Annotated in this window: 50 protein-coding genes and 2 tRNA genes (2 of these 52 only partly in view); 26 read left to right on the top strand and 26 right to left on the bottom strand. The window is 70.5% G+C overall.

The features are described 5' to 3' along the window. A protein-coding gene (locus ACZ42A_RS13865) for a long-chain fatty acid--CoA ligase (RefSeq protein ID WP_468527686.1) crosses the window boundary here: on the top strand, positions 1-445 show its end. It extends 1,199 nt beyond the left edge of the window; only the last 445 of its 1,644 coding nucleotides appear in the window; its start codon lies beyond the left edge, outside the window; the stop codon is at positions 443-445. A gap of 83 nt (positions 446-528) precedes the next feature. Here the strand turns inward: ACZ42A_RS13865 and ACZ42A_RS13870 are convergent, their stop codons facing one another. After that, entirely contained in the window at positions 529-1,722 is a 1,194-nt protein-coding gene (locus ACZ42A_RS13870; protein ID WP_468527401.1) for an MFS transporter, read from the bottom strand. A 128-nt stretch (positions 1,723-1,850) separates the two neighbouring features. Here ACZ42A_RS13870 and ACZ42A_RS13875 point away from each other — a divergent pair, with 128 nt between their 5' ends. Then, positions 1,851-2,429, top strand: coding sequence for a TetR/AcrR family transcriptional regulator (locus ACZ42A_RS13875; RefSeq protein ID WP_468527402.1), 579 nt, complete (start codon positions 1,851-1,853; stop codon positions 2,427-2,429). Between the two features lie 21 nt (positions 2,430-2,450). Here ACZ42A_RS13875 and ACZ42A_RS13880 read toward each other — a convergent pair whose 3' ends face one another. Both ACZ42A_RS13880 and ACZ42A_RS13885 read right to left on the bottom strand, forming a co-directional pair. Beyond that, entirely contained in the window at positions 2,451-7,022 is a 4,572-nt protein-coding gene (locus ACZ42A_RS13880) for a hybrid sensor histidine kinase/response regulator (RefSeq protein WP_468527403.1), read from the bottom strand. 281 nt (positions 7,023-7,303) lie between these two features. After that, positions 7,304-7,795, bottom strand: a complete 492-nt coding sequence (locus ACZ42A_RS13885; protein WP_468527404.1) for an SSI family serine proteinase inhibitor — start codon at positions 7,793-7,795, stop codon at positions 7,304-7,306. 181 nt (positions 7,796-7,976) lie between these two features. On the opposite strand from ACZ42A_RS13885, the gene ACZ42A_RS13890 reads away from it, so the two are divergent. Together ACZ42A_RS13890 and ACZ42A_RS13895 are read left to right on the top strand one after the other, a co-directional pair. Then, a tRNA-Ser gene (locus tag ACZ42A_RS13890) sits at positions 7,977-8,067 on the top strand. A gap of 202 nt (positions 8,068-8,269) precedes the next feature. Then, positions 8,270-8,342, top strand: a tRNA-Arg gene (locus tag ACZ42A_RS13895). 46 nt (positions 8,343-8,388) lie between these two features. On the opposite strand, the gene ACZ42A_RS13900 is transcribed toward ACZ42A_RS13895, so the two are convergent. Further along, positions 8,389-8,907: a hypothetical protein gene (locus ACZ42A_RS13900; RefSeq protein ID WP_468527405.1), complete on the bottom strand. Its 519-nt coding sequence runs from the start codon at positions 8,905-8,907 to the stop codon at positions 8,389-8,391. Between the two features lie 160 nt (positions 8,908-9,067). On the opposite strand from ACZ42A_RS13900, the gene ACZ42A_RS13905 reads away from it, so the two are divergent. The 3 genes from ACZ42A_RS13905 (at position 9,068) to ACZ42A_RS13915 (ending at position 11,583) form a co-directional block, all read left to right on the top strand. Further along, positions 9,068-9,616, top strand: a complete 549-nt coding sequence (locus tag ACZ42A_RS13905; RefSeq protein WP_468527406.1) for an RNA 2'-phosphotransferase — start codon at positions 9,068-9,070, stop codon at positions 9,614-9,616. 103 nt (positions 9,617-9,719) lie between these two features. After that, a complete protein-coding gene (locus ACZ42A_RS13910; protein ID WP_468527407.1) occupies positions 9,720-10,622 on the top strand; it encodes an LLM class flavin-dependent oxidoreductase in 903 nt (300 codons plus the stop codon). 94 nt (positions 10,623-10,716) lie between these two features. Then, entirely contained in the window at positions 10,717-11,583 is an 867-nt protein-coding gene (locus ACZ42A_RS13915; protein ID WP_468527408.1) for an HAD hydrolase family protein, read from the top strand. A 25-nt stretch (positions 11,584-11,608) separates the two neighbouring features. On the opposite strand, the gene ACZ42A_RS13920 is transcribed toward ACZ42A_RS13915, so the two are convergent. The 4 genes from ACZ42A_RS13920 to ACZ42A_RS13935 form a co-directional block, all read right to left on the bottom strand. Then, on the bottom strand, positions 11,609-12,670 hold the full coding sequence (locus ACZ42A_RS13920; RefSeq protein WP_468527409.1) for a M23 family metallopeptidase: 1,062 nt from the start codon (positions 12,668-12,670) through the stop codon (positions 11,609-11,611). A 220-nt stretch (positions 12,671-12,890) separates the two neighbouring features. Beyond that, positions 12,891-16,430 (bottom strand): thiol reductant ABC exporter subunit CydD, encoded by a 3,540-nt coding sequence (gene cydD, locus ACZ42A_RS13925; RefSeq protein ID WP_468527410.1) that lies wholly within the window; start codon positions 16,428-16,430, stop codon positions 12,891-12,893. A 12-nt stretch (positions 16,431-16,442) separates the two neighbouring features. Beyond that, positions 16,443-17,486 (bottom strand): cytochrome d ubiquinol oxidase subunit II, encoded by a 1,044-nt coding sequence (cydB, locus tag ACZ42A_RS13930; RefSeq protein ID WP_468527411.1) that lies wholly within the window; start codon positions 17,484-17,486, stop codon positions 16,443-16,445. 20 nt (positions 17,487-17,506) lie between these two features. Further along, on the bottom strand, positions 17,507-19,012 hold the full coding sequence (locus ACZ42A_RS13935; protein ID WP_468527412.1) for a cytochrome ubiquinol oxidase subunit I: 1,506 nt from the start codon (positions 19,010-19,012) through the stop codon (positions 17,507-17,509). Positions 19,013-19,220: 208 nt separating this feature from the next. Between ACZ42A_RS13935 and ACZ42A_RS13940 the strand changes: the two genes are divergently transcribed. Next, positions 19,221-19,640, top strand: coding sequence for a cyclophilin-like fold protein (locus ACZ42A_RS13940; RefSeq protein WP_468527413.1), 420 nt, complete (start codon positions 19,221-19,223; stop codon positions 19,638-19,640). Positions 19,641-19,839: 199 nt separating this feature from the next. Here ACZ42A_RS13940 and hisC read toward each other — a convergent pair whose 3' ends face one another. Beyond that, entirely contained in the window at positions 19,840-20,919 is a 1,080-nt protein-coding gene (hisC, locus tag ACZ42A_RS13945) for a histidinol-phosphate transaminase (protein WP_468527414.1), read from the bottom strand. 447 nt (positions 20,920-21,366) lie between these two features. On the opposite strand from hisC, the gene ACZ42A_RS13950 reads away from it, so the two are divergent. The 4 genes from ACZ42A_RS13950 (at position 21,367) to ACZ42A_RS13965 (ending at position 25,739) form a co-directional block, all read left to right on the top strand. Continuing rightward, the gene (locus ACZ42A_RS13950) at positions 21,367-22,479 is read left to right on the top strand and encodes a LacI family DNA-binding transcriptional regulator (protein WP_468527415.1); all 1,113 of its coding nucleotides are present in this window, start codon (positions 21,367-21,369) and stop codon (positions 22,477-22,479) included. Between the two features lie 186 nt (positions 22,480-22,665). After that, positions 22,666-23,757 (top strand): metallophosphoesterase, encoded by a 1,092-nt coding sequence (locus ACZ42A_RS13955; RefSeq protein ID WP_468527416.1) that lies wholly within the window; start codon positions 22,666-22,668, stop codon positions 23,755-23,757. A gap of 192 nt (positions 23,758-23,949) precedes the next feature. Continuing rightward, entirely contained in the window at positions 23,950-24,816 is an 867-nt protein-coding gene (locus tag ACZ42A_RS13960) for a hypothetical protein (RefSeq protein WP_468527417.1), read from the top strand. 233 nt (positions 24,817-25,049) lie between these two features. Beyond that, the gene (locus ACZ42A_RS13965) at positions 25,050-25,739 is read left to right on the top strand and encodes a hypothetical protein (protein ID WP_468527418.1); all 690 of its coding nucleotides are present in this window, start codon (positions 25,050-25,052) and stop codon (positions 25,737-25,739) included. Between the two features lie 70 nt (positions 25,740-25,809). Here the strand turns inward: ACZ42A_RS13965 and thiC are convergent, their stop codons facing one another. Continuing rightward, the gene (gene thiC, locus ACZ42A_RS13970; RefSeq protein ID WP_468527419.1) at positions 25,810-27,615 is read right to left on the bottom strand and encodes a phosphomethylpyrimidine synthase ThiC; all 1,806 of its coding nucleotides are present in this window, start codon (positions 27,613-27,615) and stop codon (positions 25,810-25,812) included. Positions 27,616-27,868: 253 nt separating this feature from the next. Between thiC and ACZ42A_RS13975 the strand changes: the two genes are divergently transcribed. After that, positions 27,869-29,530: a YibE/F family protein gene (locus ACZ42A_RS13975; RefSeq protein WP_468527420.1), complete on the top strand. Its 1,662-nt coding sequence runs from the start codon at positions 27,869-27,871 to the stop codon at positions 29,528-29,530. 118 nt (positions 29,531-29,648) lie between these two features. Here ACZ42A_RS13975 and ACZ42A_RS13980 read toward each other — a convergent pair whose 3' ends face one another. From ACZ42A_RS13980 to ACZ42A_RS13995, 4 genes are all read right to left on the bottom strand, one after another. After that, complete coding sequence (locus ACZ42A_RS13980) at positions 29,649-30,086, bottom strand: SsgA family sporulation/cell division regulator (RefSeq protein WP_351838451.1); 438 nt, start codon at positions 30,084-30,086, stop codon at positions 29,649-29,651. 99 nt (positions 30,087-30,185) lie between these two features. Further along, positions 30,186-30,911 (bottom strand): IclR family transcriptional regulator, encoded by a 726-nt coding sequence (locus tag ACZ42A_RS13985; RefSeq protein WP_468527421.1) that lies wholly within the window; start codon positions 30,909-30,911, stop codon positions 30,186-30,188. Positions 30,912-31,374: 463 nt separating this feature from the next. Beyond that, on the bottom strand, positions 31,375-31,587 hold the full coding sequence (locus ACZ42A_RS13990; RefSeq protein ID WP_468527422.1) for a DUF5326 family protein: 213 nt from the start codon (positions 31,585-31,587) through the stop codon (positions 31,375-31,377). 125 nt (positions 31,588-31,712) lie between these two features. After that, positions 31,713-32,030: a cupin domain-containing protein gene (locus ACZ42A_RS13995; protein WP_468527687.1), complete on the bottom strand. Its 318-nt coding sequence runs from the start codon at positions 32,028-32,030 to the stop codon at positions 31,713-31,715. Between the two features lie 58 nt (positions 32,031-32,088). Between ACZ42A_RS13995 and ACZ42A_RS14000 the strand changes: the two genes are divergently transcribed. From ACZ42A_RS14000 to ACZ42A_RS14020, 5 genes are all read left to right on the top strand, one after another. Further along, positions 32,089-32,466 carry a phage holin family protein gene (locus ACZ42A_RS14000; protein WP_468527423.1) on the top strand — a complete coding sequence of 126 codons (378 nt, stop codon included), beginning with the start codon at positions 32,089-32,091 and terminating at the stop codon, positions 32,464-32,466. Between the two features lie 5 nt (positions 32,467-32,471). Further along, on the top strand, positions 32,472-32,963 hold the full coding sequence (locus ACZ42A_RS14005) for a low molecular weight protein-tyrosine-phosphatase (protein WP_468527424.1): 492 nt from the start codon (positions 32,472-32,474) through the stop codon (positions 32,961-32,963). After that, positions 32,960-34,102 carry a cystathionine gamma-lyase gene (locus tag ACZ42A_RS14010; RefSeq protein ID WP_468527425.1) on the top strand — a complete coding sequence of 381 codons (1,143 nt, stop codon included), beginning with the start codon at positions 32,960-32,962 and terminating at the stop codon, positions 34,100-34,102. The genes ACZ42A_RS14005 and ACZ42A_RS14010 overlap by 4 nt, the downstream gene beginning before the upstream one ends. Before the next feature lie 241 nt (positions 34,103-34,343). After that, on the top strand, positions 34,344-35,249 hold the full coding sequence (locus ACZ42A_RS14015) for a LysR family transcriptional regulator (RefSeq protein ID WP_468527426.1): 906 nt from the start codon (positions 34,344-34,346) through the stop codon (positions 35,247-35,249). 99 nt (positions 35,250-35,348) lie between these two features. After that, positions 35,349-35,831, top strand: coding sequence for an NUDIX domain-containing protein (locus ACZ42A_RS14020; RefSeq protein WP_468527427.1), 483 nt, complete (start codon positions 35,349-35,351; stop codon positions 35,829-35,831). A gap of 77 nt (positions 35,832-35,908) precedes the next feature. Here the strand turns inward: ACZ42A_RS14020 and ACZ42A_RS14025 are convergent, their stop codons facing one another. Both ACZ42A_RS14025 and ACZ42A_RS14030 read right to left on the bottom strand, forming a co-directional pair. Beyond that, positions 35,909-37,399 carry a globin domain-containing protein gene (locus ACZ42A_RS14025; RefSeq protein ID WP_468527428.1) on the bottom strand — a complete coding sequence of 497 codons (1,491 nt, stop codon included), beginning with the start codon at positions 37,397-37,399 and terminating at the stop codon, positions 35,909-35,911. A 324-nt stretch (positions 37,400-37,723) separates the two neighbouring features. After that, positions 37,724-38,356: an HAD family hydrolase gene (locus ACZ42A_RS14030; protein WP_468527429.1), complete on the bottom strand. Its 633-nt coding sequence runs from the start codon at positions 38,354-38,356 to the stop codon at positions 37,724-37,726. Between the two features lie 204 nt (positions 38,357-38,560). Here ACZ42A_RS14030 and ACZ42A_RS14035 point away from each other — a divergent pair, with 204 nt between their 5' ends. Further along, entirely contained in the window at positions 38,561-39,427 is an 867-nt protein-coding gene (locus tag ACZ42A_RS14035; RefSeq protein WP_468527430.1) for a GNAT family N-acetyltransferase, read from the top strand. 68 nt (positions 39,428-39,495) lie between these two features. On the opposite strand, the gene ACZ42A_RS14040 is transcribed toward ACZ42A_RS14035, so the two are convergent. Together ACZ42A_RS14040 and ACZ42A_RS14045 are read right to left on the bottom strand one after the other, a co-directional pair. Continuing rightward, a complete protein-coding gene (locus tag ACZ42A_RS14040) occupies positions 39,496-39,918 on the bottom strand; it encodes a GlcG/HbpS family heme-binding protein (RefSeq protein ID WP_468527431.1) in 423 nt (140 codons plus the stop codon). Between the two features lie 144 nt (positions 39,919-40,062). Further along, positions 40,063-41,265, bottom strand: coding sequence for an MFS transporter (locus tag ACZ42A_RS14045; protein ID WP_468527432.1), 1,203 nt, complete (start codon positions 41,263-41,265; stop codon positions 40,063-40,065). 143 nt (positions 41,266-41,408) lie between these two features. Here ACZ42A_RS14045 and ACZ42A_RS14050 point away from each other — a divergent pair, with 143 nt between their 5' ends. Further along, positions 41,409-41,867 carry a MarR family winged helix-turn-helix transcriptional regulator gene (locus ACZ42A_RS14050; RefSeq protein ID WP_468527433.1) on the top strand — a complete coding sequence of 153 codons (459 nt, stop codon included), beginning with the start codon at positions 41,409-41,411 and terminating at the stop codon, positions 41,865-41,867. Between the two features lie 9 nt (positions 41,868-41,876). Continuing rightward, on the top strand, positions 41,877-42,329 hold the full coding sequence (locus ACZ42A_RS14055) for a GNAT family N-acetyltransferase (protein ID WP_468527434.1): 453 nt from the start codon (positions 41,877-41,879) through the stop codon (positions 42,327-42,329). A 54-nt stretch (positions 42,330-42,383) separates the two neighbouring features. Here the strand turns inward: ACZ42A_RS14055 and ACZ42A_RS14060 are convergent, their stop codons facing one another. After that, positions 42,384-43,769, bottom strand: a complete 1,386-nt coding sequence (locus ACZ42A_RS14060; protein WP_468527435.1) for a serine hydrolase domain-containing protein — start codon at positions 43,767-43,769, stop codon at positions 42,384-42,386. Positions 43,770-43,990: 221 nt separating this feature from the next. On the opposite strand from ACZ42A_RS14060, the gene ACZ42A_RS14065 reads away from it, so the two are divergent. Further along, positions 43,991-44,554 carry a dihydrofolate reductase family protein gene (locus ACZ42A_RS14065; RefSeq protein WP_468527436.1) on the top strand — a complete coding sequence of 188 codons (564 nt, stop codon included), beginning with the start codon at positions 43,991-43,993 and terminating at the stop codon, positions 44,552-44,554. Positions 44,555-44,771: 217 nt separating this feature from the next. Here the strand turns inward: ACZ42A_RS14065 and dnaB are convergent, their stop codons facing one another. Further along, entirely contained in the window at positions 44,772-46,247 is a 1,476-nt protein-coding gene (gene dnaB, locus ACZ42A_RS14070; RefSeq protein WP_468527437.1) for a replicative DNA helicase, read from the bottom strand. Between the two features lie 460 nt (positions 46,248-46,707). Between dnaB and ACZ42A_RS14075 the strand changes: the two genes are divergently transcribed. Then, the gene (locus ACZ42A_RS14075) at positions 46,708-48,045 is read left to right on the top strand and encodes an MATE family efflux transporter (protein WP_468527438.1); all 1,338 of its coding nucleotides are present in this window, start codon (positions 46,708-46,710) and stop codon (positions 48,043-48,045) included. A 130-nt stretch (positions 48,046-48,175) separates the two neighbouring features. Here ACZ42A_RS14075 and rplI read toward each other — a convergent pair whose 3' ends face one another. From rplI to rpsF, 4 genes are all read right to left on the bottom strand, one after another. Further along, positions 48,176-48,622 carry a 50S ribosomal protein L9 gene (gene rplI / locus ACZ42A_RS14080; protein ID WP_194043864.1) on the bottom strand — a complete coding sequence of 149 codons (447 nt, stop codon included), beginning with the start codon at positions 48,620-48,622 and terminating at the stop codon, positions 48,176-48,178. Positions 48,623-48,640: 18 nt separating this feature from the next. Continuing rightward, a complete protein-coding gene (gene rpsR / locus ACZ42A_RS14085) occupies positions 48,641-48,877 on the bottom strand; it encodes a 30S ribosomal protein S18 (RefSeq protein ID WP_003949403.1) in 237 nt (78 codons plus the stop codon). A gap of 46 nt (positions 48,878-48,923) precedes the next feature. Continuing rightward, positions 48,924-49,493: a single-stranded DNA-binding protein gene (locus tag ACZ42A_RS14090; protein WP_468527439.1), complete on the bottom strand. Its 570-nt coding sequence runs from the start codon at positions 49,491-49,493 to the stop codon at positions 48,924-48,926. Positions 49,494-49,573: 80 nt separating this feature from the next. Further along, a complete protein-coding gene (gene rpsF, locus ACZ42A_RS14095) occupies positions 49,574-49,864 on the bottom strand; it encodes a 30S ribosomal protein S6 (protein ID WP_014673750.1) in 291 nt (96 codons plus the stop codon). Between the two features lie 286 nt (positions 49,865-50,150). Between rpsF and ACZ42A_RS14100 the strand changes: the two genes are divergently transcribed. The 3 genes from ACZ42A_RS14100 to ACZ42A_RS14110 all read left to right on the top strand — a co-directional run bounded on the left by ACZ42A_RS14100 (position 50,151) and on the right by ACZ42A_RS14110 (position 52,842). Next, on the top strand, positions 50,151-50,453 hold the full coding sequence (locus ACZ42A_RS14100; RefSeq protein ID WP_468527440.1) for a hypothetical protein: 303 nt from the start codon (positions 50,151-50,153) through the stop codon (positions 50,451-50,453). Between the two features lie 161 nt (positions 50,454-50,614). Continuing rightward, the gene (gene femX / locus ACZ42A_RS14105; RefSeq protein ID WP_468527441.1) at positions 50,615-51,736 is read left to right on the top strand and encodes a peptidoglycan bridge formation glycyltransferase FemX; all 1,122 of its coding nucleotides are present in this window, start codon (positions 50,615-50,617) and stop codon (positions 51,734-51,736) included. Positions 51,737-51,810: 74 nt separating this feature from the next. After that, positions 51,811-52,842 carry an alanine racemase gene (locus tag ACZ42A_RS14110; protein WP_468527442.1) on the top strand — a complete coding sequence of 344 codons (1,032 nt, stop codon included), beginning with the start codon at positions 51,811-51,813 and terminating at the stop codon, positions 52,840-52,842. Between the two features lie 92 nt (positions 52,843-52,934). On the opposite strand, the gene ACZ42A_RS14115 is transcribed toward ACZ42A_RS14110, so the two are convergent. Further along, positions 52,935-54,443, bottom strand: coding sequence for a glycosyltransferase family 87 protein (locus ACZ42A_RS14115; RefSeq protein ID WP_468527443.1), 1,509 nt, complete (start codon positions 54,441-54,443; stop codon positions 52,935-52,937). A gap of 167 nt (positions 54,444-54,610) precedes the next feature. Further along, a protein-coding gene (locus ACZ42A_RS14120; RefSeq protein WP_468527444.1) for a transglycosylase domain-containing protein crosses the window boundary here: on the bottom strand, positions 54,611-56,264 show its 3' portion. It continues 611 nt past the right edge of the window; only the last 1,654 of its 2,265 coding nucleotides appear in the window; its start codon lies beyond the right edge, outside the window; it ends in the stop codon at positions 54,611-54,613.

Genomic DNA, 56,264 nt, shown 5'->3' on the forward strand with positions numbered 1-56,264 from the left:
CGAACCCCTGCGCCCGGCCGACAAGTTCAGCGAGGACGGCTGGCTGAAGACGGGCGACGTCGGCACGATCTCCCCCGACGGCTTCCTCACCCTCACCGACCGCGCCAAGGACGTCATCAAGTCCGGCGGCGAGTGGATCTCCTCGGTGGAGCTGGAGAACGCCCTGATGTCCCACCCGGACGTCGCCGAGGCCGCGGTCGTCGCCGTCCCCGACGACAAGTGGGGCGAGCGCCCGCTGGCCACGGTCGTCCTCCGGGAGGGCGCCACCGCGGACTTCGAGACCCTGCGCGCCTTCCTCGCCGACGAGGGCAAGATCGCCAAGTGGCAGCTGCCGGAGCGCTGGACGGTCATCCCGGCGGTGCCGAAGACGTCCGTCGGCAAGTTCGACAAGAAGGTGCTGCGCAAGCAGTACGCGGAGGGCGAGCTGGACGTCACCCAGCTCTGAGCCCACCGGGGGGACGCCCGCCGTACGGCATCTTCAGCACCGTACGACCGTCGTACGGCATCCTGGCCGTCGTACGACCGCCCTCACCGCCGTACGACGGTCGTCCCCCACCCCAGCAGCAGCCACAGCCCGGCCACCGCGCTCACCCCGCCCCAGCCGAAGTGGGTGTAGGCGGAGCCCGCGAGGGCCGAGGCGACGGCGCCGCCCGCGAAACCCGCGACGACATAGGCGGTGTTGGCGGTGGCCGGGGCGGAGGTGGTGGTCAGGGCCAGGGTCTGGTTGGCCACATGCGAGGCGACGAGCGCCGCGTGGATCGCGACCGCGGCGACGAACAGCGCCGGCAGCACCTGGCCCCCGGCCCAGAACAGCGGCACGGACACGGCGGCGAGCAGATACGCGGCCCGGACGACCCGGGCGGCGCCGAAACGGTCCACCAGTCCGCCCGCCAGCGGCGCCACCGCGCTCGCGGTGAGCCCGAAGAGGCCGAACAGCCCGGCGGTGGCGGTGGACAGACCGTACGCGGGACCGGTCAGCAGCAACGCCAGCGAGGTCCACAGCGCGCTCCACGCGCCGAACATCCCCGCCTGCCGGACGCAGGCCCGCCACAGGTCGGGCGAGCGGCGGACGAGTCCGGGCAGCGCGACGACGCCGCCGAACAGCGAGCCGGTGCGCCGCCGCCGCTCGGACGGCAGGACCAGCGAGGTCGCCAGGCCCAGGACGAGGGTGAGAACACCCGCGCCCCCGAACACCCAGCGCCAGCCGAAGGCCTCTCCGACCAGCCCGCCGGCCACCCGGGCCGCGACGATGCCGGTGAACAGCCCCGCGATCACGGCCGCGACATGGCGGGCCCGGCGCTCGGCGGGGGCACGTTCGGCGACCAGCGGGACGAGCAACTGGGGGATGACGGTCGCCGCGGAGGCGACGAGGACGGCGGCCGCGAGCGCGGCGGAGCCGGGCGCGGCCGCGGCGGCGGCCAGCGCGACGGCCGTGACCACGGTGAGGCCCGAGACCAGCCGGCGCCGGTTCACGCTGTCACCGAGCGGGGCGAAGAGCAGCAGGCCGAGCGCGTAGCCGAACTGCGCGACCGAGGCGATCCAGGCCACGGCGGACGGCGCGGAGCCGAAGTCCCGGGCGATGAGGCTGAGCAGCGGGGCGGCGAGATAGACGTTGGCCGCGGTGACCGCGCTGGAGACGGCCAGGAGGGTGAGGAAGAGGGCGGGGGCCGTCCCGGCCGCGGTACGGGCCGGGGTGTGCTGGGTGGTGGTCGCTGACGGCATGAGCGGGAGACCCTTCGAGCCGACTCTAGTAACTAACTGGTTGGTTGGATGGAGGGGGAACAGTCTGCGATTCCCTGGCATTCCTGTCAACCAAACAGTTGGTTACCCGCCGCGCTACCCTGTCCCCCATGGCAGCAAGGGACCCCGAGGCCACCAGGGCCCGGATCTTCGAGGCGGCGGTCGCCGAGTTCGCCCGCCACGGCATCGCGGGCGCCCGCATCGACCGCATCGCGAGCGAGGCCAAGGCCAACAAGCAGCTGATCTACGCCTACTTCGGCAACAAGGCGGAGCTTTTCGCACACGTGCTCGAAAAGAAGATGCTCGACCTCGCCGCCTCGGTCCCCGTCGACCCGGACGACATCGAGTCCTGGATCGACCGCCTGCTGGACTATCACTCCGCCCACCCGGAGATCCTGCGGCTGCTCTATTGGGAAGGCATCGAGTACGGCTCGTCCGAACTCCCCGACGAGGCCGACCGCCGGGAGCACTACGCCCGCAAGGTCGCCGCGGTCGAGGACGGCCAGCGCCGGGGCGTCATCACCGACGCGATCCCCGCGCCCGACCTGCTGCTCCTGCTGACCGCCCTGGCCAACTGGGCCACCGTCGTCCCGCAGATGGCGCGCATCCTGGCGGGCGCGGAGGACACCGACCGGGCCCGGCTCCGGACGTCGATCAAGGAGGCGGCCCGCAGGCTGGTGGCCCGCTAGGACCCGCCCGGCCCCGGTTCCCTAGTTCGTGCCGATCCGGGCGAGCAGGTCGACGATCCGCGACTGCACCTCGGCGCTGGTCGACCGCTCCGCCAGGAACAGCACCGTCTCGCCCGAGGCGAGCCGCGGCAGGTCGGCCTGGTCGACGGCGGCGGTGTAGACGACCAGCGGGGTGCGGTTGAGCTGCCCGTTGGCGCGCAGCCAGTCCACGATCCCAGCCCGCCGACGGTGTACCTGCATCAGGTCCATCACGACCAGGTTCGGCCGGAACTGCCCCGCCAGCGCCACCGCGTCGCCGTCGCTCGCCGCCCGCGCCACCTGCATCCCGCGCCGCTCCAGCGTCGCCGTCAGCGCCAGCGCGATCTCCGCATGCTCCTCGATCAGCAGGACGCGCGGCGGGTGCTGCTCGCTGTCGCGCGGGGCGAGCGCCTTCAGCAGTACGGCGGGGTCGGCGCCGTACGCCGCGTCGCGCGAGGCCTGCCCGAGCCCGGCCGTCACCATGACCGGCACCTCGGCGGCCACCGCCGCCTGCCGCAGCGACTGCAGGGCCGTCCGCGTGATCGGCCCGGTCAGCGGATCCACGAACAGCGCCGCCGGGAACGCGGCGATCTGCGCGTCGACCTCCTCGCGGGAGTGCACGATCACCGGCCGGTAGCCGCGGTCGCTGAGCGCCTGCTGGGTGCTCACGTCCGGCGCGGGCCACACCAGCAGCCGCCGCGGATTGTCCAGCGGCTCCGGCGGCAGTTCGTCGTCCATCGGCTGCGGACGCGGGGTGTCGGCCACCTCCACGGCCCCGCCGGGACCGTCCAGCGGCTCGGGCCCCTCGGCGGCGTTCTCGTCCGGTGCGCCTATGGCGTACGACCGTCCGGCACCCTCGCTCGCCTGCGCGGGCAGCCGCGGCGGCGGAACCGGCGAGGGCGTGGGGACCGGCGACGGCGACTGGGGCTGGGCCGGAGGCTGGGCGGCGGGCTGCTCGGCCGTGGGGTGCGGACGCGCGGCGGCCGGCTCCGGGGGCGTGCCCAGCTTGCGGCGGCGGCCGGAGCCGCCCGGCTGATGCGGGGGAGGCGTGGCGGCCTGCTGATGCGGGGGAGGTGTGGCAGCCGAGGGCTGCTGCACCTGCGCGGCTTGCCGGGTGAACGGCACGCCCTGGCCCAGGGTGCGGACGCTGATCGACCGGCCCTGCGTCGAGTTCGGGTCCGCGGGCGCCGGCGCCGCCGCCTCGGCGGGGAGCGGCTGCGCGGCCCGTGCGGCGGGCGCGGTGGTCTCCGGGGGCAGGGGGCTGCCGGAGGCATTCGGCTGCGCACCCGGGTTCGGGGCGGGCTGCGGCGCTGCGGCGGCGTCCGCGCCGTTCGGCGGAACGGGCGCCTCCGTGCCGTTCCCCGCCGGTACGGGCGTGCCCGCGCCGGAGGTGTCCCCCTCGGGGGACGGCCACGGCTGGGGCGCCGGGGTGCCCGTGGCGGGCGTGGCGGGACCGGCGACCGACTCGGCCGGCAGTGGCCGGCCCGGCAGAGGGTGCGCGACCGGCTGGACGGCGGGCTGTGCGACCGAGTGCGCCACGGGCGGCGCGGCGGCGGCCTGCGCGGGCACCGCGACATGACCGGTGCCGGACGCTGCCTGCGCGGGCACGGCCGCGGGGCTCGACGGAACGGGCTGGTCCTGCGGCCCCGGAGCCACCTGCCCGGGCTGCGGCACCGGCTGAACCGACTGGCCCGGGTTGGCCGGGACGGGCTGCGGGGCGTTGGCCTGGGCGGGAATGCCCTGCGCGGGCGTCCCGGCCGACTCCGGCGGCGCGGCCACGGCCCGCCGACGGCGCCCGGTCGGCGCACTCGCCGGGTGCGGCTGCGGCGGGGTGTGGTCGTCGGACTGGTCGTGCGGTACGGCGTCGTGGCGGCCGTGCTCGTCGCCGACGGGGGCATCGCCTGGGGTCGCCTGCTGCGGGAGCTGGGCCGGAGCGGGGACCGGTCCGGGAGCCTGAACAGGAGCCGGGATGGGGGCCGGGCCAGGAGCCTGAACAGAGGCCGGGACGGGGGTCGGGCCAGGAGCCGGGACAGGAACCTGGCCGCCGGGAGTCTGGCCGGGAGCCGGGACGGGAACCTGGCCGCCGGGAGCCTGGCCCGGAGCCGGTACAGGCATCGGCATCGGCACGGGGACCGGCTGCGCGGCGGCGGCCGGCCCGGGACCGCCGGGCGTCTGGCCCTGCGCGGGCTGCGGAAGCTGCGCGGGCTGGGGAACCTGCGGGACCTGCGGAACCTGCGGGGCGGGCGCGGCCGGCTGCGGCAGGGCCTCCCCCTCCGTGCCGTCGGACGCCCGGTCCGCCTCCGCCGGCGGCAGGGCGAACACCTGGCGCGGCCCGGCCTCCTGCGCCGCGGCCCGCTCCTGGGCGGCGGCCAGGGCACGGCGCCGGCGCCCCGTGGGCTGCGCGTTCTCCTCCGCCACGGCCGGCAGCGCGGGCGGCAGGGCGTGCGGTTCCTCGGTGGCGCGCCGGGCGCGTCGGCCGCCGGGCGCGGGAACGCCCTGCGGCGGAACCGTCCCGCCCAGGCCGGTGCCCGCGGCGGCGGTCCCCGCCGCGTGCTCGTCGGCGGTGACGACGGCGCCCTCGGACACCCCGGCCGCGGCCTGCGCCGCGTCCTCGGCGGCCCGGCCACGCCGTCGGCCGGTACCGCCGGAGGGCTCGGGCACCTCGGCGGTGGCGGGCTGCTCGGCCACCGCCGCCGCCGCTGCGCGCCTGCGCCGCCGCCCGGTCGGCGCCGGGGCGGCCTGCTCCGGTCCGGCCTGACCCGCTTCCGTACCGCCGTCGGCGGCGCCCGGTACGTCGCTGTCCAGGAAGGCGTCGGTGGAGGCCCGCCGGGCCCGTCGCCGCCCGCCGCCGGAGGTCTGCTCGGCGGCCGGAACCACGTCGCCCTCGGCATCGGACGACGCGGCCACAGCGCCGGCGCCCCCGCCGAGCGGTACCTCGAGCACGTACGCGCTGCCGCTCATGCCCGGCACCTCGTGCGTCTGCAGCACACCGCCATGGGCCCGCACGATCCCGCGCACGATCGGCTCGTGCACCGGGTCGCCCCCGGCGTACGGCCCGCGCACCTCGATCCGTACGACCTCGCCCCGCTGCGCCGCCGCGACCACGACGGTGTTGTCCATATAACCGCCCGCGGACACCGGGGAGTTCCCGGTCGCGTCGACCCCGGCGACATCGGCCACGAGATGCGCGAGCGCGGTGGCCAGCATCCGGGCGTCGACCTCGGCCTCGATGGGCGGCGCGTGCACGGCGAACTGCACCCGGCCCGGCCCGATCAGCTCGACGGCCCCGTCGACACCGGTGGCGACCACGGAGTCGAGCATCACCTTCGTACGGGTGATCTCGTCGGTGCCGGAGTCGAGGCGCTGGTAGCCGAGGACGTTGTCGATCAGCGTGGTGATCCGGGAGTAGCCGGCGGACAGGTGGTGGAGCACCTGGTTGGCCTCGGGCCACAGCTGCCCGGCGTCGTCCGCGGCCAGCGCGGACAGCTCGCGGCGCAGCTCGTCGAGGGGCCCGCGCAGGGAGGTGCCGAGGAGCGTGAGCAGCTGCTCGTGCCGCCCGGCCAGCGCCTCGTAGCGGTCCTTCTCCCGCTCGGCGAGCGCGGCGTACCGCTCCTCGCCCGCGGCCAGCTCCTCCTTGTGCCGCTCGCGCAGCTCCTCCAGCTCGGTGACGTGCTGCTGGCGCAGCGCGGTGAGGTCGGAGGCGTGCTCCTCGGCGAGCCGCTCCAGCTCCTCGGCGTGCCGCCGCTCGGCCTCCTCCTTCTCCTCGGCCAGCGTGTCGTACGGCCGCCGGTCCAGGAAGGTCATCACGGCGCCGACCAGCTGGTCGCCGTCGCGCACCGGCGCGGTGGTCAGGTCGACCGGCACCTTGTCGCCGCTCTTGGACCACAGCACCTGCCCGCGCACCCGATGCTTGCGCCCGGAGCGCAGCGTGTCGGCGAGCGGGGACTCGTCGTACGGGAAGGGGGAGCCGTCGGCGCGCGAGTGCAGGACGAGGTCGTGCAGCTCCTTGCCGCCGAGGTCGCTGGCCCGGTAGCCCAGTATCTGCGCGGCGGCCGGGTTGACGAGGACGATCCGTCCGTCGGTGTCGGTGCCGACGACGCCCTCCGCCGCGGCCCGCAGGATCATCTCGGTCTGCCGCTGCGAGCGGGCCAGCTCCGCCTCGGTGTCGACGGTGCCGGACAGGTCGCGTACGACGAGCATCAGCAGCTCGTCGCCGGTGTAGCCGTAGCCGTCGTAGGCCTGCTGGCCGTTCTCCAGATTCGCGGACGTGACCTCGACCGGGAACTCGCTGCCGTCGGTGCGCCGGGCCATCATCCGGGTCGGCTTGGTCCGGCCGCGCGGGTCCATGTGATCGGGCCGCCGCATGGAACCGGGGATGAGCTTGGAGTCGAAGTCCGGCAGCAGATCGAGCAACCCGCGCCCGACGAGGGCGGTGCCCGGCGTCTCGAAGGCCTCCAGGGCGATCGCGTTGGCGTTGACGACGGTTCCGTTGGCGTTGACCAGGACCAACGCGTCGGGCAGCGCGTCGAGTATGGCTGCGAGGCGAGCAGCGCCTCGGGGTGGCCTGCTGCTCACGAGACGCTTCCTCCCTGTTACCGCACCTTGCCGACCGCTCGGGCCATCTTGCCAACCGGCCCGCGGCGTGTCACGCGAGGGAGTCTAAGGGCTGAGGTTGCGCTCGCGACGCCGGATGCGAGAGAGGTCGCACGAGCCGGTGAAGCCCGTCCGGCACCCAGGCGGCAAGGAGTGCATGGCCGCGTACGAGCGCGCCCATGCGCCCTTCTCGTCACCTCCGCAGGACGTTTACAGCGGCCCGCGCTTTCTCCTCGTCTTTTCCACCGGGTCCCGCCCCTTGGCTATTTGCTCAGATCGGGCAGCAACGGCACGAGCCGGTCCCAGCGGTCCATCTCGCAGCCGTTGCTGCGGTCGAACGTGGCATCGACGGGGCGCCCGGCCCACGTCCCGGTGACACGCGCGGTGGCGGAGCCGCCGTACTGCATGGTGCAGAAGGTGCCCTCGGGAACGGGCGCGAAGGCGTCCGAGCCCCACCGCGTGTTCCGGTCGAGCGTCCGGCAGGCGCCGGCCACGTCCGGGTGGCTGCCGCCGCCCGGGTGGCAGTCCAGCTCGAACGTCCCGTCCGCGCCGCCGCCCACACCCCGGACGGTGACGGTCAGGTGGTGATCGCCGCCGGCCCGGTCGGCGGCGCCGAGGGGCGGAGGCAGGGCGGGCGACGGGGCCGCGAAGGCGACGGCGCCGGGCGCGGCGGAGAGCGAGCCGAGCGCGGCGAGGGAAGCGCCGGCGGCGACGATCAGCCGCCGGACCGCGAGGGGGGTGGTGACCTGCAACATGACCTGACTAACGCCCCACGCGCCGGTACGTTGCGTACGACCCCCTCCGGCGCGCCCTCACCCGGGAAGCCCTTTGCCCTGCGGGCCGCCTGCCTAGTACCGTGGGGGGCGATTGGTGACAGCACGCTCGACTGTGTCATCATCTGCACGCACCACTCGCGCTCGCGCGGGCGGCTGTGCTGGAGGCGTCGCCTAGTCCGGTCTATGGCGCCGCACTGCTAATGCGGTTTGGGCCTTAAAGCCCATCGAGGGTTCAAATCCCTCCGCCTCCGCGCAAGATCACCGAAGCCCCGGTCCCACGGACCGGGGCTTCGTCGTTCCCGCTGCGTTCCTCCACATCCCCCCGTCTGGCGTTTTCGCAGGTCAGAGGGGGTGAGCCAATCGGATTTCACATGGCGGCGGCAGTCATGTAATGTTCTTCCTGTCGCCGCGAGCGGGCCGAAAGGAACGGGAGCGGCGGAGAAAAAAGAACAAGCACTCGTAGCTTAACGGATAGAGCATCTGACTACGGATCAGAAGGTTGCAGGTTCGAATCCTGCCGAGTGCGCACAGAACAGAGGCCCCGGAGAGATCCGGGGCCTCTGGCGTTTCCCCTATGACTTTCCCTTCTGCAGGACGTAGGTGCTGCGCGAGTCCGGGTCGCCGAAGAAGAAGTAGAGCTCGAGCGCTGCGTTGTCGTCGCGCCGCAGCTCGAACGTCCAGGTGTAGGCCGTGGGCGCCGGGGAGCGGCCCGCGGGCGAGGCGAGAGGCTCGTCGGGCTCCGGCGCACGGGTCGCCACGGCGGTGCGTGAGGTGAGAGTCAGCCGGACGTGCCGGCCGTCGTTCCATCCGGCCGGCTCGTCGGTCAGCGTCCAGCGCCCTGTGCCCGACAGGCGCCACCGGTCATCGAAGTCGAACTCCTGCCCGTCCAGGAGACGGATGTCGGCCTTCCCGTCAGGCCGGAAGACAACCTTCGTCCGGTCGTAGCCGATCCATGACCCTGCCACGTCCGCCGGCTTCGCGTCATGCAGTGCGGGCACCTCGTCGTACATGTGCGGACCGCACGCGGTGAGCGCGAGCAGGGCGGCGGCGCACGCCGCGCGCCATCTTCTGGAGAAACAGCTGCCTGGCATGGACACCTCGTCATGCTCGCAGCTTTTTTGAACACGTTCAACCACTGGGCTTGTCCACAGGTACGGCCAATGCGCCTGTGGATAACTGGAGTTGCTGTGGATCAAACCTCCAGACGTATATCGGGTGCGTGATCCGCGTCTCTCCCGGCACCCTGGCGGCATGGATGAGAGACGCACCGTGAAGGTGTCGAAGTACCTCTCGAAGCATCTGCGGCACCAGCCGGAGCGGATCGGGCTGCAGCTGGACGAGGGGGGATGGGTCGAGATCGACACGCTGATCGCGGCCGCCGCGGCGCATGGTTTCCGGTTCAGCCGCGAGGAGCTGGACCATGTGGTCGCCACGAACGACAAGAAGCGGTTCGCGGTCGAGGGCACCCGGATCCGGGCCAGCCAAGGCCACAGCGTCAACGTGGAGCTGGGGCTGCCGGCGGTGACTCCGCCGCCGTACCTCTATCACGGCACCGTGGCCCGCAACCTGGACGCGATCCGCGCGGAGGGGCTGCGGGCGATGAACCGGCACGATGTGCACCTTTCCGCCGACCGGGAGACCGCGACCCGCGTGGGTGCCCGCCGGGGCCGGCCGGTGGTGCTCGCGGTGGACGCCGGGGCGATGCACCGCGACGGTCATGAGTTCCGGGTCAGTGCGAACGGCGTGTGGCTGACCAAGGCGGTGCCGCCGCAGTACCTCCGGTTTCCGGAGCGGCACTGATCCGGCGGCCAGGGTCCGCTGCTGCGCCTGAGGCCGGTGGCAAGGCCGTCGCGCGCCGTGACCGTTTCACGTGAAACATGGTGGGCCGCTTAGGCTCGGTGACATGAGTCTGCGTCTGAGCACTGTGATCCTGCCCTACCGTCGCTGGCACGAGGGGACCAAGGAGGCATGGCAGCGCGCGGAGCAGCTCGGCTTCCACACCGCCTACACCTACGACCATCTGTCCTGGCGCAGCTTCCGGGACGGCCCGTGGTTCGGTGCCGTGCCGACGCTGACCGCCGCCGCGGCCGTCACCGAGCGACTGCGGCTGGGCACCCTGGTGACGTCGCCGAACTTCCGGCACCCGGTGACCCTCGCCAAGGAGCTGATCTCCTTGGACGACATCTCCGGCGGCCGGATCACCCTCGGCATCGGCGCGGGCGGCACTGGCTTCGACGCCACCGCGCTCGGCCAGGAGCCCTGGACTCCCCGTGAGCGTGCCGATCGCTTCGCCGAGTTCGTGCCGCTGCTGGACCGGCTCCTCACGGAGGACGCGGTGTCGTACGAGGGCGACTTCTACTCGGCGCACGAGGCCCGCAACATCCCGGGATGTGTACAGCGCCCCCGGCTGCCCTTCGCCATCGCCGCCACCGGCCCGCGCGGACTGAGGCTCGCCGCCCGGCACGGGCAGGCCTGGGTGACCACCGGGGACCCGAAGCTGTACGAGAACGGCACTCCCGAGCAGTCGGTTCAAGCCATTCGCGGACAGGTCGAGAAGCTGGCCGACGCCTGCGCGACGGCCGGGCGTGACGTGACCGCGCTCGACAAGGTGCTGCTCACCGGGTTCACCCCGGACCGCGGCCGGCCGCTGGAGTCCCTGGACGCCTTCGTCGACTTCGCGGGACGCCACCGGGAACTGGGCTTCACGGAGATCGTGATCCACTGGCCCATCCCCGACTCGGACTTCGCCGCGGACCAGAAGGTCTTCGAGCGGATCGCCATGGAGGCGCCCGCCCAGCTGGGCTGACACGACGGAGCGTGATGGGGCCGGTGGGGGCGGTTACCACTCAGATGTGCGGACTCCCGCACGACCGTGCGGGCATATGCGCGAGAATGGCCGGGTGACCTCAGCGACTCGACAGTCCGAGACCCCGGCCCCCGCGATACCTCCCCGGCTGATCGCCACCGACCTCGACGGCACGCTGCTGCGCGACGACAAGTCCGTGTCCCCGCGCACGATCGCCGCCCTCGCCGCCGCCGAGGAGGCGGGGATCGAGGTCTTCTTCGTCACCGGCCGCCCGGCCCGCTGGATGGACGTCGTCAGCGCCCATGTCCACGGCCACGGCCTGGCGATCTGCGGCAACGGTGCCGCCGTGGTCGACCTGCACGGCGGTCCCGGCACCCACCGGTTCGTCAAGGTGCGGGAGCTGGCGCGGGAGAACGCGCTGGACGCCGTACGACTGCTGCGGGACGCGGCGCCGGGCACGGTATTCGCGGTGGAGCAGACGTACGGCTTCTACCAGGAGCCGGACTACCCCAAGCTGCACATGGAGATCCCGGACGCGCTGGCGCCCGCCGAGCAGCTGCTGGCATCGGACGCCCCTGGAGCCGGCGAGCCCGTGCTGAAGATCCTCGCCTATCACCCCACGCTCGACCCGGACGCCTTCCTCACCCTGGCGCGGATCGCCATCGGCGACCGCGCCAACGTCACCCGTTCCAGCCCCAGCGCCCTGCTGGAGATCAGCGGGCCGGGCGTCTCCAAGGCCAGCACGCTCGCCCTGTGCTGTGCCGAGCGCGGGATCTCGCACGAGGAGGTCGTGGCCTTCGGCGACATGCCGAACGACGTCGAGATGCTGACGTGGGCGGGGCAGTCGTACGCGATGGGCAACGCGCACCCGGACGTGATCGCGGCGGCGTCGGGCCGCACGGTCGCGAACAACGACGACGGCGTGGCGGTGGTGATCGAGCGGTTGGTGGCTGAGCGCTAGGGCCTCCGGCGGTCAGCCCCCTGCGCTAGCCGAGCTGCACCCCGCGCGCCAGCAGCCATGGCACCGGGTCGATCCCCGAGCCCAGCTCCGGGGTGACCCGGACCTCGAAGTGCAGATGCGGCCCGGTCGAGTTGCCGGTCGTACCGGACTGGCCGATCCACCGGCCGGTCTCCACCCGCTCGCCCGGGTCGACGGCGACGGACGCGAGATGCGCGTACTGCGTGTAGTAGCCGCCCGGGTGTTCGAGCACGATCTCCATGCCGAAGGCGCCGCCGCAGGCCACCTTCACCACCGTGCCCTCGCCGACCGCCCGCACCGGTGTGCCGATCGGCACCGCGAAGTCCTGCCCGGTGTGCAGGTTGGCCCACCGGGCGCCGCCGCTGCCGAACGCGGCGGACAGCGTGTACGTCTCCACCGGCGCGACCCACGCGGTCGTGAAGGATGTCTCCGGCTGGTCCAGCCGTACCGCGCCCTGGCAGCTGCCCTCCGCGGCCGAGGCGTTCGCCTCGCCCTGGAGCCGCTGCCGCGCCTCCTCCAGCTTCTGCTCGATGGACCTTTTCATCGCCGCGAGTTCGGTGTTCCGCTCCTCCAGCGCCCGCCAGGCCGCCTTCGCCTTCGCCTCGTCGGCGGCGAGCCGGGCCTGCGCACGACGGCTCTTGGCGATCGCGTTGTCCACCGCCATATCGGCCTGTGAGAAGACCCGCTGGCCGCGCATCAGCTCTTCCGGGCTGCCCGCGAGGAGCATCTGCGCGGCGATCGGCAGTCCTCCGCCCTCGCGGTAGTGGGCGCGGGCGATCCGCCCCAGGTCCTCCTGGAGTGCGGCGATCTCCCGCCGCTCCCGGTCCAGCAGCTCCTCCAGCCGCCGTGCCTCCGCCCGCTGCGCCTCCGCCTCGCGCCGCCCCTGCTCGTACTGCTGCGTCGCCACCGCCGCGTCCTGGTACAGCCGTGCCACCTGCGCGCCGGCCCCCGACCCGACGCCGCCGGTGCCGCCCTCGTCGTCGGAGGCGTCGGTGGGCCGGGCGGCGAGCACGGCGAGCGCGCACACGAGCACCGCGAAGAGCATGGGATGACGGCGAGGTGACAGCATGTCAGCGATCGTGGCCCGCGAGGTCGGCCCATGGCCCGCTCAAGCCGTACGCACGGGGGAGAACAGGCCCGGATGGAGCAGTCGCCAGGCGGAATGATGGTCTGTCAGCCCGTGGTGAGGGCCCGACCGCTCTGACGGGAAGCCGGGAGCAGGTGCCCGACTGCTCTGGCAGGGAACCGGGAGCGGGTTACCGCGCCAGTGCCGGCACGGGAGCGGGTGGCTACCGCGCCGGCGCCGGCAGTTCCGCCGCCTCCTCCCGCGCCACCATCTCGCGCAGCGGCCCCTCCACCGCGGCCAGCTCCGCGTACGGTCCGCGCTGCACCACCCGCCCCGCGTCCAGCACGATCACCTCGTCCACGTCCTCCAGCCCGGCCAGCCGGTGGGTGACGAGGAGCGTCGTACGGCCCTCGGTGGCGGCCAGCAGGTCCGCGGTGAGGGCGTCGGCGGTCGGCAGGTCCAGATGCTCGGCGGGCTCGTCGAGGACGAGCACCGGGAAGTCGGCGAGCAGCGCCCGCGCGAGGGCCAGCCGCTGCCGCTGACCGCCGGAGAGCCGTGCCCCGTGCTCACCGACCAGCGTGTCCAGCCCGTCGGGCAGGCTGTCGGCCCAGTCCAGCAGCCGGGCTCGGGCGAGCGCGTCGCGCAGCTCGGCCTCCGTGGCGTCCCGCCGGGCGAGCAGCAGGTTCTCGCGCACGGTGCTGTCGAAGAGGTGCGCGTCCTGGGCGCAGAGCCCGATGAACCGCCGTACGTCGTCGCCGTCGAGGGCGTACGCGTCGACTCCGGCCAGCGTGTACGAGCCCGCGCGGGCGTCCACGAACCGCAGCAGTACCTGGGCCAGCGTCGTCTTGCCGGACCCGGACGGGCCGACGACCGCGATCCGGCGGCCTTCCTCCAGCGTCAGGTCGAGCCCGGTGAGGGCGTCCCGGTCCTGCCCCGCGTGGCGCGCGGCCAGATCCCGCAGGACCAGAGGAAACGGCGTCGCGGGCGCCTGCCGGGGCCGCTCCGGCTCCCGGACCGGCTCCGGCGCGTCCAGCACCTCGTACACGCGCTCCGCGCTCCGCCGGACCCGCTGCCGGTACTGCACCGCGAGCGGCAGCCCGAGGACGGCCTCGAAGGCGGCCAGCGGAGTGAGTACGACGACGGCCAGCGCGACACCGCTCAGCCGTCCCTCCGCCACGGCCTGGACGCCCGCGAGCGCGGCGGCGGCGACGGTCAGGCCGGAGATCAGCGCGGTGAGGCCGTCGCCGAGGGCGGTCGCGGTGGCCGCGCGCGAGGCGATCCGGGTCAGCTCGGTGTCGGCCCGCCGGGTGTCGGCGGTACGGGCGGGCAGGGCCCCGGCGACGGTCAGCTCGGCGGTGCCGGTCAGCAGGTCGGCCACCCGGGTCGCGAGCACGCCCCGCGCGGGGGCGAGCCGGCGCTCGGCGCGCCGCGCCACGGCGCCGGTGATCAGCGGGACTCCGGCACCGGCCGCCAGGAGACCGACGGCGAGGACGGCCCCGGCCGCGGGCAGCAGCCAGGCCGTGAAGCCTACGGAGCCTGCGCAGACCACGGCGGCGGCCCCGGCCGGAAGCAGCCAGCGCAGCCAGTAGTCCTGGAGCGCGTCCACATCGGCGACGAGCCGGGAGAGCAGATCACCCCGGCGGGTCGTGCGCAGGCCCGCGGGCGCCAGCCGCTCCAGCCGCCGGAAGACGGCGACCCGGGTGTCGGCCAGCATCCGCAGCACGGCGTCGTGCGACACCAGCCGCTCGGCGTACCGGAACACCGCCCGGCCGATCCCGAAGGCCCGCGTGGCCGTCACGGCCACCATCAGATACAGCACCGGCGGCTGCTGCGAGGCCCGCGAGATCAGCCAGCCGGAGGTGGCCATCAGGCCGACGGCACTGCCGAGCGCGAGGCTGCCGAGCAGCAGCGCGAGGACAAGACGGCCCCGGCGGGGGCCGGACATCGCGCGGACCCGGGCGAGGACGCCGGTGTCGGCAGGCGGGGAGGACGGGGCGTCGGCGGCGGCGTCGGCCGCGGGGTCGTCGAGCGCGGCGGGGGCGGCCGCACGTCCGTCAAGGGCGGTGCGCTGCTCCGGTACCGGCCGGGCAGGGCGTGCCGGAGACGCCGCCGAGGGCGAGGCGTGGGCGGCGCCCGCGACCTCCAGCCGTACGACCCGGTCCGCCACGTCCAGCAAGGCCGGGCGGTGCACCACCAGCAGCACCATGCGCCCGGCCGCGAGGCGCCGTACCGCGGCGACGATCTCCGCCTCCGTGGCCCCGTCCAGCGCGGCCGTCGGCTCGTCCAGCAGCAGCACGGGCCGGTCGGCGAGGAACGCGCGGGCGAGGGCGAGCCGCTGGCGCTGACCGGCGGACAAGCCTGCGCCGTCCTCCCCCAGCACGGTGTCCACGCCTTGGGGGAGGGCGTCCACGAACTCCAGCGCGCCCGCGTCCCGCAGCGCCCGGCGCACGGCACGGTCGTCGGCGTCGGGGCGGGCCAGTCGGACGTTCTCGGCGATCGTGCCGGCGTACAGATGCGGCCGCTGCGGCACCCAGGCGATGCGGGACCGCCACTGCTCCAGATCGACCTCGGCGAGATCGGCTCCCCCGATCCGCACCCGGCCCTCGGTGGGCCGTACGAAACCCAGTGCCACGTTGAGCAGGGTCGACTTGCCGGCGCCGCTCGGGCCGACGAGCGCGACCGTCTCGCCGGGTTCGACGGTGAGGGAGACGTCGGAGACCGCGTCCGCCGAGCGTCCGGGGTAGCGGACGGTCACGTTCTCGAAGGTCAGCGGGCCGTTCGGGACGGCGGCGGTGCCCGAGGCCGGCACCGGGGTCTCCAGCACCGAGAAGATCTCCTCGGCCGCCGCCAGGCCCTCCGCCGCCGCGTGGTACTGGGCGCCGACCTGCCGCAGCGGCAGATAGGCCTCCGGGGCCAGGACGAGGATGACCAACCCGATGTACAGGTCCATGTCGCCGTGCACGAGCCGCATGCCGATCGTGACGGCGACCAGCGCCACCGAGAGGGTGGCCAGCAACTCCAGGGCGAACGAGGACAGGAAGGCGATCCGCAGGGTGCGCATGGTCGCCTGCCGGTACTCGCCGGTGATGCGCTTGATCGACTCGGCCTGGGCCTTGGCCCGCCCGAAGACCTTCAGCGTCGGCAGTCCGGCGACCACGTCCAGGAAGTGCCCCGACAACCGGGACAGCAGCCGCCACTGACGGTCCATCCGGGACTGGGTGGCCCAGCCGATCAGCACCATGAAGACCGGGATCAGCGGCAGAGTGCCGACGATGATCGCCGCCGACACCCAGTCCTCGGTGACGATCCGCGCCAGCACCGCCACCGGAACGACCACCGCGAGCCCCAACTGGGGCAGATAGCGCGAGAAGTAGTCGTCGAGCGCGTCGACTCCCCGCGTCGCCAGCGCGACCAGCGAGCCGGTGCGCTGTCCGCTCAGCCATCCCGGGCCGAGCGCCGCCGATCGTTCCAGCAGGCGCCCCCGCAGCTCCGACTTCACCGCCGCGCTCGCCCGGTGAGCGGCCAGCTCGGTCAGCCACGCCACCAGGGCACGGCCGCAGGCGACGGCCGCCAACAGCAGCAGCGGGGTGCGGAGGCCGGAGACCGACATACCGTGCTGGAAGGCGCCCACCACCGTCTCGGCGATGAGCATCGCCTGCGCGATGACCAGCCCGGCGCCGACGGCGCCCAGGCCGACGACCGCCACCAGGAAGAACCGGGTGGCACGGGCGTAGCGGAGCAGCCGTGGATCGATCGGTTTCACGTGAAACACACCTCAGTGGACGGTTTCGGGAGTGGTGTGCGCCGCTGGAGCGCTGTGCGCGTCGGGAGCGATGTGCTGGGTCCCGATCCGCTTGCGGAACACCCAGTAGGTCCAGCCCTGGTAGAGCACCACCAGCGGCGTCGCGATGGCCGCGAGCCAGGTCATGATCTTCAGGGTGTAGGGGCTGGAAGAGGCGTTGGTGACCGTCAGGCTCCAGTCGGGGTTCAGCGTCGACGGCATGACGTTCGGAAAGAGGGTCAGGAAGAACATGCCCACGGCGGCCACGATGGTGAGCCCTGACAGCGCGAAGGCCCAGCCCTCACGCCCGGCCTGGTTCGCCGCCAGCGCCACCAGCAACGCGGCCACCGCGACGACGAGGGCGACCAGGCTCTTGCCGTCCCCGCTGTGCGCCTGCGTCCACAGCAGGAAGGCCAGGGCCGCCGCAGCGGCGACGAGACCGACCTGGAACGCCAGCCTGCGGGCGCGCTCCCGGATGTCACCGACCGTCTTCAGCGCCGTGAACACCGCACCGTGGAAGGTAAACAGCGTCAGCGTCACCAGGCCGCCGAGCAGCGCGTACGGGTTGAGCAGGTCGGTGACACCGCCCACGTACTCCAGATCGGAGTCGATCTTCACGCCCCGCACGATGTTGCCGAAGACCACACCCCACAGGAAGGCCGGGAGCAGCGATGTCCAGAAGATCGCGGTCTCCCAGTTGCGCTGCCAGTGCTCCTCGGGCCGCTTGGCGCGGTACTCGAAGGCGACACCGCGGATGATCAGGCAGATGAGGATGAGCAGCAGGGGCAGGTAGAAGCCGGAGAAGAGGGTGGCGTACCACTCCGGGAAGGCGGCGAAGGTCGCGCCGGCCGCGGTGAGCAGCCACACCTCGTTGCCGTCCCAGACCGGGCCGATGGTGTTGATCAGCACCCGCTTCTCGGACCGGTCGCGGGCCAGCAGCCTGGTGAGGACGCCGACTCCGAAGTCGAAGCCCTCCAGGAAGAAGTAGCCGGTCCACAGGACGGCGATCAGGACGAACCAGACGTCGTGCAGTTCCATGACTGTGCGGCTCCCTCGGCCTAGTAGGAGAAGGCCATCGGCTTGTCGGCGTCACGGAGGTCGCCGCCGATCTTCGTGGGCGGGTTGAGGTCGGCCTCGGTCAGCTCGGGCGGGCCGGCCTTCACGTACTTCACGAGCAGCTTGACCTCGATCACGGCGAGGACGGCGTAGAGCGCGGTGAAGGCGATCATCGAGGTGAGGACCTCGGCCGTGGAGACTCCGGGGGAGACAGCGTCGCGGGTCTGGAAGACGCCGTAGACGACCCACGGCTGACGGCCCATCTCGGTGAAGATCCAGCCCCAGGCGTTGGCGATCAGCGGGAAGCCCATCGTCCAGAGCGCCAGCAGCCAGTACAGCCGGGTGAGCTTCGAGCCGAGCGGCTTCTTCAGCAACACCAGATGCGGCACCTCGTCCTCGCCGGTGCGGTAGGCGGCCGGCAGCAGGAACTTCTTCCGCGTGAGCCACAGGCCCAGCAGGCCGAGCCCGAGGGAGGCCATGCCGAAGCCGATCATCCAGCGGAAGCCCCAGTAGGCGACGGGGACGATGGGCTTGTAGTCGCCGGGCCCGAACTTCTCCTGAAGGGCCTCGTTGGTGTCGTTGATGCCGGGCACGTACGACTCGAAGTCGCTGTGGGCGAGGAAGGACAGCAGGCCGGGGATCTCCAGGGCCACCTTGTTGTGCCCCTTGTCGACGTCGCCGTAGGCGAACACCGAGAACGGCGCCGGCTTCTCGCCGTCCCACAGCGCCTCGGCGGCGGCCATCTTCATCGGCTGCTGCTCGTACATGACCTTGCCGAGGGTGTCGCCGCTGACCGCGGTGAACAGGCCGCCGACGGCCAGGGTGACCAGGCCGAGCCGGAGCGAGGTCCGCATGACCGGGATGTGCTTCTTGCGCATCAGGTGGAAGGCGGCGATGCCGACCATGAAGGCGCCACCGGTGAGAAAGGCGGCCGAGAAGCTGTGGAAGACCTGGTTGAGCGTGGTGTTCTGGGTGAGGACCGCCCAGAAGTCGGTCAGCTCGGCACGGCCCTTCTCCTCGTTGATCCGGTAGCCGACCGGGTGCTGCATCCACGAGTTCGCCGCGAGGATGAAGTACGCGGACAGCAGGGTGCCGATCGAGACCATCCATATGCAGGCCAGGTGGATCTTCTTGGGCAGCTTGTCCCAGCCGAAGATCCACAGGCCGATGAAGGTCGACTCGAAGAAGAAGGCTATGAGGGCCTCGAACGCGAGCGGCGCACCGAAGACGTCACCGACGAAGCGGGAGTAGTCGGACCAGTTCATGCCGAACTGGAACTCCTGCACGATGCCGGTGACCACGCCCATCGCGATGTTGATCAGGAAGAGCTTCCCCCAGAACTTCGTGGCCCGGAGGTACTTCTCCTTCTCCGTGCGCACCCACGCGGTCTGGAGGCCTGCCGTGAGGGCGGCGAGCGAGATCGTCAGGGGGACGAACAGGAAGTGGTAGACGGTGGTGATGCCGAACTGCCAACGCGCCAGAGTCTCGGGCGCCAAAGCCAATTCCACGTCGTCAGTCTCCTTACATCGCCGTGGACACGGCAGTTTGCGGCCCTTTGTCACCCCCATACGGGAGCAACCAGGACGAGCTTGTGAACGCGTTCACATTCACAAGCAATTATGACGCACCGATTCTGGACGCAGGAAGGGGGGTCCCTCCTTGGCCTTCACGGCACCCTCTTGGCAGCAACTTCAACGTCTTGTTGAATTGCACGCCATGCACACACAGCACTCACAGGCATACGCAGAGACGCAATCACCGACCCGCATACGGATCTCCTGGCCGGCGGGACACCTCACCGCGACCCTCGATGACACCCCGACGACGCAGGCCCTGACCAAGGCCCTGCCGTTCTCCTCAACCGCCCACACCTGGGGCGAGGAGGTCTACTTCGACACCGGGGTCGCCGTTTCACGTGAAACCGACGCCCGTCAGGTCGTGGAACCGGGCACGGTCGCCTTCTGGACCGACGGCGACGCCCTCGCCCTCCCCTACGGCCCCACCCCGATCTCCCGGGGCGACGAGTGCCGGCTCGCCAGCCCCTGCAACGTCCTCGGCCGCCTTGACGGCGACCCCCGTCTGCTCGCGACGGTGCGCAATGGCGACCCGGTGCGAGTGGAGCTGGTGGAGGAGTAGCGCTCCGGCGCATTCACGTTCGCGATGGCATCGCCGACCCGGCCCGTTCCGCCGGGGACGCCATCGCCGTATGGCTGCTCATGACGTCCGCCGCGATGACGCCGCTGGGCCGACACGCCTGGGGGCGGGCACGGCGCGCGGTGCGCCGAAGCGCACTCAGGCGTCGTGCCCCGCCCCCAGGGACGAAGACCTCGTGAACTCAGAGCTCCTTGCGGAACGCCTCCGCCGCCTTCAGGAAGATGTCGTTCCCCTCGGCCTCCCCGACCGTGACCCGCACACCCTCACCGGGGAACGGCCGCACGACCACGCCCGCCTGCTCACAGGCCTCGGCGAAGGCGACCGTGCGCTCCCCCAGCCGCAGCCACACGAAGTTGGCCTGGGTCTCGGGCACCGTCCAGCCCTGGGACCGCAGCCCGTCGACCACACGGTTGCGCTCACACACCAGCGAGCCGACCCGGCCGAGCAGCTCGTCCTCGGCGCGCAGCGAGGCGATCGCCGCCTCCTGGGCCAGCTGGCTCACGCCGAACGGCACCGCCGTCTTGCGCAGCGCCGCCGCCACCGGCTCATGTGCGATCGCGAAGCCGACCCGCAGCCCCGCGAGGCCGTACGCCTTGGAGAACGTGCGCAGCACACAGACGTTCGGCCGGTTCCGGTACAGCTCGACGCCGTCCGGCACCTCGGGGTCACGGATGAACTCGCGGTACGCCTCGTCCAGGACGACCAGCACATCGCCGGGCACCCGGTCCAGGAAGCGCTCCAGCTCGGCCCGGCGCACCACCGTGCCCGTGGGGTTGTTGGGGTTGCAGACGAAGATGAGCCGGGTGCGGTCGGTGATCGCCGCCGCCATCGCGTCCAGGTCGTGCACATCGCCCGGCGTCAGCGGCACCCGGACCGAGGTCGCGCCGCTGATCTGCGTGATGATCGGGTACGCCTCGAAGGACCGCCAGGCGTAGATCACCTCGTCGCCGGGGCCGGCGGTGGCCTGGAGCAGCTGCTGGGCGACGCCGACCGAGCCAGTGCCGGTGGACAGGTGGGAGACGGGAACTCCGAACCGGTCGGACAGCTCGTTCATCAGGCCCGTGCAGCCCATGTCCGGGTAGCGGTTGAAGGACGCGGCCGCGGCCGTGACGCTCTCCATCACGCCGGGCAGCGGCGGATAGGGGTTCTCGTTGGAGGACAGCTTGTAGGCCACCGGGCCGTCCGCGGCGGCGGGCTTGCCCGGCTTGTAGGTGGGGATACCCTCCAGCTCGGCGCGCAGCTTGGGGCTCGTCTCGCTCACCGCAGTCCTCCTCGCGACCACCGGCACCGCCTGACCGTCGCCGGCTTCCAATGCTTCTTACCCTATGAGGATTCGGCCCGGCTGCGAACAGGTGAGTGAAGACCTCCTCCAGGACCTCTCCAGGGGGCCGACCCCCTGCACCTCACCGGCATCAGGGGCAACACGACTCGAAGGCGTACGAAGCAGGGGGCGCGCCGCACATATATCTACGCGCCGGTGGCTCACGCCGTGGCGCGCATCCCCCGTGAAGGTGAGTTGAGACCTCTTCGAGACCTCGGGGACTTGGCAGGCCGGTGCACGCCGACAAGTCACGTACCATGCCAGGATCCCATAACAGCCTTGAAATCAAAGGCATTTGACGGTCTCTCACCTTGCAGAAACGTACCTGTCAACGGCTGCATATGCGTCCGCACTACCCCACCGCATGAGCCCTACTATCGGCTCGCCATGACAGCAGCAGGGAAGCACCAGGTGAGCCGCGCGGAAACCTCACGTCGAGGCAGCCGGCCGGGCCGGGCGGGCATCAGAGACGTGGCCGCCGCCGCCGGAGTCTCCATCACGACCGTCTCCGACGCCCTCAACGGCAAGGGCCGGCTCCCGGACGCCACCCGACGCCATGTCCGAGAGGTCGCCGACCGGCTGGGCTATCGCCCCTCGGCCGCGGCCCGCACCCTCCGTACCGGCAAGTCGGGTCTCATCGGCCTGACCGTGACCACGTACGGGGATGAACCTTTCACCTTCACCGAGTTCGCGTACTTCGCGGAGATGGCGCGGGCCGCCACCTCGGCCGCGCTGGCCCGCGGCTACGCCCTGGTCATCCTGCCCGCGACCTCCCGCCACGACGTCTGGTCGAACGTCGCCCTGGACGGCACGGTCGTCATCGATCCCTCCGACCAGGACCCGGTCGTCAGCGAACTGGTCCGGCAGGGTCTGCCGGTCGTCTCCGACGGCCGCCCGGCCGGCTCGCTGCCGGTCACCGCGTGGGTCGACAACGACCACGAGGCCGCCGTCCTCGGCATCCTCGACCATCTGGCCGACGCCGGCGCCCGCCGCATCGGCCTGCTGACGGGCACCACCACGGACACGTACACCCACCTGTCGACCACCGCGTACCTGCGCTGGTGCGAGCGCGTCGGCCAGGACCCGGTGTACGAGGCCTACCCGGCGCACGATCCGTGCGCGGGCGCCGTCGCGGCCGACCGGCTGCTCGCGCGCCCCGACCGGCCCGACGCGGTCTACGGACTGTTCGATCCCAACGGCACCGATCTGCTCGCCGCAGCCCGGCGCTACGGGCTCCGTGTACCGGACGACCTGCTTCTGGTCTGCTGCAGCGAATCCACCGTGTACGCCAACACCGAGCCGCCCATCACCACGCTCTCCCTGAAGCCGCGCCGGATCGGCACGGCCGTGGTCCAGCTGCTCATCGACGCCATCGAGGGTGTCGAGTCGGACCACCCGGTCGAACAGGTGATACCGACCGAGCTGATCGTGCGTACCTCGTCCCAGCGACGCCCGCCGCGGACGACGGTCAGCCCGCCACGGGTCCCCGGGGAGGGCTAGAAAAGGGGCGGACACCAGGTTGGGCGAAGCCCTGCCCAATCGGGGCGAAAGCGGCGGTGAACTGGAGTCTTGCTCTGATTCACCACCCCTGGGTCATCACACGGCGCGATCCGCATTCCTATGATGGGCCCACGACACCGCGGGCCGCTGCGACCAGGCAGTCCGAAGCGGTGCAGCTGCGGCGCGATGGTGGAGGGGTCGATGACTCAGGGGGCCGGTCAGGGACCCGAGGTGGAGCGGACGGCGACGTTGCGCGACTTCCGGGTACCCGCGTACGTCCACGAGACCGGTCCGTATGCCCCCAGCACCCACCCTGGCGAGGCCGCCGGCCCCGTCGCCGAGCCGGCGGGATTCCCGCAGGAGTACACGCCGACCCAGCGCGACCTGCCCGTCATCAATCGGGGTGACACGCTCCAGGTGAGCGTCGACCCGGCACCCGTCGCCCCGCCCGCCACCGGGCCCGGCCCGCTGTTCGTCGTCGGAGACGTGCACGGCTATCTCGACGAGCTGGTGGCCGCCCTCCAGGAGAAGGGCCTGATCGACGCCGCCGGGCACTGGTGCGCGGGCACGGCCCGGCTGTGGTTCCTCGGCGACTTCACCGACCGCGGCCCGGACGGCATCGGCGTCATCGACCTGGTGATGCGGCTGTCCGCCGAGGCCGCCGCGGCGGGCGGCTACTGCAAGGCCCTGATGGGCAACCACGAACTGCTGCTCATCGGCGCCAAGCGGTTCGGTGACACGCCCGTCAACTCCGGCGCGGGCACCGCCACCTTCCAGGCGGCCTGGCTGCTCAACGGCGGCCAGAAGACCGACATGGACCGCCTCCAGGACCACCACCTCCAGTGGATGGCCCGCCTCGACGCGCTCACCGAGACCGACGGCCATCTGCTCGTCCACTCCGACACCACCGCCTATCTCGACTACGGCGACTCCATCGAGGCCGTCAACGACAACGTCCGCGAGACCCTCACGCGCAACGACGCGGACGAGGTCTGGGACCTGTTCCGCAAGTTCACCAAGCGCTTCTCCTTCCGGGACGAGGGCGGCGCCGACGCCGTGCGCTCCCTGCTGGACACCTACGGCGGCACCCGCATCGTCCACGGCCACAGCCCCATCCCGTACCTGCTGGGCGAAGTCGGCTCCGAGGACGGCGAGGACAGCACCGGCCCGGTGGTCGAAGGACCGCACGTCTACGCCGACGGCCTCGCCATCGCCATGGACGGCGGAGTGACCATGGCCGGAAAGCTGCTGGTCCAGCAACTTCCCCTGGATATCTGAACGTTCGCCGGGCAGGCGTCCCCGGCGGAGGACTCACGCGTGACGGCGCAGGCCACGACCCAATTTCGGTAAACCCCCTGTCACCTCCCGCCGTCACCGCTCTACCATCGGCTTATCCGTAGCAGGCTCCCCTCCGTTTCTGCCCGACGGCTCGTCAGCGTGCGAGCCCCAAGCCCTACGGAGCATCGGGGGATGCACATGAACAGCGTTCCGCAGCACCTGCTGAGCGAGGACCGCCAGGAGTACGAGCGGCTCCTCGATGAGGCGCTGCGCTCCGCACCACACCGCCCGGAACTGGCCGCTGTCGGACAGCGGCTCAACGCCGAACAGCTGCGCACCATGGCGCTCAACGCCTCCGCTCTCATCACGGCGGCCGCGGCGACCGAGTACCAGCACTATGTGAAGGTCCGCGAGGAACTGCGCCAGCCGGCGCCGTCCACCCCGTCGTCGGTCCGCGCATCCGACTCCACGGAGCCGGCACCGAGCGCGATGGGGCTCGCCACCACCGTGGGAGATGCCGCCGAGACGGTCGGCGCGGGCGCCGTCGCCATGATCGCCGTCCTCGCCCCCGTCCTGGCCGGAACCGCCGCGGCGATCTTTCTGCTCGTCGGGTACATCCTGAAGATGCTCGACCCCGAGCAGGCGTTCGCCGAGACCATCCTCACCACCGGATGGGTGTTCGGCGCCGTGACCGCGCTGGCGATCCTGGTCGCCGCCGTGGGCCTGCTGCTCACCGCCCTGCGCAACCGGCCCTCGCCGGAGCACGGTCCCTACGGCGAGCCGAACAGCGAGCTGGTCGAGGCCAGGGATGCCTGGTGCGAGGCCCTGCTGGAGCGCGGCATCCTGCCGTTCCTGCGCGAGGCCCTCGCCGACACCGGCACGGCCGCACTGCACCGTACGGCCCCACCGGCGCCGACCAGCCGCATCCCGCACCTCGGCTACGACCGCCCCGGCTTCACCAGCCCCGGCGACGGCCCGGCAGCCGGGCACCGGCCCAGCTTCACCAGCCCGGACTACACGAGCCCGGACTTCGGCGGCCCGGAACACCGGCCGGAGTGACCCTCTGCTTGCGCCCCCGCACAGGGGAGCGCAAGCCGGAGACGGCTCCGCGCCGGGCCGCGGCGAGCTCCTTCGGGATGCGACGAGACCGGGGACGCGATGAGGCCGGACATCCCAGTGTTCAGACTGTGTCTCCCGGCACGACGTGTTTCAGAAGTATCCTCTCCCCCTCATTTCACAGAGGGGGATCCATGCGCAGGGGGGAACAGCCGGCGGCAAGGCGCGGTACCGCCGTGGTGATCGGGGCGTTCGCGGGGGTGCTCTGCGTGAGCGCCTGCGATACAGAACAGAGTTCGGGTACCCCGGCCCGGACCACATCGGCCAAGGCATCCGCCGAAGCCGTCCCTCGCGCCTTGAGCACCGAGGAACTCAAGGCCCTCACCTTCCATGACGGAGAGGTGCCCCAAGCGCGCGAGAACGCGATCCCCGTCAGGGCCCGCGACTCCGAGGGGGATTCCTCCACCTTCCCGCCCGTCTCGGATCCGGCGTGCCAGCGGGTGCTGGACATCGCCGGGGGCGAGAACGCGTCCGCCGTCGTGTACCAGACCTTCAACTGGAAGGACGGCATCTTCCCCGGCAGCTCGACCCTGGCCTCCTATGAAGCCACCGCGGCGCAGGATGCCTTCGACCAGCTCAGCGAAGGGCTCAAGACCTGCCGATCCTTCACCGGGACCGGCTACGTCGGCGAATTCCGCTCGACGCTGGAACTCGAGGAACCGCCACGGGTCGGGGACGAGGCCGCAAGTTACCGCCTCACCACCCCGATGAACGAGGGCGAAGTTCATCACGATCACTACGTCGTGGTGCGGGTGGGCAACACCATCGCGATGTTCACCTCGATGGACGTGGAGAAACCTGCGTCGTTCCCCTCCGATCTGATCACCAAGCAGGTCGCCCGCTTGCGGAACGCTCAACGCGGCTGAGTGGGGGCGGTGGTCCCTGGCCCGTCGTGCCCACGACGGACCGTGCGGCGAAGCACCGCCCCTCCCTCCATCAGTCCGCGATCGGCAGGTACACCCGGTTCCCCGCCTCCGCGAACTCCTTCGACTTCTGGGCCATACCCTGCTCGATCTCCGCTTGGCTGCCGCCGTGTTCGCGGCGGATGTCCTGGGAGATCTTCATCGAGCAGAACTTCGGCCCGCACATCGAGCAGAAGTGCGCCGTCTTGGCGGGTTCCGCCGGCAGGGTCTCGTCGTGGAACTCGCGGGCCGTGTCCGGGTCGAGGGCCAGGTTGAACTGGTCCTCCCACCGGAACTCGAAGCGCGCGTCGGACAGCGCGTCGTCCCACTCCTGCGCTCCGGGGTGCCCCTTGGCGAGGTCGGCTGCGTGGGCGGCGATCTTGTAGGTGATGACGCCGGTCTTGACGTCGTCACGGTTGGGCAGACCCAAGTGCTCCTTGGGCGTGACATAGCAGAGCATGGCCGTGCCCCACCAGGCGATCATCGCGGCACCGATGCCGGAGGTGATGTGGTCGTACGCCGGCGCGACGTCCGTCGTCAGCGGGCCGAGCGTATAGAACGGAGCCTCATCGCAGATCTCCTGCTGAAGGTCGATGTTTTCCTTGATCTTGTGCATCGGGACGTGACCGGGGCCCTCGATCATCGTCTGCACGTTGAAACGCTTCGCGATCCGGTTGAGTTCCCCGAGCGTCTTCAACTCGGCGAACTGGGCAGCGTCGTTGGCGTCCGCGATCGAGCCGGGCCGCAGGCCGTCACCGAGGGAGTAGGTGACGTCGTAGGCGGCGAGGATCTCGCAGAGCTCCTCGAAGTTCTCGTAGAGGAACGACTCCTTGTGGTGCGCCAGACACCACGCCGCCATGATCGAGCCGCCGCGGGAGACGATGCCGGTCTTGCGGTTCGCGGTGAGCGGGACGTACGCCAGGCGCACGCCCGCGTGGACCGTCATGTAGTCCACGCCCTGCTCGGCCTGTTCGATGACCGTGTCCTTGTAGATCTCCCAGGTCAGCTCCTCGGCCTTGCCGTCGACCTTCTCCAGCGCCTGGTAGAGCGGCACGGTGCCGATCGGCACGGGGGAGTTGCGCAGCACCCACTCGCGGGTGGTGTGGATGTTGCGGCCGGTGGACAGGTCCATGACCGTGTCGGCACCCCAGCGGGTCGCCCAGGTCATCTTCTCGACCTCTTCCTCGATGGAGGAGGTCACCGCGGAGTTGCCGATGTTGGCGTTGACCTTCACCAGGAACCGCTTGCCGATGATCATCGGCTCGATCTCCGGGTGGTTGACGTTGGCCGGCAGCACGGCCCTGCCCGCCGCGATCTCCTCGCGGACCACCTCGGGAGAGACGTTCTCGCGGATGGCCACGAACTCCATCTCCGGGGTGATCTCGCCGCGGCGCGCATACGCCAGCTGCGTGACCGCCTGGCCGTCACGGCCCCGGCGCGGCTGGCGCGGCCGCCCAGGGAAGACCGCGTCGAGGTTGCGGAGCCCGCCTCGCGGCGAGGTGTGCTTGATTCCGTCGTCCTCGGGACGGACGGGACGGCCCGCGTACTCCTCGGTGTCGCCGCGGGCGATGATCCAGTTCTCCCGCAGCGGCGGCAGACCCCTGCGGACGTCGGTGTCGACGTGCGGATCGGTGTACGGGCCCGATGTGTCGTACAGCGTGACCGACTGCCCGTTGGTGAGGTGCACCTGGCGGACCGGCACTCGCAGATCGGGGCGTGTGCCCTCGACGTACGCCTTGTGCCAGCCGATGGACTTCCCGGCCTCCCCGTTCGTCGACGTTTCCGTCGCGGTCTGAACGTTCTGCGTGGAGGCAGGCGTGCGCGCGTCCTCGATGGTCATGAGACCTACTCCCTACGCCGGCATTACCCGGTAACAGGTTCGGCGGTCGACGCAGCGGTATCCGTCTGCCGACGTCTCGTGTGAAACATCACTCGTGGTCGGTGATGTTTCATGTGAAACATCGCTGGGACGGAGGTCAGCGCCCTCTCAGCCCGGTGCTCCGAGCTCCCGCGTGTACAAAGGTGCCTCCACGCTAGCGTCAATTCGGGCGCGGTGAACAGGGGGCCCCGGTCGTTCTTGCGATGATCGGTCGGTGACCACGACGCAGCATCCCCCGTTCCCACCGCCCGAGCCCCCGCGGGGAGCCGCTCCCGGAAGTGGCTCCGGAGACGGCTCAGGAACCGGTAACGGCCTTGGAGGCGGCCCGGGTTCGGGCCGTGGACGTGGGCTGGGCTACGGGCAGGGCGGCGGCCACGGGCAGAGTGGCGGGCCTGGCCATGGGCACGGTGGCGGACAGGGCCACGGGCATGGTGGTGAGCCAGGCCACGGGCATGGTGGTAGTCCCGGCGCCGGTGGCGGATACGGCGAGGGGCCGGGCTCAGGCGGCGGACACGGTGGCGGACCGGGCTCAGGCGGCGGACACGGTGGCGGACCGGGCTCAGGCGGCGGGCACGGACACTCGCACAGTCATGGGCATGGACCCGCCGCGCCCGTCTCCCAGCATCTGCGCAAGCTGATCGCCGCGGTCCTCATCCCGTTCGCCGCGGCGGTGGTCGTGGGCCTCGCCGTGCTGTGGCCCGGCGGTGCCCCGCCGCACGAGCGGACCGGCGTCGGCTTCGACCGGCAGACCCAGCAGGCCACGGTCACCCGGATCGAGGAGGTGGACTGCGGTTCGGTCAACGCCTCGGCGCCGCCGCCGACCGGCGACACCTCCACCGCCGAGGGCTCCTCCGCCCAGCAGCAGGCCAATGGCACCTGCAAGAAGGCGACCATCCGGATCGACACCGGCAAGGACAAGGGCCGTACCTTCACCGAGATCGTCCAGCCGGACCAGTCACGTCAGCTGCACCAGGGACAGGAGGTGATCGTCGCCTACGAGCCCTCCGCCCCCAGGGACCTTCAGTACTCGGTCACCGATGTGAACCGCAGGCTGCCGATGGCACTGCTCGCCGGCATCTTCGCCCTCGCCGTCGTGGCCGTTGGGCGGATGCGCGGCGTCATGGCACTGATCGCGCTGGCCATCAGCTTCCTGATCCTGAACTTCTTCATCCTGCCGGCCATCCTCCAGGGCTCGAACCCGCTGCTCGTGGCGGTGATCGGGGCGAGCGCCATCATGCTGATCGCCCTGTATCTGTGTCATGGCCTGTCGGCCCGCACCTCCGTGGCCGTGCTCGGCACCCTGATCTCGCTGCTGCTGATCGGTGTCCTCGGCTCGCTGTTCATCGACTGGGCCGCGCTCACCGGCAACACCGACGACAACACCGGGCTGATCCACGGCCTGTATCCGTCGATCGACATGAGCGGTCTGCTGCTCGCCGGCGTCATCATCGGTTCGCTGGGTGTGCTGGACGATGTGACGGTCACCCAGACCTCGGCGGTCTGGGAGCTGCACGAGGCCAATCCGACGATGGGCTGGCGCGGCCTGTACCGAGCGGCCATCCGGATCGGCCGCGACCACATCGCCTCCGTCGTCAACACGCTCGTCCTCGCCTACGCGGGCGCCGCGCTGCCGCTGCTGCTGCTCTTCTCGATCGCGCAGAGCAGTGTGGGGACGGTCGCCAACAGCGAGCTGGTCGCGGAGGAGATCGTGCGCACGCTGGTGGGCTCGATCGGCCTCGTGGCGTCGGTGCCGGTCACCACGGCGCTCGCCGCGCTGGTGGTCTCGGCGGACCGGCCCACGGCGGAGCCCGCTGCGGCAGGCGCCCGACCCGGCGTGGCACGGACCGGCGGCCGGGGCCGACGACGCAAGCGGTGAGGAAGCCCGACCACGGCGGTGAGAAAGGCCCGACCACCCGACAAACGCCGGTACTCCGATACGCCGGTACGCCAAAACGCCAAGAAGAAGCGTTACTCCACTCGTAGTACGCGCCGCCTCATCCCGCGCTCTGCTCCTCGGCCAGGATGCGGTCCAGCGCCTCGTCGAGGTGGGCGTCGAAGTCGGCGAGCGAGCCCTCCTGCCCCAGCGGCACCAGCTTGTCGGTGCGGTCGAGGAAGGCGACGAGCGGCGCCGACGAGGAGCGGAACAGCGCCTGGTCGGCGCCCACCTGAAGCCGGATCAGAACCTCGCCCAGCGAGTCGGGCTCCACGGGCGAGACCCGCACATCGCCCTCGCCGCAGGGCCGGCCGACTCCGTCGATCAGCAGCTCGCGGCCGAACGCCCAGGTGACCGGCGCGTCACCGGGCAAATGGAACGTCAGCCGGACGGCATAGGGATCACAGGTCTCGTAGCGCAGCTCCACCGGGATGCGGAAGGAGAGCTCCTCGGAGACGAGAAAGCTCATCATGACCTCTGCCTGTACGGACTCGCGCATCGCCTACCCCGTCTGTTGCCGTCGATTGGCCGGGAATCAACCGTTGAATACTGCTGGCATCTTGCTGAACGTACACAGCAGATCACAAGGAGTTAGTTTTCAGATACTGATAGAGAGCGCGAGCGACCCCAGAAGCCGCCCGACCTCGCTCTGCAACTGCCGCGCCGCGGGCAGCAGTCGATCGGCCTGATGACAGGGGAGGGAGATGGCCATCGTGGCCGCCGTCGCCCCCACCGTGATCGGGATCGCCGCGCACACCGTGCCGAGTGCGTACTCCTGTCGCTCGACCACAGGTTCCATCCGGCCCACCCGTTCCAGGCGCTGGAGCAGGGTGCGGTTGTCACGCACCGTGTACGGCGTGATGGACTGCACGGGGTAGCGCTCCAGATGGTCGCGCCGGGCTGCCTCGTCGAGCTGGGACAGCAGACACTGCCCGATGGCGTGCGCATGGCCGGTCTCGCGGAAGTCGGCCCACTCCTCGACCGCCGGGTTGGCCGGGGTGTCGGAGACGCACATGACCTCGATCTCCCCCTCCCGGTAGACCGCGTAGTACACGGGCACGCCGATCGCATCCCGCCAGTGCGCGAGCGCGCCGGCGACCGTGCTGCGACGTTTCTCCTGTGCTCCGCTGCTGCTCAGCCGCTCGGCCGCCTCACCGAGAAAGAACAGACCCTTCTCCCGGCGCAGATAGCCCTCGTGCACCAGGGTGCGCAGCAGGTGGTACGTCGTGGGGAGCGCGAGACCGGTCTCGCGGGCCAGCTGTTTGGCCGGTGCGCCGTAGTCATGTCCGGCGACGCACTCCAGGAGGCGCATCGCGCGCTGCACCGAGCCGATGAGGGTCGCGGGCTGCTGCGCGGGAGGGGGCTCCGGCCTCGTCTGAGGCGTCTGCCGCGGCGGCGCCGGGGGCGCGTCCGCGCACCGGACCGCCTGGGGGCTCCGCGGGGACGATCCCGGCGGAGCGGGCTGTTCGGGGGGCCGTACGCGGAGGGGCTGGGAGGAGAGAGCGGTGCGGGCGGGGGGTGCGTGGGGTCCTGGGGGTGCGGTGTCAGCCGTGGCCATGGGTCACTCCCGAAGCGCGAGGCGAGGAGGCAGCCCGTGCGGGGAACACGGGCGGGATGGACGGGGGTGTACTCCGCTCGCGGGGTCGTCCCGCGGGGGTTCCGGACTCTAACCGTCCGCCACGGCTCGCAGACGCGCTGTCCCGGAAACTTCCCTCGCCCGAGGGAACCGGCCGTTCCCGTTACCGGTCCCCGTCACCCACACCTCTACCAATCACCCCGCACGCCCCCTACCAGTCACCCCGCGAGGACGAGCCGGCGGTGAACTTCCGGACGACGTAGATGAGTCCGCCGACCAGTGCCACGAAGAGCAGCAGCTTGAACAGCAGGCTGATCACAAAGCCGACGACGCTGGCTATCAGGCCGCCGAACACCACAAGGGCGATGACCGGCACCGCGACCCACTTCACCCACCACGGCAGGCCCGCGAAGATCTCTCGCATCGCCCTCGCCTTTCTCTCGTTCCGATGTCCTGCCCTCGATGCTAGGTCCGGGGGCAGGCCCGGCGGGGGCCTCGCATCCCTTGTCCTCCCCTGACCGGTCCCCTAGGGAATCCGGGGGCGACGGATCAGCTCTCGGGCGGAGAGAAGACCACGAGCACCCGCAGATCCTCGCTGATGTGGTGGAACCTGTGAGGCGTGCCGGCCGGTACGTACACCACACTGCCGCGCGCCACCTGCGTGGTCTCCGTGCCGACGGTGAGCGAGGCCCGGCCGCTGACCACGAAGTACACCTCGTCCTGGTTGTGGGGCTTCTGCGGGTCGTGCTCCCCCGCGTTCAGCGCGTACAGGCCGACCGACATGTTCCGCTCGCGCAGGAACTGCAGGTAGGCCCCCTCGTTGGCGGCGCGCTCCGCCTCCAGTTCGTCCAGCCGGAATGCCTTCATCGTTGCGTCGCCCTCGCGCCCCTGCTCGTAGCCGATCTGGTCTGCCACGATCAGACACATGATGAATTTCCTAGTCAAGACAATCGCCAACGCGGGCGCCCTGGCGGTCGCCGTATGGCTGCTCGACAAGATCACCCTCACCGGTGACAGCACCGGCAAGAAGGTCGGCACCCTGCTGCTGGTGGCGCTGCTCTTCGGTCTGGTGAACTTCCTGGTCAAGCCGGTCGTGAAGCTGCTCAGCCTGCCGCTGCTCATCCTCACGCTCGGCCTGTTCACCCTGGTGGTGAACGCGCTGATGCTGCTGCTGACCTCGTGGCTGGCCGACCGGCTGGACCTGAGCTTCCACGTCGAGGGCTTCTGGACCGCCGTCGTCGGCGGCCTGATCATCTCGATCGTGTCCTGGGCGCTCAACGTCGTCCTTCCCGACAGGGACTGAGCGCCATGACGTACCGCGTCTGCTTCGTCTGCACCGGCAACATCTGCCGTTCCCCGATGGCCGAATCCGTCTTCCGAGCCCGGATCGAGGAGGCCGGGCTCGACGGCCTGGTCGAGGTCGACAGCGCCGGCACCGGTGGCTGGCACGAGGGCGACCCGGCCGACCCGCGCACCGTCGCCGTACTGGAGGAGCATGGGTACGGCAGCGAGCACACCGCCCGCCAGTTCCGGCCGGCCTGGTTCGAGCGGCTCGACCTCGTCATCGCCCTCGACACCGGCCACGCCAAGGCACTGCGGCGCCTCGCGCCCACCGAGGCGGACGCCCGGAAGGTGCGGCTGCTGCGCTCCTACGACCCCGCCCCGGGCGACGACCTCGATGTCCCGGACCCGTACTACGGGGGCAGGGACGGCTTCGAGGAGTGCCTTGAGATGGTGGAGGCGGCGAGCACCGGTCTGCTCGCCGCGGTACGTGAGCACGTGGAAGGGCAGGCGGCATGAGCGATTCAGGGCGTTTTGCGGGTGGTGACGGCACCCGCGCGGTGCGGGCGGGACTGCCCGAGCCGGTCAAGTACGAGCCGACCCTGCCGGGGCCCGTGTTCGCCGCGCACTTCCATCTGCCGGGCGAGCCCACCGGGCCGTACACCTACGGCCGCGACGAGAACCCGACCTGGACGCATCTGGAGCGGGCGATCGGCGAGCTGGAGGCGCCCGGCCAGGACGGCGTGGAGACGCTGGTCTTCGCCTCCGGCATGGCGGCCATCTCGTCGGTGCTCTTCTCCCAGCTGAAGGCTGGGGACGCGGTCGTGCTGCCCAGCGACGGCTATCAGGTGCTGCCGCTGGTGCGGGCGCAGCTGGAGTCGTACGGCATCGAGGTGCGCACCGCGCCGACGGGCGGCGACGCCCAGCTCGACGTCCTGGACGGCGCGAAGCTGCTGTGGATCGAGAGCCCGTCCAACCCCGGGCTGGACGTCTGTGACATCCGCCGGCTCGTCGAGGCCGCCCACACGCGCGGGGCCCTGGTCGCCGTCGACAACACGCTGGCCACCCCGCTCGGGCAGCGCCCGCTGGAGCTCGGCGCCGACTTCGCCGTGGCCAGCGGCACCAAGCAGCTCACCGGGCACGGCGACATCCTGCTGGGGTACGTCACCGGTCGCGCGGGCGAGCCCATGACCGCCGTACGCCGCTGGCGCAAGATCGTCGGGGCCATTCCGGGGCCGATGGAGGCCTGGCTGGCGCACCGCTCGATCGCCACGCTGCAGCTGCGCGTGGACCGGCAGAACGCCACCGCCCTGGCGGTCGCCGAGGCGCTGCGGCAGCGGCCGGAGGTGTCCGGTCTGCGCTATCCGGGGCTGCCCGACGACCCGTCCCACAAGGTCGCCGCGCAGCAGATGCACCGCTTCGGGTGCGTGGTGTCCTTCACGCTGCCCACGCGCGCGCGTGCGGACCGTTTTCTGGAGGCGCTGCGGCTGGTGGACGACGCGACGAGCTTCGGCGGGGTGCGGTCCACGGCCGAGCGGCGCGGCCGCTGGGGCGGGGACGCGGTGCCGGAGGGCTTCATCCGGCTGTCGGTCGGCGCCGAGGACCCCGAGGACCTGGTGGCGGATCTGCTGCGTGCGCTGGACGAGTCGGCGGACTGATCCGCCTGCCACCACGGCGTCGAACGTACGGTCCGCGACCGCGACTACGTCGAACGGACGGTCCGAGCCTCCCCCCTCGTGGCTCGGACCGTCCTCGGTTCCGCGCGCGAAGAACCGCGCGAACAAGGCTAGTTGACTCTGTGTCAGTGTCCAATCACAGTAGCGACAGAGACCTATCGACTTATTTATAGTTGGGCCCTGCCTGGGGGCTGGGAGGAAGGCAGGGGAGGGGGGCACCGCCATGGACCTGGCCTTGCTGCGCACCTTTGTGACAGTGCACCGGGCCGGATCCTTTACCCGCGCGGCCGCTCTGCTCGGCCTCTCCCAGCCCGCCGTGACCTCGCAGATCCGCACTCTGGAACGGCAGGTCGGCCGCCCGCTGTTCCTGCGGCAGGCCCGGGGCGTGACTCCGACGACCATCGGCGACGAACTCGCGCACAAGGCCGCGCCGCATCTCGACGCCCTGGTGGAGATCGCCGAGACCGGGCTCGACGACGAGTCGTCCTTACGCACCCTGCATCTCGCCGGCCCGCCGGAGTTCACCGCCGAGCGGGCCCTGCCCGCCCTGGTCGAGCTGGCCGGTGACGCCGGACAGGGGTTCGCCCTGAGGGCCTCCTTCGGGAACGCCGAGGAGACCCTGGAGGGGCTGGCCGCCGGACATCACGATCTCGCCATCAGCACGGCCCGGCCGCGCGGCGCCCTGCTCACCGCGACCCCTCTCTGCGACGAGGAGCACGTCCTGGTCGCCGCTCCCCGCTGGGCCGAGCGCATCGGCCCCGGCATGCCGCGGCGCAAGGGCGCGGCCGCGCTGGAGAACCTCCCCGTCGTCGAGGTCCACGAGTCGCTGCCCTTCGTCGCCCGCTACTGGGCCTCCGTCTTCGACTCCCGCCCGGCCGCCTCCGGCACCGTCATCGTCCCGGATCTGCGAGCAGTCCTCGCCTGTGCGACCGCCGGAGCGGGGATCGCCGTTCTGCCGCGCTATCTGTGCACAGACGCGCTGGAACGCGGGGAGGTCGTCACGCTGCACGAGCCGGCGGTGGCGCCGCTGCGCACCTACTTCCTGGTGGTCCGCACCGGGACACTGGCGATGCCGCATATCGCGCGGGCCCACGAATGGCTCCAGCGGGCGGCATCCGACTGGTGCTGAGCGCACCGCCGAGCGGAGAAGGACATCCGTCACTCCATGGGCCCCATCGGTCACGTTTCGCGATGTTTCACGTGGAACCAGCCGGGCCACATTTCACCCATGACCGTCCGACCCGTGGTCAAGCGCACCGCCCGCGCCGTTCTGCTGGACGGTGACGACCTGATTCTGATCAAGCGCACCAAGCCCGGTGTGGATCCCTACTGGGTGACCCCCGGCGGCGGGGTCGAGCCCCGAGACCCGACCGTCGTCGACGCCCTGCACCGCGAGGTCTACGAGGAGCTGGGCGCCAAGATCACCGATGTCGTGCCGTGCTTCGTGGACACCGTCGAGCACATCGGCGAGGACGGCGGCGCGACCGGTGTGAAGGTGCAGCACTTCTTCGTCTGCCGGCTGGAGTCGATGGACCCGGCTCTACGGCACGGACCCGAGGTGGACCAGCCCGCGGGTGAGTACGAGATCGTGCGGGTGCCGTTCACCCGGGTCGGGATCGCCTCCGTTCACCTGGTGCCGCTGTCGCTGCGGCACTACCTCGACGGGAACATCGAGGGCGTACGGGCCATGCACGCGCCGGACCTGGGCTGAACCGCCCGCTCATCGCGTCCCGCGCCCGGGCCTGAGCATCGGCTGCCCTCGGCGTCTCCGGCTGGCCCGCGGCCGTCTCAGGTGGCCGCGGCGATGAGTTCCTCCACCGAGTCGTGCCGTATGCGGTTCGACGGGATGCCGACGTGCCGGAGGGCGTCCACACCGCTGCGGATCATTCCGGGCGGGCCCGAGAGATAGGCGTCGTACTCGTTCCACGGGCCGTACTCGCGTATGGCGTCGGGAAGCTGGAGATGCGCCTGCTGGTCGATGATCGCGCGGACCGACAGCCAGGAGTGGCTCTGCTGGAGCCGGAGCATCGTGTCGATCTCGTACAGGTCCTGGTCGGTACGGGCGCCGTAGAACACCTCGACCGGCCGTCGCTCGCCGTGTTCGGCGACATCCTCGACGAGTGCCTTGATCGGGGCGATGCCGGTGCCGCCGCCCAGACAGAGCAGTCCGCTGTCGGTGGTGTGGTCGACGGTCATGGAGCCGGCCGGCGGGCCGAGACGGATCACGTCACCGGGCCGGGCCCGGTGCACCAGGGCGTTGGAGACCCAGCCGGCGGGGACCGCCTTCACGTGGAACGTCAGCAGGCCGTCGGAGCGAGGGGCGGAGGCGAAGGAGTAGTGCCGCCAGACGCGCGGCCACCACGGCGTCTCCACACTCGTGTACTGGCCGGCGAGGAAGGGATACGGCTGGTCCGGACGGATGGTGATGACCGCGATGTCGGGCGTCCGCAGATCGTGCGAGACGACCTCGGCGTACCACCAGGCGGGAGCACGCAGCTCGTCCGCGGCCGCCGCGTCGATCATGACCTGCGAGATCGTCGTGTACGTCCGCACCCAGGCCGCTTCCGTCTCCGGATCCCAGATCGCCTCGGCGTACCGGCTCAGGGCGCCGATGAGGCATTCGCCGACGGCCGGATAGTGCTCGGCCCGGGTGCCGTACTTGCGGTGGCCCCGGCCGAGGTTCTGCAGATAGTCGACGAGGACCGGAGTGTTGTCGATGTGCTCCGCGGCGGTGAGCAGCGCCTTGAGCAGGCGGTCCCGCTGGGTGTCCATCGCGGGCGGGAAGAGCGCCCTGAGGTCTGGGTGGCGGACGAAGAGCAGCGCGTAGAAGTAGGAGGTGACCTTGTCGGCCACCGGAGCGATCTCGGCCATGGTCCGCCGGATGAGCACGGCGTCCGGTGACGCCTCCTGCGCCGGAACGGGCGGCCGCGGCTCCTCGGCGGGCACGGGACGCTGGAAGGGCACGCGGTGGGGACCGGGGGCTTCTGCGGCGTGAGGGGAAGGTGTCGCGGTGGCCGGGGCCTCGGCGACACGGGTGGGCGCCGGCTGCACGGCCGCACCTTCCTCGAGGCGGCGAGGGTGCGGGGGCTGGAAGGCGGGTATCGGGGGATCCGGGGATATCTCGGCGGAGTCGGGAGCGGTCGCCGCGTCCTGCCCGCTCTCCGGTGCCGTGGTCGCCGGCTTGTTGCGCGGCGTGAACCAGCCGCCTCCGCCGTCGGAAGTGCCGTTGGCGGCCGACGTGGTGGTCGGAGCGTCCATGCTGTGCCTCGCCTCGAACATCTCTCGGTCGGTCTGCGCACTTCCCCGATCGGAAGGTGCTTGCTTCCCCCGCAGACGGCTTGCTCTTCCCCCATGTACTGCCGCGCCCGACGCGGCCCCATTCAACCCGTCCCCGCGCATGCGTCAGCCGTATACCCCGGAACGCGGGTCCTCGATCTCTCCGTCCCGTTAGGCTGCGTTGCCTTCTCGCGTCCCTCCCGGAAAGGTGTGCCGCCTCTTCCCGGCCGGGAACCGGAGTCGACCATACCGGCCACCGCGTCGCACACAAGTCCCCCCTTCACCCCTCACCAATTCGACCGTGGGGCGAACCATGAGTTCTCTCAATTACCGGGCGTCGCGAACCAATTCATAGGCATCCCACAGATCCTTCCCCTCGTAGGCGTGGGTGGCCAGGCCCGTGACGTGGCGGTCGGCGTTGACCGCGACCGAGACCGGTACAGCAGCGAACAGGTCCTTGTCCGACGACGAGTCCCCGTACGCGACGCAGTCGGCCCGTGTCACTGCGAACCGCCGGCACAGCCGGTCGGCGATCAGCACCTTGGCCGCGGCGCTGAGCACCCCCTCCGGATCCACGGGCTCGGTGAACGGCACAGCGGGAAAGCGAGACCCGTGCGCCGCGTGTGCACCCCAGCCCGTGAGCCGCTCGACGAAGAACGAGGGGGACAGCGATACGACGGCGCAGTAGTCACCCCGTTCTGCGATCTCCGCCCAGACCTCGCGGATGCGGGCCAGCCAGGGCGCCCCGTCGAAGGCTGCCGTCACATGCGTCTCGGTCAGCTCCGCCCACAGCGTGTGGACCCGCTCCGCATACTCCGGCGGGCCTATCTCCCCGGCCGAGATCGCCCGGTCGAGCGCCACCGTCTCCGCTTCCAGACCGAGTTGTCGTGAGATCTCCACCGGCGCGGAACTCCCGTAGAGCAATGTGCCGTCCAGATCGAAGAGATGAAGTCTCGCCATGCGCCCCGAGGCTACCGGCGCCGATTGTCAGGGCCATTGACCCCTTGATGCATCAGGCGGACGCCCTCCGTTCGTCGACGTTTCACGTGAAACACCTCGCCTCGGTCCTCCCGCTGTGGCCATGGTCACGGCATGGCCAAAAGGACGTACGTCTCACTCGAAACAGGTGGACGCCGAGGGCACCCGTCGGACAGCCTGACCTGCGTGCCCACTCCTTCCCTCGCCGCTCTGCCCATCCGCCGTCTGACGCTGCGCGATCTCCCCGCCTGCGCCGACCTGTCCGAGAACCGGGGGTGGCCGCGCGAAGAGCACAAGTGGGGCTTCCTCCTCACCGCGGGGAAGGGATACGGCATCGACGACCCCGAGGGCGGGCTCGTCAGCGCCTGTGCCGTCACGGAGTACGGTCCTCACGACCGCCCCGATCTGGCGGCCATCGGCATGGTGCTGGTCGCCGAGCAGCACGCCCGTCAGGGCATCGGGCGCCGTTTGATGCGCCACATCGTCTCCTCGATGGGCACCACCCCGCTGACCCTGCACGCGACGCCCTACGGCCGCCCGCTCTACGAAGAACTCGGCTTCAAGGTCACCGGCCGGGCCGAGATGCTGCGAGGGCGCTTCACGCCGGGCGGACCGGAACCGAAGGTCGCGACCCGGCCCGCCACAGCGGAGGATCTGCCGGCGATTCTGCGGCTGGACGAGGAGGTGTTCGGCGCCGACCGCACGCACATCATCACCCGGCTGCCCGCCTTCGCCGACCAGCTGCGCGTCGCCGAGGAGCACGGCCGGATCATCGGCTACACGGCCGCGTGGCCCAACATGGACACCCATGTGGTCGGACCGCTGATCGCCCGCGACACCGAGACGGCGCAGGCGCTCATCGCCTCCCTCGCCGCCCACACCGACCGTCCGCTGCGGACCGATATCGACGTACGGCACGAAGAGCTGCTGGTGTGGGCGAAGGAGCGCGGGCTGACGTCCGTCGCCTTCAACGCGGTGATGACCTACGGCATCGGGGAGCTGCCCGGGGACTGGAGCCGGCGCTTCGCTCCCGTGACGGTGGCCGCGGGCTGAGCCGCCAGGACGCCGAAGACGCCGGTCCCCGTAGGGAACCGGCGTCTTCTGTCAGCGGGGAGCCGCGGTCAGCCGAGGGCTTCCACAGCGGCGGTGGCGAAGGTGTGGTCCTGCTCCGGCGCTCCACCACCGACGCCGATGGCGCCGATCAGCCGGCCGTCGCGGTGTACCGGCACGCCGCCCGCGATGAAGAGCAGCGGCTGACTGAGCGCGGTCGGGAGGCTGTGGAAGGGCCCGTCCGGCTTGACGGCGTCGACCAGGTCCGCGGTGGGCGCGTTGAGCTGGAGCGCGGTGTACGCCTTGCGGGTGCTGGTCTCCCCGGAGATCAGGACGGCCCGGTCGTCGCGCCGGAAGACCAGCAGGTGCCCGCCGGCGTCCAGGACGGTGACGCTGACCGTGACACCGGCGGCCTCGGCGGCGCGGGAGGCCGTCGCGACCAGGGTCTCGGCGTCCTGGATGGTCAGGGGGGCGACAGCGGTGGTGGTGCTCATGAGGGGTTCTCCTTGCGATGGTGCTGTCGGGTCGGCGGCCGCGGGGACGGCCCTGGCCCAGCGGGGTCCGACCCGCATCCGGGGTAAACGGTGATCCGGCGGTCACCGCAGGGACGGCCCTGGCCCCGCGGTGACCGGATCAGGTCAGTGGTGGACGGCCGTCGGCTGCTCGGTGAAGGCGACGGACGCCGGGATGGGGGTCTTCTCACGGCGCTCCAGGGCGGCCGAGAGGAACGCCAGGACCAGGGCGGCGGCGGCCAGCAGCGCGCCGACCCAGTTCGGGGCGGTGTATCCCAGACCGGCCGCGATCACCAGGCCGCCGAGCCAGGCGGCGACCGCGTTGCCCAGGTTGAAGGCGCCGATGTTCACGGCGGAGGCCAGGGTCGGGGCGCCGTGCGCCTGGTCGAGGACCCGCTTCTGCAGCGGCGGCACGGTGGCGAAGCCCAGGGCGCCGATCAGCACGATCGTGACGGCCGCGAGGATCTTGTTGTGCGCGGTGAGCGTGAAGAGCGCGAGCACCAGGGCGAGGGCGCCCAGGGAGACGTAGAGCATCGGCATCAGCGCGCGGTCGGCGAACTTGCCGCCGACGAGGTTGCCGCCGACCATGCCGAGCCCGAAGAGGACCAGCAGCCAGGTGACGGAGCCCTCGGCGAAGCCGGCGGCGTGGGTCATCATCGGCGCGATGTAGGTGATGGCCGCGAAGACACCGCCGAAGCCGAGGACGGTCATCGCCATGGCGAGCAGGACCTGGACGTTCTTGAAGGCGGCCAGCTCGTGACGCAGGTGCACGCCCTCCGGCTTGGGCATGTCCGGCACGAGCTTGGCGATGCCCGCCAGACCGAGGACGCCGAGCGCGGCGACGATGGCGAAGGTGACGCGCCAGCCGACGGACTGGCCGACGAGGGTGCCCAGCGGGACGCCGACGACGTTGGCGACGGTCAGTCCGGTGAACATCATCGCGATGGCTCCGGCCTTCTTGTCCGGGGCGACCAGGTCGGCCGCGACGACCGAGCCGATGCCGAAGAACGCACCGTGGGCGAGTGAGGCGACCACCCGGCCGATCAGCATGACCCCGAAGACGGGGGCGACGGCGGACAGCACGTTGCCGACGATGAACAGGCCCATCAGCAGCATCAGCATCCGCTTGCGGGAGACCTTGGTGCCGAGCACGGTCATCAGCGGGGCGCCGAACATGACGCCGAGGGCATAGCCGGTCACCAGGTAGCCGGCGGTGGGGATGGATACCCCGTAGTCGCTCGCGACCTCGGGCAGCAAGCCCATGATCACGAACTCGGTCGTTCCGATCCCGAAGGCCCCGATCGCGAGGGCCAAAAGCGCGAGAGGCATGGAGGGGTACACCTTCCCAGAAGATTGCAGGAGCGCTTTGCGTGCGTCCACAATAGTTGCAAGCGCGGGATAAATGCAATCGCGGGCTATTGCAGGCCTGCTCTATCCTGGAATCAAGCCGCTCCGGGACGGAGGAAACGCCAATGACAGCAACGGACCCCGCGCTCACCGCTCTCGCTCAGGGCTGGTGCGCTCTCTCCCTGCTCCACGGCCGGATCGAGGCGCACATCGAGCGCTCTCTCCAGGCAAGGCACGGACTGAGCGTGCGCGAGTACTCCCTGCTCGACGTGCTCAGCCGGCAGCACGACGGCGAGGGCGGGCATCTCCAGATGAAACAGGTCGCCGACGCGGTCGTCCTCAGCCAGAGCGCCACCACTCGCCTGGTCACCCGGCTCGAGGACCGCGGCCTGCTGGAGCGCTATCTGTGCCCCACGGACCGCCGCGGCATCTACACCAACGTCACCGAGGCGGGCCTGAAGCTGCTGGAGGAGGCGCGCCCCACCAACGACGCCGCGCTGCGTGAGGCGCTGGACGAGGCGGCCAAGGTTCCGGAGCTGACCCCGCTGGTGCGGGTCGTGGAGTCGGGCAGGGTGCCCGCATAGGGTGCGGGCATGGGTGATCTTGAGATACGTGCCGCGGTCGCGGACGACGTCCCCGCGATCGTGGCCATGCTCGCGGACGACCCGCTGGGCGCCCAGCGCGAGTCACCGGACGACCTGGCCCCGTATCTGACCGCGCTGGAGCGGCTCGCCGACGATCCGAACCAGCACCTGGTCGTGGCCGTCCGCGATGGCCGCGTGGTGGGCACGCTCCAGCTCACGATCATTCCGGGGCTCTCCCGGCGCGGGTCCACTCGGTCGATCATCGAGGGCGTCCGTGTCCACGCCGAGGAACGCGGCAGCGGTCTGGGCACCCAGCTCATCCAGTGGGCGATCGAGACGTCCCGGATCGAGGGCTGCCAGCTGGTCCAGCTGACCTCGGACACCTCCCGGGTGGATGCGCACCGCTTCTATGAGCGACTCGGTTTCGAGGCATCGCATCTCGGCTTCAAGCTTCAGCTGTGATCGACGAAGGGGCTCTGTTTCACGTGAAACAGAGCCCCTTCCCCTAGCTGGGTCCTACTTGATCCCCCGCCAGCCCTCGGGATCCACGCCTCCCGGCACATCGGCCGTCTCGTCGTACGGCTGCCGCGTGAAGACGAACGAGCCGAGGTCCAGATGGCTCACCGATCCGTCCGGCCTCCGCACGGCTCGCAGGATCTCCCCGGCGTAGTAGCCCTCCAGCCCGGTCCAGGTCCCGTCGCCGTTCGCCCGGAACCGCGAGCGGCGGCCTGTGCCGGCCAGGGGCCCGAGCGAGACACCGCCGTCGGCCGTGAGCCGCAGAGCGAACACCTGCGTTCCCCAGTACCACTGCCCCGCCAACTCCAGGACAGAGGGATCGACTTCAGGCAACGGACGCCACGGCTCAGGGATCCGGGGCTCCGCTTCGGCGACGATCCGGACCAGGTCGGCGCACAGGGTGGCCGGCAGCGGTCCGGAAGTGCAGTTGGTCAGTACGACGGCCGCGACATCATCGTCCACGCTGATGGTGAGGCTCGCCAGGAAGCCCGGGAGCGAGCCCGTGTGGCCCACCAGCAGCCGACCGTCCCGGTGCTGGATCTGCAGTCCGAGGCCGTACGTGGCCCCGTCGGCGACATCCGCCGACTCCGCCGGAGCGGCGGGCGCCCGCATCTCCCGGACCGTCTCCGCGCTCAGCACCCGCTCGTCCCCGTACATCAGGAACGCGGCGAACGTGGCCAAGTCCCCGGTGGTGGACCAAAGTTGCCCGGCCGGAGCCATCCGGCCCAGGTCCTCCATCGGTTCCGGCAGCAGCACATCGGCCCAGGGATGCACCGCCCAGCCACCGGCGTGCGGGGCCGACGGCTGCGCGCTCGTTCGGCTCAGGCCCAGGGGTTCGAGCACTTCGCGCCGGAGTACGTCCTCCCAGGGAGCGCCGCGCAGTTTCTCGACGAGTGCGCCGAGCAGCGTGTAGCCAGGGTTCGAGTAGTGATGGCGGCGACCCGCCGGATGCAGGAAGGGCTGCTCGCCCAGGACATCTGCCAACTCGGGGCGCAGGGCCCCAGGAGTGCGTTCCCACCATGGCGCCGGGGTCTCGGCCGCCAGGCCGCTGGTGTGCGCCAGCAGCTCGGCGATGGTCGCCTGCCCCGCACCGGTGCCCGGCAGATGCTTCTCCAGCGGGTCACCGAGGTCCAGGAGGCCTTCGTCACGCAGCCTGAGGACGAGGACCGCGGTGAAGGTCTTGGTGATCGAGCCGATCCGATACTGCACGTTCTCGTCCGGCGCATGCCCGTCCACCGAGGTCCGCGCCCCGTGCCACACGACCCGCCCGCCCCTGACCACGGCCGCCACCAGCGATGGTGTCCGTCCTTCGGCCTGGGCCACGGCGATCCGGTGCAGCAACACCCGCCGCGTGCCGGGAAGCAGTTCTTCCTGAGATGTCGTCATGCGCTCAGTCCATCAAAAGCACGTGCCTGCGTCCTGCTGCGGGCCTGTGCGGCGAAGCTGTAGATCAGTCTCAGATCGATGCCATTTCCTCGGCGGAACGATGAGTCTGCGGCTGAGCCACCGAGTACGAGGACTACATGCGAGCTCAGATCGCGCACCGATGAGTTTCCCGCGCCGCGCCGGTCTGTGCGCGTGAGACCGACTCACGGAAGGCTGGCGCCATGCGGAAATTGATCTACGGCATGAACGTGACCCTGGACGGCTACATCACCGCACCCGGCGACGACATCGGCTGGAGCGTGCCGAGCGACGAGCTGTTCCAGTTTTGGTCCGACCAGTTGCAGGCGACCGACCTGTCGCTGTACGGGCGCAAGCTGTGGCAGACGATGAGCTCCTACTGGCCGACCGGCGACCAGCAGCCCAATGCAACCCCGGCGGAGATCGAGTTCGCGCGCCGCTGGCGGGACATGTCGAAGGTGGTGTTCTCCTCGACGATCGACAAGGTGGACTGGAACACCCGCCTGGTCACCGGCGACGCGGTCGCCGAGATCACTCGGCTCAAGGCCGAGGACGGCGGCCCGATGGACATCGGCGGCGCGACGCTCGCCGGGGCGGCCATGCGGGCCGGGCTGATTGACGAGTACGTGCTGGCCACCGCGCCGGTCCTGGTGGGCGGCGGCACGCCGTTCTTCACCGCGCTGGACAGCTGGGTGAACCTGAACCTGGTGGAGACGCGGACGTTTCCCTGCGGCGTGATCCTGACCAGGTACGAGACGAGGCGCTGAGCGCCCGTCCGGGAGTCACGGGCCATATGCTCCGCGGGTGACACCGGAGGAGCTGGCTCGGTTGTGCCGCGCACGCGACCTCATGGACCGCGAGTACGCCGCCACCCGAAAGGCTGAAAGCTCCGACCAGGGATCACAACGTCGGCATAAGTGCCACCGTGGTGCCCTCACGGCTGAGACTGTGCCACGAAATCTGAGACGCTACAGAAGCGACGGATCAGGTCTGCGCCATGTCGACGAACCGCGAGTAGTGGCCCTGGAAGGCGACCGTGATCGTCGCCGTCGGGCCGTTTCGGTGCTTGGCCACGATCAGGTCGGCCTCGCCCGCGCGGGGAGACTCCTTCTCGTAGGCGTCCTCACGGTGCAGCAGGATGACCATGTCGGCGTCCTGCTCGATGGAGCCGGACTCTCGCAGGTCCGAGACCATCGGCTTCTTGTCGGTGCGCTGCTCGGGACCACGGTTCAGCTGGGAGAGCGCGATGACCGGGATCTCCAGCTCCTTGGCCAGGAGCTTGAGGTTACGGGACATGTCCGAGACCTCCTGCTGCCGGCTCTCCGCCCGCTTGGAGCCGCCGGACTGCATCAGCTGGAGATAGTCGATGACCACCAGCCGGAGGTCGTTGCGCTGCTTGAGACGCCGGCACTTGGCGCGGATCTCCATCATCGACAGGTTCGGGGAGTCGTCGATGTAGAGCGGGGCCGCGGAGACGTCCGGCATCCGGCGGGCCAGACGGGTCCAGTCCTCGTCGGTCATCGTGCCGGAGCGCATGTGGTGCAGAGCGACCCGGGCCTCGGCGGACAGCAGACGCATCGCGATCTCGTTGCGGCCCATCTCGAGGGAGAAGATGACGCTCGGCAGATTGTGCTTGATCGCCGCGGCCCGTGCGAAGTCCAGCGCGAGCGTGGACTTACCCATGGCGGGACGTGCGGCGATGACGATCATCTGGCCGGGGTGCAGCCCGTTGGTGAGCGAGTCGAAGTCGGTGAAGCCGGTGGGGACACCGGTCATCTCACCGCTGCGCGAGCCGATGGCCTCGATCTCGTCGAGGGCGCCTTCCATGATGTCGCCCAGCGGCAGATAGTCCTCGCTGGTGCGCTGCTCGGTGACCGCGTAGATCTCGGCCTGCGCGCGGTTGACGATCTCGTCGACGTCGTCGTCGGCCGCGTATCCCATCTGCGTGATCCGGGTACCGGCCTCGACCAGGCGGCGCAGCACCGCGCGCTCGTGGACGATCTCCGCGTAGTACTCGGCGTTCGCCGCCGTGGGCACCGTCTGGACGAGGGTGTGCAGATACGACGCGCCGCCGACCTTGTTGATCTCGCCGCGCTTGGTGAGCTCGGCGGCGATGGTGATGGGGTCGGCCGGCTCGCCCTTGGCGTAGACGTCGAGGATCGCCTGGTAGATCGTCTCGTGGGCGGGCTTGTAGAAGTCGTGGCCCTTGAGGATCTCGACGACGTCGGCGATGGCGTCCTTGGAGAGCAACATGCCGCCGAGGACGGACTGCTCGGCGTTAAGGTCCTGCGGCGGGACGCGCTCGAAGGCTGAACCTCCCCCGTCCCACGCGCCGTTCTCGCTGCCGCGGTCGTGCTGCTCGTCCCGCCCCCGGCCACCCTCCGGCCGCCGGCGGGAGGGCAGGCGATCGCTGGGACCGCTGTCGGCCCACGGATCGTCCAAGGGCTCGGAAATGCTCACCGAGCCACCTCCTCCCGTCCGCGGAACGGACCTCGCCGTGCCCCTCATTTCTACGGCACGGCACTGACAAAACGAGAAGCCCAACTCCGGTTCATGCGCGCCGGTTTTATGACGGTTTCCCGGTCGGCGGACGGAGCGAGCGCCGGACCACGGTAGGCCCCCCGGCACCGTCAGCCAATCTGGTTATCCACAGGCCATGTGGACGACCGGCCCGATGCTGTGGAGAACTGCCCGAAACCTGTGCACGACCCGGTGGACAGCCCTGTGAACAAGAACTCGCGTGACCTTACGAAATGGCTCTGACCTGCGCCTTTCCCATCCACCGGCTGTGCAGAAGAAAAACTTCCCCAGTCGGATCAAGATCACTTCGCACTGTGTACAGGAGCACACGGGACGAGATACAAAGTAAGGGGCACAAAGACTTTGCGTCTCTTACCTGTGGACGATTAGATTGGTGCTCATGACACAGGCTCCAGCGACCTCCAGAGTCGTCCGGCGACGGCACGATCGGGAGATCGTGGCGCTGGCCGTCCCAGCCTTCGGCGCCCTGGTCGCCGAGCCCCTGTTCGTCCTGGCCGACAGCGCGATCGTCGGCCATCTCGGAACGGCCCAGCTCGCCGGTCTCGGCGTCGCCTCCGCCCTCCTCACGACGGCGGTGAGCATCTTCGTCTTCCTCGCCTACGCCACCACCGCCGCCGTCTCCCGCCGCGTGGGCGCCGGCGAACTCCGGGCCGCCATCCGGCAGGGCATGGACGGCATCTGGCTGGCGCTGCTGCTGGGCGCCGGAGTCATCGCCGTCGTCCTGCCCACGGCCCCCGCCCTGGTGGACCTCTTCGGCGCCTCCGACACGGCGGCCCCCTACGCGACCACCTATCTAGGCATCTCGGCGCTCGGCATACCCGCCATGCTCATCGTCCTCGCGGCGACCGGCGTACTGCGCGGACTTCAGGACACGAGGACACCGCTCTACGTCGCCATCGCCGGCTTCGTCGCCAACGGCGCCCTCAACGCGGGCCTGGTCTACGGCGCCGACCTCGGTATCGCGGGCTCCGCCTGGGGAACCGTCATCGCCCAGTGGGGTATGGCCGCCGCCTATCTCGTCGTGGTCGTCCGCGGCGCTCGCCGCCACGGGGCGTCTCTTCGTCCCGACGCCGCCGGGATCAGGGCTTCCGCCCAGGCGGGCGTGCCGCTGCTGGTACGGACCCTCTCCCTGCGCGCGATCCTGATGATCGCCACCGCGGTGGCAGCCCGTCTCGGCGACGCCGATATCGCCGCCCACCAGATCATCCTGTCGCTGTGGAGTCTGCTCGCCTTCGCGCTCGATGCCATCGCCATCGCCGGGCAGGCCATCATCGGTCGCTACCTCGGCGCCGACGACGCCCAGAGCGCTCGTGATGTCTGCCGCCGCATGGTGCAGTGGGGCATCGGCGTCGGCATCCTGCTGGGCCTGCTCGTGATCGTGTCCCGCCCGCTCTTCCTGCCACTGTTCACCAGTGACTCCGCCGTGAAGGACGCCGCCCTGCCCGCCCTGCTCGTGGTGGCTCTCTCCCAGCCGATCAGCGGTGTCGTCTTCGTCCTCGACGGTGTGCTGATGGGCGCGGGCGACGGACCGTATCTGGCCTGGGCGATGGTCCTCACCCTGGCCGTCTTCACTCCGGTGGCCCTGCTCGTCCCCACCGTCGGCAGCGGGCTCACCGCCCTGTGGATCGCGATGACGCTGATGATGACCGTGCGCATGGCCACGCTGTGGGCGCGTACCCGCTCGGGCCGCTGGGTCGTGACGGGGGCGACACGCTGACGGTCGCACGGCCCGTTTCACGTGAAACGACGGTTTCACGTGAAACGGCCGACCGATGACCCATACGAAGAGGGGCCGCACCCTGCACGGGTGCGGCCCCTCTCTCAGCTGTTCAAGCCGAGCGCAACGATCAGGCCGCGATGACCTCGATGTTGACCTTGGCGGCAACCTCGGGGTGCAGACGCACGGACGTCTCGTGGGCGCCCAGGGTCTTGATCGGCGCGCCGAGTTCGATGCGGCGCTTGTCGACCTCGGGACCGCCGGCGGCCTTGATCGCCGAGGCGATGTCGGCCGGGGTGACGGAACCGAAGAGACGGCCGGCGTCGCCGGAGCGAACGGCCAGACGGACCTTGACGCCCTCGAGCTGGGCCTTCACAGCGTTGGCCTGCTCGATCGTCTGGATCTCGTGGATCTTGCGAGCACGACGGATCTGCTCGACGTCCTTCTCGCCACCCTTGGTCCAGCGGATCGCGAACTTCCGCGGGATCAGGTAGTTGCGAGCGTAGCCGTCCTTGACGTCGACGACGTCGCCCGCGGCACCGAGGCCGGAGACCTCGTGGGTGAGGATGATCTTCATGAGTCGGTCACCCTTCCCTTAGCGCGCAGTGGAGGTGTAGGGCAGCAGCGCCATCTCACGGCTGTTCTTGACGGCCGTGGCGACGTCACGCTGGTGCTGCGTGCAGTTGCCGGTCACGCGGCGGGCACGGATCTTGCCGCGGTCGGAAATGAACTTCCGCAGCATGTTCGTGTCCTTGTAGTCCACGTACGTGACCTTGTCCTTGCAGAACGCGCAGACCTTCTTCTTAGGCTTGCGCACAGGCGGCTTCGCCATGGTGTTTCTCCTGTGTGATCAAGAAGTGGGGATACGAGCCGTGCCCTTAGAAGGGGGGCTCGTCCGAGTAGCCGCCACCGCCGCCGGAGCCGCCGCCCCAGCCGCCGCCACCCTGCTGGCCACCGGCGGGAGCGCCGGTCGCCCACGGGTCTTCGGCGGGAGCGCCGCCACCCTGCTGGCCGCCACCGGGGCCGCCGCCCCAGCCGCCGCCCTGCTGGCCGCCGCCGCCGTAACCGCCCTGGCCACCGCGGCCGCTGGTCTTGGTGACCTTGGCCGTGGCGTTGCGCAGGCTGGGGCCGACTTCCTCGACGTCCAGCTCGAAGACCGTGCGCTTGACACCCTCACGGTCCTCGTACGACCGCTGCTTCAGCCGGCCCTGCACGATGACGCGCATGCCTCGCTGAAGGGACTCGGCGACGTTCTCCGCCGCCTGGCGCCAGACCGAGCAGGTCAGGAAGAGGCTCTCGCCGTCCTTCCACTCGTTGGTCTGACGGTCGAAGGTGCGGGGAGTGGACGCGACACGGAACTTCGCGACCGCCGCACCGGAGGGGGTGAAGCGCAGCTCGGGGTCGTCGACAAGATTGCCGATGACCGTGATGACGGTCTCGCCTGCCATGGGGGAACCTCTCGGCGGGTTTGCTGCTGCTGGCTGCTGGTGGTGCTACTCGAATCCCGAGATCAGCTGAGCGGGAGAGCTCAGTGGGTCTCGGGGCGGAGGACCTTGGTCCGGAGGACCGACTCGTTCAGGTTCATCTGGCGGTCGAGCTCCTTGACGACCGCAGGCTCGGCCTGCAGGTCGATGACCGAGTAGATGCCCTCGGGCTTCTTCTTGATCTCGTACGCGAGACGACGACGGCCCCAGGTGTCGACCTTCTCGACCTTTCCGCCACCGTCACGGACGACAGAAAGGAAGTTCTCGATCAGCGGGGAGACAGCGCGCTCCTCGAGATCGGGGTCGAGGATGACCATCACCTCGTAGTGACGCATGTGGAACCCACCTCCTTTGGACTCAGCGGCCACGGTCGTTCCGTGGCAGGAGGGTTGTGATGCGTACGCAACGGTATCGGCCGCCACTGACAATCGGGGGTCGGTGAGCGGCATCCCAGGTGGGCCGGGTGTTATCTCCTGGCGTGCCTGGGCAGACACCGGTGCAGACGGTACAGACTACCCGCACACCGGCTTCCGGTTGAAATCCGGCCGCGAGGGCGGTCAGTCTGTACACATCGGGTGTGTATGGCGCTACAGTGCGCCGCCTTCCGCAAGGAGGTGCCACATGGCACAGGCATTGCGACCCAACACCGCCGGTTCCCTCTTCGCCACCGACGGCAGGCCCCACCCCCTCCAGGACACGCTGATGGCGGTGACCCTGGTCCTCGGCGCGGTCTCCTTCATCACGGCGCAGTTCCACGGCCTGCATCTGCTGAGCTCGTGGACCGGCCTGGTGGGGATCTTCACCGGTGCGTACGGCCATTGGGTCTCGGAAACGACCCGCGAGCGCTTCGGGCTGATCCTGGGCCTTGGTGCCTCCGGCATCGGCTTCTTCCTGGGTATGGCACACGGCGGTCTCTTCGGCTGAGGTCCCCGGCCGTACCGGCACCTCCTCCCCGCCCCGGCGCCGAGAGCCGGGGCGAAGGTGCCGTACGCCCAATCGGGCCGCTCCGCGGGCGCAGTAGGCTTCGGCGCTAGAGCCGGAGCCCCTGTACCCATGGGGACACACCAGCCCGAGGAGCGCCCCGAATGAGCCTGACCCTGAGGACCATCAGTCGCGAGCAGCATCTGGCGTACATCCAGAGCCTGCCGGCGGCGAGTCACATGCAGGTCCCGGCCTGGGCAGACGTCAAGGCGGAGTGGCGCTCGGAGAACCTCGGCTGGTTCGACGACCGGACCGGCGAGCTGGTCGGCGCGGGTCTCGTGCTCTACCGCCAGCTGCCGAAGATCAAGCGCTACCTCGCCTATCTGCCCGAGGGTCCGGTCATCAACTGGTTCGCGCCGAATCTCGAGGACTGGATCCAGCCGATGCTGGCGCACCTGAAGCAGCAGGGCGCCTTCTCCGTGAAGATGGGCCCGCCGGTGATCATCCGGCGCTGGGAGGCCGCTTCCATCAAGCAGGGCATCCAGAACCCGGACGTCAAGCGCCTGCGGGACATCGAGGCCGACTTCATCGAGCCGCGCGCCTTCGAGGTGGCCGACAAGCTCCGCCGCATGGGCTGGCAGCAGGGCGAGGACGGCGGCGCCGGCTTCGGCGACGTGCAGCCCCGCTACGTCTTCCAGGTGCCGCTGGCCAACCGGTCCCTGGAAGAGGTGCACAAGAACTTCAACCAGCTGTGGCGCCGCAACATCAAGAAGGCCGAGAAGGCCGGGGTCGAGGTCGTCCAGGGCGGCTACCACGACCTGGAGGAGTGGCAGCGCCTGTACGAGATCACCGCGGTGCGCGACCACTTCCGGCCCCGCCCGCTGTCGTACTTCCAGCGCATGTGGACGGCCCTCAACACCGAGGACCCCAACCGCATGCGGCTGTACTTCGCCCGGCACAACGGGGTGAACCTGTCGGCGGCGACGATGCTGATCGTCGGCGGCCACGTCTGGTACTCCTACGGCGCCTCCGACAACATCGGCCGTGAGGTCCGGCCCTCGAACGCGATGCAGTGGCGGATGCTGCGCGACGCCTACGCGCTCGGCGCCACCGTCTACGACCTGCGGGGCATCTCCGACTCGCTGGACGAGTCCGACCACCTCTTCGGCCTGATCCAGTTCAAGGTGGGCACGGGCGGCCAGGCCGCCGAATACCTCGGCGAGTGGGACTTCCCGCTGAACAAGCTGCTCCACAAGGCGCTCGACATCTACATGTCGCGCCGCTGAACCCGGGGCGTTTGCTTCGATACCTTCCATACCTCTGATACACCGCAGCCACGAGAAAGGTTCCAGGTCCGGCCATGGCGCTCACGCTCTACGTCGACACCGCGCGCTGGCGGGCGCACCACAAGCACGTGCAGGAGCAGTTCCCGGGGCTGGTCCCGGTCTGCAAGGGCAACGGCTACGGCTTCGGACACGAGCGGCTGGCGGAAGAGGCCACACGACTGGGCGCCGACATGCTGGCCGTCGGCACCACGTACGAGGCCGCGCGGATCAAGGACTGGTTCGGCGGTGACCTGCTGGTCCTGACGCCGTACCGGCGTGGCGAGGAGCCCGTGCCGCTGCCCGACCGGGTGGTGCGGTCGGTGTCCTCGGTCGACGGCGTGTACGGCCTGGTGGGCGCCCGGGTGGTCATCGAGGTGATGTCCTCGATGAAGCGGCACGGCATCAGCGAGCAGGACCTGCCGCAGCTGCACGCCGCGATCGAGAACGTCCGCCTCGAGGGCTTCGCGATGCATCTGCCGCTGGACCGCACCGATGGCTCGGACGCCGTCGAGGAGGTCATCGGCTGGATGGACCGGCTGCGCGCGGCCCGGCTGCCGCTGCACACGATGTTCGTCAGCCACCTCAAGGCCGAGGAACTGGCCCGGCTGCAGCAGCAGTTCCCGCAGACGCGCTTCCGCGCCCGCATCGGCACGCGACTGTGGCTGGGCGACCACGAGGCCACGGAGTACCGCGGCGCCGTCCTGGACGTCACCCGCGTCGCCAAGGGCGACCGCTTCGGCTACCGCCAGCAGAAGGCGGCCTCCGACGGGTTCCTGGTCGTCGTGGCGGGCGGAACGTCACACGGGGTGGGTCTGGAGGCCCCGAAGGCGCTGCACGGCGTCATGCCGCGCGCCAAGGGCGTCGCCCGTGCCGGCCTCGCCACGGTGAACCGGAACCTTTCTCCGTTCGTCTGGGGCGGCAAGCAGCGCTGGTTCGCCGAGCCGCCGCACATGCAGGTCTCCATCCTGTTCGTGCCGGCCGACGCCCCGGAGCCGAAGGTCGGTGACGAGCTGGTGGCCCATCTGCGGCACACCACCACGCAGTTCGACCGGCTCGTGGACCGCTGAGCACCCGGGGCACGGCCCCACGACACATGGCGAAGGCCGTACGCGGAACCCCGCGTACGGCCTTTCGCGTGCTGCCTCTACGCCCTGTTCGCTCAGGGCGAACCCTCGGCTGCCTTCGACGCGCCCCATTCGACCTGCGGACCCGGGGGGTTCTCGAAGTGGGCCGCGTGGCGCGGCGGATGCGCCGCTGCGCCGAGCACGAAGACGTCCTCCGCCCCGTCGAGCACCCCTCCGGACGGATCGTCGTCGCCGGCCCGGCGTACCACGTCCCGCTCCGGCATGAGGATGTCGCGTACGACGACGGCGCACAGGTACAGCGTCCCCACCAGGTGCAGGCCGATCGCCCAGTGGTAGCCGTCGGTCGGCAGTCCCTTGTGGGCGTCGCCGCTGGTCGTGTACGCGAGGTACATCCAGATGCCCAGGAAGTACATGACCTCGCAGGCCTGCCAGATGAGGAAGTCCCGCCACTTGGGCCGGGCCAGCGCGGCCAGCGGCACCAGCCAGAGCACGTACTGCGGCGAGTAGACCTTGTTGGTGACGATGAAGGCCGCGACGATGAGAAACGCCAGCTGGGCGAAGCGCGGTCGGCGCGGGGCGGTGAGGGTGAGCGCCGCGATGCCCACACAGCACAGCAGCATCAGCAGCGTGGCGAGGGTGTTGACCGTCTCGGTGCTGAGCGGGTCGCTGGAGTTCTGCGCCATGATCAGCCAGAAGGAGCCGAAGTCGACGCCGCGTTCCTGGCTGAACCGGTAGAACTTCGACCAGCCTTCGAAGGCGAAGAGCATCACCGGCCCGTTCACCACGACCCAGGCGAAGACCGCGCCCCCCAGCGCCTTGCCGAAGTCGCGCCATTTCCCCGCCCGCCAGCACAGCACGAACAGCGGGCCGAGCAGGAAGACGGGATAGAGCTTGGCGGCCGTGGCGAGCCCCAGGAGGACACCGAAGGCGAGGGAACGGCCCCGTGCCCACATCAGCATCGCGGCGGCCGTCAGCGCGACGGCCAGCAGGTCCCAGTTGATGGTGGCGGTCAGCGCGAAAGCGGGCGCCAGAGCGACCAGCAGGCCGTCCCAGGGCCGCCGGGCATGCGTGCGGGCCACACAGACGGCGATGACGGCCGCGCAGACCATCAGCATCCCCGCGTTGACCATCCAGTACCACTGCTCCTGGTGCTGGATGCTGCCGCTTCCCGGGGTGAGCCAGGCGGCGACCTCCATGAAGACGCCGGTCAGGACCGGGTACTCCAGGTACTCCATGTCGCCGGGCAGCCGGTCGAAGTACGGCACGAGTCCGTCGGCGAATCCGCGGCCCTGGTAGAGGTGCGGGATGTCCGAGTAGCACGCGTGCGTGTACTGCGAGCTGGCGCCGAAGAACCAGGCGCCGTTGTAACAGGGCGCCTTCTGGACCAGTCCGAGGGCGAACACGCCGATCGCCACGAGCGCGATCACCCGTACGGGGGTCCACCAGGACGTCCCGAGCAGGGCGCGCCGCCCGATGGGGCCGCCGATCAGCTCGCTGCCGGCAGCAGCGACCTCGTCGGCCTTCGTCGGCCGTACCGGATCCGGCTCGTGCGCGCTCGTCTGCGTCGTTTCTGCACTGGGCATGGGGCACATCCTGCCGTACGCGGCTGGGAATCCACGGTGACGTGGGCCTCCGACGAGTCTGAGAGGAGACGACGAAGAGAGAAGTGCCCCTGTTTCACGTGAAACGAAGTGTTTCACGTGAAACAGGGGCACTGCGCCACGCTCAGGACGAGCCGTGACGGCCGGCGTCACTCGGTTGTGGTTCCTCCGAAGAACCCGCCGTTGCCGTTACCGCCGTTCCCATTGCTGTTGCCGGATGTCTCGGTGACGGTGGGCGTGGGGGTCACTTCTCCCTCACCACCACCTGTATCGGCACCGCCGGAGTCATCGCACCAGCCGAAGGAGCAGGTCTCGCTCGCCGAAGCGCTCGGAGTCGGCTCGGGCTCGGACGCGCTGGGCGAAGGGCTGGCCTCCTCCGTCGCGGTCTCGCTGGGCGTCACGGTGACGGACGGCGTCGGAGACGGCGCGCCCACCTGGTCGATGACCTCCCCGATCGGGGTGGGCTCCGGGAAGCCGGGGTCGGACTTCCCCTTCAGCGCCACCTTCATGTACTCGGTCCACACCTCGGTGGGGATGTCACCACCGTGGATGGAGTCCACACCGGCCGTGCCGTTCATGGAGAGCAGCGCATGGCTCTTGGGGTTCTCACGGAACATCGCGACCGAGGTCGACAGCTGCTGGGTGTAGCCGACGAACCAGGCGGACTTGTTCTCGTCCGTCGTACCGGTCTTGCCCGCCGCCGTACGTCCCAGGGCCTTGGCGTTCTTACCCGTGCCGTTCTCGATGACGTTCTCGAGGACCTTCGTGACGTTGTTGGCCACGTTCTCGGGCATCGCCTGCGCGACCTTGGGCTTCTCGAAGCCCTTCAGCTCCTGGCCGCCCTGCTTGACCTTCGTCACCGAGTACGGGTCGGCCTGCTTGCCGGACGCGGCGAACGTCGCGTAGGCGTCGGCCATGCGGATCGCGCTGGGCGTCGAGGTACCGAGCGCGAAGGACGGGTTGATGTCGGAGAAGCTCTGGTCCAGGATGCCGGCCTTCTCGGCGACGTCCCGCACGTTCTCCATGCCGACATCGACGCCGAGCTGCACGAACGGCGTGTTCACGGACTGCTCCATCGCCTTGTGCAGGGTGATGTAGCCCCAGGGACGGTCGCTCTCGTTCTCCTGGTAGAAGACCGAGTTGTCCTTCTTGAGGTAGTAGCTGCCGTCCGGCTTCTGGACCTTGAGGTGGTCGTTGCCGTTGTACTTGCTCATCGGCGAGATGCCGACGCCGTCGCTCTTGTACGTGCCGTACTGCATGGCCGCGGCGAGCACGAACGGCTTCCACGTCGAACCGACGGGGACACCGGCGGTGTCTGCGTTGTTGGTGAAGTGGCCGTTCTCGTAGCCCGCGCCGCCGTAGAGGGCGACGATCGCGCCGTCGTTGGGCTTCACCGACGCAGCGCCGAACTGGACGTACTTGTCCAGCTCCCGCTTCGGATCGATGCGCTCCTTCTCGATCTTCTTGACGGCCCTGGCCAGTGCGTCGACCTTGTCCTTCTCGAAGGTCGTGTAGATCTGGTAGCCGCCCCGGTCGAACTGGGCCTCCGTGATGTCGGAGTGGGCCAGCACGTACTTCTTGGCGGTGTCGACCAGGTAGCTGATCTGGCCGGTCATGCCCTTGATCGCCTTGCGGCCCTGGGGCACGGGGTACTCGCTGACGGCCTCCTGGTACTTGGCGTCCGAGAGCTTGCCGTCCTTGTGCATCTCGCCGAGGATCCAGCGCCACCGCTTCTCGGAACGCTCGCGGTTGGCCTTCGGGGTCGCCGAGGTGTCGAGGTCCTGGTTGCCCGCCGGGTCGTAG

The organism is Streptomyces sp. NPDC030838 (genome assembly GCF_055572035.1).

Bases quoted from the DNA above. Each gene is read 5' to 3' on its own strand.
- ACZ42A_RS13950 (WP_468527415.1), top strand. From the start codon at position 21,367: ATGACAGCAGCAGGGAAGCACCAGGTGAGCCGCGCGGAAACCTCACGT.
- ACZ42A_RS14075 (WP_468527438.1), top strand. From the start codon at position 46,708: ATGACACAGGCTCCAGCGACCTCCAGAGTCGTCCGGCGACGGCACGAT.
- ACZ42A_RS14000 (WP_468527423.1), top strand. From the start codon at position 32,089: ATGATGAATTTCCTAGTCAAGACAATCGCCAACGCGGGCGCCCTGGCG.
- ACZ42A_RS14065 (WP_468527436.1), top strand. From the start codon at position 43,991: ATGCGGAAATTGATCTACGGCATGAACGTGACCCTGGACGGCTACATC.
- ACZ42A_RS13995 (WP_468527687.1), bottom strand. From the start codon at position 32,030: ATGAAGGCATTCCGGCTGGACGAACTGGAGGCGGAGCGCGCCGCCAAC.
- ACZ42A_RS13910 (WP_468527407.1), top strand. From the start codon at position 9,720: ATGAGTCTGCGTCTGAGCACTGTGATCCTGCCCTACCGTCGCTGGCAC.
- ACZ42A_RS14060 (WP_468527435.1), bottom strand. From the start codon at position 43,769: ATGACGACATCTCAGGAAGAACTGCTTCCCGGCACGCGGCGGGTGTTG.
- rpsF (WP_014673750.1), bottom strand. From the start codon at position 49,864: ATGCGTCACTACGAGGTGATGGTCATCCTCGACCCCGATCTCGAGGAG.
- ACZ42A_RS13870 (WP_468527401.1), bottom strand. From the start codon at position 1,722: ATGCCGTCAGCGACCACCACCCAGCACACCCCGGCCCGTACCGCGGCC.
- ACZ42A_RS13940 (WP_468527413.1), top strand. From the start codon at position 19,221: ATGCACACACAGCACTCACAGGCATACGCAGAGACGCAATCACCGACC.
- femX (WP_468527441.1), top strand. From the start codon at position 50,615: ATGAGCCTGACCCTGAGGACCATCAGTCGCGAGCAGCATCTGGCGTAC.
- ACZ42A_RS13990 (WP_468527422.1), bottom strand. From the start codon at position 31,587: ATGCGAGAGATCTTCGCGGGCCTGCCGTGGTGGGTGAAGTGGGTCGCG.
- ACZ42A_RS13960 (WP_468527417.1), top strand. From the start codon at position 23,950: ATGCACATGAACAGCGTTCCGCAGCACCTGCTGAGCGAGGACCGCCAG.
- ACZ42A_RS14025 (WP_468527428.1), bottom strand. From the start codon at position 37,399: ATGTTCGAGGCGAGGCACAGCATGGACGCTCCGACCACCACGTCGGCC.
- ACZ42A_RS13885 (WP_468527404.1), bottom strand. From the start codon at position 7,795: ATGTTGCAGGTCACCACCCCCCTCGCGGTCCGGCGGCTGATCGTCGCC.
- ACZ42A_RS14015 (WP_468527426.1), top strand. From the start codon at position 34,344: ATGGACCTGGCCTTGCTGCGCACCTTTGTGACAGTGCACCGGGCCGGA.
- ACZ42A_RS14040 (WP_468527431.1), bottom strand. From the start codon at position 39,918: ATGAGCACCACCACCGCTGTCGCCCCCCTGACCATCCAGGACGCCGAG.
- ACZ42A_RS14055 (WP_468527434.1), top strand. From the start codon at position 41,877: ATGGGTGATCTTGAGATACGTGCCGCGGTCGCGGACGACGTCCCCGCG.
- ACZ42A_RS13900 (WP_468527405.1), bottom strand. From the start codon at position 8,907: ATGCCAGGCAGCTGTTTCTCCAGAAGATGGCGCGCGGCGTGCGCCGCC.
- ACZ42A_RS14110 (WP_468527442.1), top strand. From the start codon at position 51,811: ATGGCGCTCACGCTCTACGTCGACACCGCGCGCTGGCGGGCGCACCAC.
- ACZ42A_RS14045 (WP_468527432.1), bottom strand. From the start codon at position 41,265: ATGCCTCTCGCGCTTTTGGCCCTCGCGATCGGGGCCTTCGGGATCGGA.
- ACZ42A_RS14050 (WP_468527433.1), top strand. From the start codon at position 41,409: ATGACAGCAACGGACCCCGCGCTCACCGCTCTCGCTCAGGGCTGGTGC.
- rpsR (WP_003949403.1), bottom strand. From the start codon at position 48,877: ATGGCGAAGCCGCCTGTGCGCAAGCCTAAGAAGAAGGTCTGCGCGTTC.
- ACZ42A_RS13955 (WP_468527416.1), top strand. From the start codon at position 22,666: ATGGTGGAGGGGTCGATGACTCAGGGGGCCGGTCAGGGACCCGAGGTG.
- ACZ42A_RS13980 (WP_351838451.1), bottom strand. From the start codon at position 30,086: ATGCGCGAGTCCGTACAGGCAGAGGTCATGATGAGCTTTCTCGTCTCC.
- cydB (WP_468527411.1), bottom strand. From the start codon at position 17,486: ATGGAACTGCACGACGTCTGGTTCGTCCTGATCGCCGTCCTGTGGACC.
- ACZ42A_RS13920 (WP_468527409.1), bottom strand. From the start codon at position 12,670: ATGCTGTCACCTCGCCGTCATCCCATGCTCTTCGCGGTGCTCGTGTGC.
- ACZ42A_RS14030 (WP_468527429.1), bottom strand. From the start codon at position 38,356: ATGGCGAGACTTCATCTCTTCGATCTGGACGGCACATTGCTCTACGGG.
- thiC (WP_468527419.1), bottom strand. From the start codon at position 27,615: ATGACCATCGAGGACGCGCGCACGCCTGCCTCCACGCAGAACGTTCAG.
- ACZ42A_RS14090 (WP_468527439.1), bottom strand. From the start codon at position 49,493: ATGGCAGGCGAGACCGTCATCACGGTCATCGGCAATCTTGTCGACGAC.
- ACZ42A_RS14020 (WP_468527427.1), top strand. From the start codon at position 35,349: ATGACCGTCCGACCCGTGGTCAAGCGCACCGCCCGCGCCGTTCTGCTG.
- ACZ42A_RS13905 (WP_468527406.1), top strand. From the start codon at position 9,068: ATGGATGAGAGACGCACCGTGAAGGTGTCGAAGTACCTCTCGAAGCAT.
- ACZ42A_RS14010 (WP_468527425.1), top strand. From the start codon at position 32,960: ATGAGCGATTCAGGGCGTTTTGCGGGTGGTGACGGCACCCGCGCGGTG.
- ACZ42A_RS14115 (WP_468527443.1), bottom strand. From the start codon at position 54,443: ATGCCCAGTGCAGAAACGACGCAGACGAGCGCGCACGAGCCGGATCCG.
- ACZ42A_RS14005 (WP_468527424.1), top strand. From the start codon at position 32,472: ATGACGTACCGCGTCTGCTTCGTCTGCACCGGCAACATCTGCCGTTCC.
- ACZ42A_RS14100 (WP_468527440.1), top strand. From the start codon at position 50,151: ATGGCACAGGCATTGCGACCCAACACCGCCGGTTCCCTCTTCGCCACC.
- ACZ42A_RS13875 (WP_468527402.1), top strand. From the start codon at position 1,851: ATGGCAGCAAGGGACCCCGAGGCCACCAGGGCCCGGATCTTCGAGGCG.
- rplI (WP_194043864.1), bottom strand. From the start codon at position 48,622: ATGAAGATCATCCTCACCCACGAGGTCTCCGGCCTCGGTGCCGCGGGC.